Here is a 57,540-nt window from a genome sequence, read left to right as displayed (position 1 = left end):
GATCTTCCCGGCGGCGCTCCCACAAGGCGCGGCCGCGCCCCGGGTCCCGGTGGCGCTCGCGCGCCGTCCTCGGCTGGGTGTACGCCGCGCCGACCGCGCTGATCGTCGGCGTGCTGTTCGTGGTGCCGCTGGTCCTGGTCGGCTGGATGTCGCTGAACCGCTGGCCGCTGCTGGGCCCGGCGGCTCTCAACGCGCCCGCGAACTACGTCAAGATCCCCGACAATCCGCTGTTCTTCGACGCGGTGCTGTTCACGCTCAAGTACACGGCGATCACCACGGTCCTGCTGTCGGCCCTGGCCCTGGGGCTGGCGCTGCTGGTCCAGGACCGGCGTCCCGGGGTGAGCTTCTTCCGCACCGCGTTCTTCCTGCCGGGCGCGGTCGGCTTCGCCGCGGCGGCGCTGCTGTTCTACGGCATGCTCAACAACGACTTCGGCCCGATCGACCCGATGCTTCGGGCGCTGGGCGTCACCGACGAGCCGGTCAAGTGGATCGGCACCCCGAACATGGCGCTGTTCTCCACGATCGCGCTGGTGCTCTGGCGCTTCGCCGGGTTCAACATGCTGATCCTGCTCACCGGCCTGCAGGCCATCCCGGTCGAGGTCTACGAGGCCGCCAGGACCGACGGCGCGACCCGCTGGCAGATCTTCACCAAGATCACGCTGCCGCTGCTGCGGCCCACCGTCGCCCTGATGCTGGTGCTCAGCGTCACCGGTTCGCTGCTCGCCTTCGACCAGTTCTTCGTCTTCACCAACGGCGGACCGGACAACAGCACGGTCTCCATGGTGATGGTGATCTACCGCGACGCGTTCTTCCGCTTCGACCTCGGGGGCGCGGCGGCGTTGTCGGTGGTGCTGCTCGTGGTGCTGGTGAGCGTCAACGCGCTGGCCTTCAGGAGAGTCAGATGAGGTACTACACCACCCTGTCGGCGCTGGCGATCCTCTTCCTGTTCCCGCTGGTCTGGAGCGGCTGGGCGTCGCTGGAGGAGCCCGGCAACTACCTGGAGATGGCGCGGTTCGGCGAGGGCCTCGCCACCTACTCGGGCAACAGCCTGGCCGTCTCGTCGATGACCGTGGCGGGCACGCTCGCCGTCTCCGCGCTGGGCGGCTACGCCTTCGCCCGCTTCCCCTTCCCGGGCAGGAACCTGCTGTTCCTGGTCACGCTGGCGATCCTGATGGTGCCGTACGCCACGATCCTGATCCCGCTCTACGTGCTGCTGGGCTACCTCGGCCTGCAGAACAGCCTGCTGGGTCTGTCGCTGGTGTTCGTCATGTTCCAGCTGCCGTTCGCGCTGTTCATGATGCGCAACGCCTTCGAGGCGGTGCCGCGCGAACTGGAGGAGGCGGCGCTGGTCGACGGCTGCGGCACGCTGCGCGCCTTCACCCGCATCCTGCTGCCCGCCGTACGCCCGGCGCTGGTCACGGTCGGGCTGTTCGCCTTCCTGGCCTCGTGGAACGACTTCTTCGCCCCGCTCATCCTGCTCAACGACGGCGCCTCCTTCACGCTGCCGGTGGCCGTCGTGAGCATGACGCAGCAGACCTTCGGCGCCATCGACTACGGCATGCTCCAGGCCGGGGTCATGACGATGGCACTGCCGTGCCTCATCCTGTTCGTCCTTCTCCAGCGCCATTACGTGCGCGGTTTCATGTCAGGAGCCCTGCGTGGTTGATCCCGTCCTGCCCTCGTCCGGCCTGCTGTCCCCGCTCGGTCTCGAATCCGTACGGCTCGCGCCGGGTTTCTGGGGTGACCGGCTGGCCCTGGACCGGGAGGTGATCATCGACCACTGCCTGGAGTGGATGGAGAAGGAGGGCTGGATCGCCAACTTCACCGGCGAGCAGCCCAGGCGTGGCCGGGAGTTCTCCGACTCCGAGATCTACAAGTTGCTGGAGGGCATGGCCTGGGCGGGGCATCCGGGCTTCGAGGAGCTCGCGGCCGTGGTGGTCCAGGCGCAGGAGGCCGACGGCTACCTCAACACGCGCTGGAGCGGCGACCGCTACCGTGACCTGGAGTGGGGTCACGAGCTCTACTGCTACGGCCACCTGCTCCAGGCGGGCGTGGCCCGGTTGCGCACGCACGGCGAGGACGACTTCACCGCCCTCGTCAGGCGGGCGGCCGACCACGTGTGCGAGGTGTTCGTGGAGGGCACCCGCACCGACGGCCATCCCTGCCTGGAGATGGCGCTGGTCGAGCTGTACCGGAGCACCGGCGCCGAACGTTACCTGGAGCTGGCCAGGCGCCTGGTCGAACGGCGCGGCCTGCCCGCCCTGGGCACGATCCCCTTCGGCCCCGCCTACTTCCAGGACGACATCCCGGTACGGCAGGCGCGGGTGCTGCGCGGTCACGCCGTGCGCGCGCTCTACCTGGCGAGCGGCGCGGTGGACGTGGCGGTCGAGACGGGCGACGCCGAACTGCTGGCGGCGGTCGAGGCCCAGTGGGAGCGCACCGTGGCCCGCCGCACCCACCTGACCGGCGGCATGGGATCGCGCCACGCCGACGAGGCCTTCGGCGACGACTTCGAGCTGCCGCCCGACCGGGCCTACGCCGAGACCTGCGCCGGGATCGCCTCGATCATGCTGAGCCACCGGTTGCTGCTGGCCACCGGCCGGGCGCGTTACGCCGACCTGGCGGAGCGCACCATGTACAACGTGCTGGCCACGGCGGTCGCGCTCGACGGGCACTCGTTCTTCTACAGCAACCCGCTGCAGGTCAGGGTGGCCGCGCCCGCCGCCGACGGGATGGTCAGCCACGCGGCCGCCGCGAGCCTGCGCTCGGCGTGGTTCGACGTGTCGTGCTGCCCGAGCAACATCTCGCGCACGCTCGCGTCGCTGCCCGCCTACGTCGCCACCACCGACGCCGGCGGGGTGCAGGTTCACCATTACACTCCCGCCGAGGTCCGGGGGGCGGGGATGGCTCTGCGGGTGGAGACCGGTTACCCGTGGTCGGGCGGCGTGCGGGTGCGCGTGCTGGAGGGCGGCGAGGGCGCCGTGTCTCTGCGGGTGCCCGCCTGGGCGCGGGACGCGGGCTACAGCGTGCACCGGCCTGACGACGGTTCACCCGGTGCGGCGGGTGCGGCGGGCGGCCAGGCCGGTCCCGGCTACCTCACGCTGCCCGGACCGTGGCGGCCGGGCGACGAGATCCACCTCGACCTGCCGACGACCCCGCGCTGGACCCGCCCCGACCATCGCGCCGACGCCCTGCGCGGCACCGTCGCGGTCGAGCGCGGTCCCCTGGTCTACTGCGCCGAGTCGCCCGGCGACCTGCCTCCCCTGGCCGACATCGCGGTACGGCAGGCGCCCCCGGCCGAGCACGAGGCGGACGGCGTGGTCGAGCTGGAGGTCGAGGCCGGGCTGGTGACGCCGGCGCCCGACGGCTGGCCGTACGACGGCTCGCCCGGCTCTCCCGCCGCGGGCGGCAGCACGACGCTGCGCCTGATCCCCTACCACCGGTGGGGCAACAGGGGCCCGGCCACCATGCGGATCTGGTTGCCCGCCGATTGACAGCGTTCCCAACCAAGCGCATGCTCAAATGCGGCGCCAGGCGCGAGGTGCCTCCCCTGACTCAGCAGTCACCGGAAGGAGCCGTCGTGTCCGTGAAACGCACCCGCCGTGAGGTCCTGCGAGGCGCCGCCGGAGCCACAGCCCTGATCGCCACGGGCGGCCTCAACGCGGGCCGCGCCCACGCGGGCGTCGCCGAGTACGACGTCGTGGTGGTCGGCTCGGGCGCGGCGGGCATGACGGCGGCGCTGCGCGCGGCCAAGCTCGGCCTGTCGGCGGTCGTGGTCGAGAAGGCCGCCACGTTCGGCGGCTCGGCGGCACGCTCGGGAGCGGGCATCTGGATCCCCAACAACCAGGTCATCCTGCGGGCGGGCGTGCCCGACACGCCCGCCAAGGCCGCGCAGTACCTCGCCGCGGTCGTCGGCTCCGAGGTGCCCGCCGCCCGCCAGCAGGCCTTCCTGGCGGCGGGTCCCGCGATGATCAGCTTCGTGATGGCCAGCAGCCCGCTGCGTTTCCGTTGGATGGAGGGGTACTCCGACTACTATCCCGAGCTCCCCGGCGGCCTGCCCGGCGGCCGCTCGATCGAGCCCGACCTGCTCGACGGCAGGGTGCTCGGCGCCGAACTGGCCCGGCTCAACCCCGCCTACATCCCGGTGCCCGAGGGCACGGTGGTCTTCAGCGCCGACTACCGCTGGCTCAACCTGGCGCTGGTCAACGCCAGGGGCACGGCGGTCGCCGCCGAGGTCGTCGCCCGCTGGGTGGCCGCCAAGGCGCGCGGGGAGATCCCGCTGACGATGGGGCAGGCGCTGGCCGGCGGCCTGCGCGCCGGGCTCGCCGCGGCGGGCGTCCCCGTCCTGCTCAACACGCCCCTGGCCGGGCTGCACTTCGAGAACGGCAGGGCGGCAGGGGTCGTGGTCGGCGACGGCACGCTGATGCGGGCCCGCCGCGGCGTGATCGTCGGCTCGGGCGGGTTCGAGCACAACCTGGCGATGCGCACCGAATACCAGCGCCAGCCGATCGGCACCGACTGGACCGTGGGCGCCGACTCCAACACCGGCGACGGCATCAGAGCCGGGCGGACGGCGGGCGCGGCGCTCGACCTCATGGACGACGCCTGGTGGGGCCCGGCCATCCCGCTGCCCGGCGAGCCGTACTTCTGCCTGGCCGAGCGCACCCTGCCCGGCTGCATCCTGGTCAACGGCCAGGGCGTGCGCTACGTCAACGAGGCCGCTCCCTACAGCGACGTCGTGCACGTGATGTACGACCGCAACAGCACGGGCCCGCACATCCCGTCGTGGCTGATCGTCGACCAGAACTACCGCAACCGCTACCTGTTCAAGGACATCGCGCCCACGCTGCCCTTCCCCGACTCCTGGTACGACTCGGGCGCGGTGCACAAGGCCTGGAGCATCGGGGAACTGGCCTCCAGGATCGGCGTGCCGTCGTCGGCGCTGCGCCAGACCGTCACCCGCTTCAACGGCTTCGCGCTGGCGGGCAGGGACGCCGACTTCCACCGCGGCGACAGCGCCTACGACCGCTACTACGCCGACCCGGGGGTCAGGCCCAACCCGTGCCTGGCGCCGCTCTGGCTGCCGCCCTTCTACGCCTTCAAGATCGTGCCCGGTGACCTGGGCACGAAGGGCGGCATGCGGACCGACGCCAGGGCCCGCGTGCTGCGCGCCGACGGCACCGTGATCCCCGGCCTGTACGCGGCGGGCAACGCCAGCGGCGCCGTCATGGGACGCAGCTACGCCGGCGCGGGCTCGACGCTCGGGCCCGCGATGGCGTTCGGCTACATCGCCGCGGGCGACCTGGCCGCGGCGATGTAGGCCCCCGCGCTACGGCTGCAGCGTGATGGAGTTGATCGGCGTCAGGTTCTTGTCGATGTACCAGCCGGGGCCCATGAAGCCCTGGCAGCCGGAGCCGTTGTAGCCGGTGCAGGTGCGCACCGTCGCCCCGTCGGTCTGGTTGTTGAACACGCGGTGCACGCCGTACATGTCCCGCAGGTTGTGCGCCCCGTAGCTGTAGTAGGAATGCGTCGGCCGGTCACCGTTCCAGCCGGCCCCCGGGTAGATGCACACGGCGCCCGACGGGCACCCGTGACTGGCCGCCGCCGCCTGGGCGGCCGGTGCCGCGAACCCGGCGAGTCCCCCGATCGCCAGCGCCGCCACGGCCGCCGTCGCGAGAACCTTGCGCATTGTTGCCCCCTTCGGTGAGGTACTGCCTTGACGTGCTCAAGCTTGCGGCGGCGGACACGGCAGCGGTACCTCGAACGATCCAGGGACACCCGGCGGGGCCCGCGGGGTACCGTGCGGGACATGGGATCCGTGATCGTCCAGGTGGAGGGCACCGACCAGGTCTGGGACCTGGAGGCGGGCCGGCAGGTCGTGTTCGGCAGGGGCGCGGGCGTCGACATCGTGCTGCCGGTGCAGTCGGTCTCCCGCGCGGCCGGCGTGATCAGGGCGGTGCGCGACCACTGGACGTTGTCGAACCTGTCCAGGCGGGCCACCTACGTGGTCGAGAACCCCGAAGGCGGCGGCGAGTTCGTCAAGGTCGCGCCGGGGCGGGCCGAGGCGCCCATCCCGTTCGAGTTCGGCCGCATCTGCCTGCCGGGGGTCAAGGACGGGCCCGTGCTGCTGGTCTTCGCGCCCGAACACAGCTACAGCGAACTGCCCGCCGACGGCGGCGCGGGCTCGACCGTCATCGCCTACTCGCTCGACACCACGGCCAACTACTTCCCCGTGCTGGTCGCGCTCTGCGAGCCCCGGCTGCGCGACCCGGCCTCGGTGCTCATCCCCACCACCGCGCAGATCGCCGACCGGATCGGGCTCACCGCCACCGCGGTCGCCTGGCACATCAACTACCTTTCGACCACGAAGCTGCGCGTCAAGCGGCCGGCCGAGGAGCAGGACGGACGGCAGGGCAAGGCCGACTGGCAGCGGGCCGCGCTCGTCTCGCTGGCGCTCAGGTTCGACCTCGTACGGCTGGAGCACCTCGAGGCGTTGCCGCCCGATCAGGGACGGTAGTCGGCCAGGTAGCGGGCGACCTTCGAGACGTAGCCGGTCAGGCGCTCGGGGATGCCCTTCTCCTCGATGAGGGTGTCGGCGCTGGTGCGATAGACCGCGGCGAGCTTGAGCGACGGGTCGCCTGGGACCTGCTCGACCTTGTCGCCCCAGGCGCACATCAGCGCGCCCATCGCGGTGATCGCCCGGTCGGGGTCGAAGGCGACCTCCTTGGCGGCGGTCTCGTTCTGCTCCTCGGGCGGCAGGTAGGCCATCAGGACGCGCGGGGTCCAGCGGGCGATGCCGTACTCGCTCATGGCGTCGTCGACCAGGGCGGGGTCGAAGCCGCTCTCGGCCTTCAGCATGGCGGCGACGAGCGCGGGCGACAGGCCCTCGACCTGGCACCAGGTGCCGGCGGTGACGATGGCCTGGTGGTACTGGCGGGGGATGTCGGTGCCGGCGCGCAGGTGCGCGGTGGTGGGGTCGGGGGTGGTGGAGCGGGTGACGAGGAAGACGGCGGCGGCGATCACGGCGAGCAGCGACACACCCGCCCCGCCGTACAGCCACACCCGCTTCCGGCCACTGCCGCCCGCTCCGGAACCACCGCCCGCCGCACCGCCGCCTACCGCGGAGAGGGCCGTGCCGTCCGCAGTGCCGCCCGCAGTGCCGCCCGCAGTGCCGCCCGCAGTGCCGTCCGCAGTGCCGTCCGCTCCCGAGGCTCCGTGGATGGCGGCGGTCAGGGCCTCGGAGAAGGCGGGCGCCGTCGGCCAGCGGCGGTCGCGTTCCGGCTCCAGGGCGCGCAGCACCACCTCGTCCGCCGCCTGCGGCAGCTCGGGACGCAGGCGGCTGGGCGCGAGCCGCTCGTACTCGTCGGGCGCCCGCCCCGTCAGCATGTGAAAGGTGATCGCCCCCAGCCCGTAGACGTCGGTGCGCGCGTCGATGTCCTTCGCCTCGTGCCGCCGCTGCTCCGGCGACCGGTAGCCGGGCGTCCCCGCCGACACGGTGAACCCCGAGCTCTCCGCCCACTCCTTGGCCAGCCCCAGGTCCGACACCAGATACCGGTCGCTCCCGTCCCGTTCGTGGTGGACCAGGACGTTGGCGGGCTTGAGGTCGCGGTGCACCGCCATGACGCGGTGCAGCGCCTGCACGCCCTTGGCCACCTGCTCGACCACCTCGACGACCCGCTCGACGGGGAGCGGCGTGCCGTCGGCGAGCAGGTTCTGCAGGGTGCCGCCGTTGGCCAGGGTCATGGCGTAGTACGGCCGGTCGGCGTCGAGGTCGGCGTCGACGACCTTCACCAGGTGGCGGGAGTCGGCCGTGCGCAGGATGCGGACCTCCTCGGCGAAGCGCCTGCGCAGGTCGTGGCGCTCGGCCACGTGCTCGGCCAGGACCTTGACCGCGACCAGGCCGTCGCGCCCGGCGCCGCCCAGGGTGTCGCTCGCCTCGTAGACGGTGGCGAACGCCCCTGCCCCGAGCTTGCGCAACAGGGCGAAGCGGCCCGCTGACTCTCGTTCTTCACGGGAGGTCACGGCCTGGAGTATAGATCGCGCCGGTCGGCCCGGTCAGCGGGTTTCCGCCTCGTCGTACTCCTTCGCGTAGTCCTGCTGGGAACGGTCCTTGAGCATGAGCGCCGCCACGATGCTGATGAGCGAGCAGATCGCCATGTAGACGGCGATCGCCCACGAGCTCTTGAACGTGTCCAGCAACCAGACGGCGATCAGCGGCGCCGGCCCTCCCGCGGTCACGGAGGCCAGCTGGTAGCCGAGCGAGGCGCCGCTGTAGCGCAGGCGGCCGGTGAAGCTCTCGGCGATGAAGGTGGCCTGCGGGCCGTACTGGATGTCGTGGATGGGCCAGGCCAGCACGATCGCGAGGAAGACCAGCGCGGGCACGCGGGTGTCGAGCAGCGGCCAGTAGACGAACGACCACACGAGCATGGCCGCGGCGCCGATCACGTACAGTCTCCTGCGCCCGACGATGTCGGAGACCCACCCCCACAGCAGCACGGTGAACAGCGAGACGATCGCCGCGACGATGACGTAGGTGTAGACCTGGTCGGAGCTGAAGCCGAGGGTGCGGGTGGCGTACGTCAGGATGAAGACGGTGAAGATGTAGAAGGGCGCCTGCTGGCCGGTGCGCAGCAGGGCGCTCCAGATGATCTCCCGCCAGTTGCGCACGATCACCTCGCGCACGGGCACACGTTCGACGAGGTTGCGCTCGACGACGCGGGCGAAGACGGGGGTCTCGAGGATGCCGAGGCGGATGTAGAGGCCGATGGCGGCCATGACGATGCTCAGCAGGAAGGGGATGCGCCAGCCCCAGTAGGGGTCGATCGGCTCGAACACGCGCAGCGCCAGGTAGCCGAGCACGAGGCCGACGGGCACGCCGAACTGCGGCCAGGCGCCCAGGAAGCCGCGGCGTCCGCCCTGCGAACGGCCCCATTCCGTGGCCAGCAGCACCGAGCCGCCCCACTCGCCGCCGACGCTGATGCCCTGCAGCAGCCGCAGGACGGTCAGCAGGATGCCGCCCCAGATGCCGATCTGCTCGTAGGTGGGCACGAGGCCGACCAGCGTGGTCGACAGGCCCATGGTCAGCAGGGTGACGATGAGGGTGGCCTTGCGGCCGATGCGGTCGCCGTAGTGACCAAAGATCGCCGCGCCGATCGGGCGGGCGGCGAATCCGCCGAAGTAGGTCGCCAGCGCGAGCAGCAGTCCCGTCGTGGGTTCTTCCGAGGGGAAGTAGAGCTCGGCGAAGATGGTGCTGGCGGCGAATCCGTAGAGGAAGAAGTCGTACCACTCGATCGAGGTCCCGACCGCCGAAGCGACCACGGCCCGAACGAGCTGACGTCGATCGGGTTCCATGGTCGCGACGGTATACCGTATCCGTTAGGGCGTATAGACCTGCTTGACCTTGACGATCTTGCCCTTGTGGAACCAGACGTGGAAGCCGAGGTCCTTGGTGGAGGCGGGCTTGAGGTGGCCGTTCAGCCAGGAGTAGGAGACCCGCTTGTGGTGCGCCTGACCGGCCAGGATGTTGACGTAGAGCTTGGCGCCGCCTGCCACCGGGTAGCGCTTCCACTTACCGGTGCGCTTCCACTGCCAGGCTTCGTACTCCGGGTGCGGCCAGAGCTTGCCCTTGGCGAACCACAGCCTGCCCTGGCTGGAGGCGTGCAGGAAGCCGAAGACCTTGGTCGTGGCCGCCGCCTGGGCAGGGGCCTGCAGGAGCAGGGCCGAGCCGAGGACGAGCGTCATCAGTAACGCGAAACGAGCCTTCATGCGACCAACCTAATCCCGATTTTTCGCGACTTCCGCCCCATGCGTATCTCCGGTGCTAGGCTCTGGCACCCGATGGCCGCCGATCACCGTGCCCGCGAGGAGTTCCGGCTCTTCTTCGAACGGCACCACCGCGATCTTTCCCGCTTCGCCTACCTGCTGAGCGGGGACCCGGACGTCGCCGACGACCTGGCCGCAGACGCCTTCGCCGCCGCCTGGAGCCAGTGGGACCGGGTGACGGCCACCGCCAGCCCCCTGGCGTACGTGCGCGGGATCGTCACCAACCTCGCCAACAACCGGCTGCGGCGCGTGATCAGGGAACGGGTACGGCTCAGCGGCGTCGGCCTGCTCGACCAGGCCGACGGCCCCGACGTCCCCGCCGTGGTCGACGTGCGCAGCGCCCTGCTGCGCCTGCCCGTGCGCAAGCGGGCGTGCGTGGTGCTGCGGTACGCCTTCGACCTGTCGGAGGAGGACACCGCCCAGGCGCTGGGGATCTCGGTGGGTACCGTCAAGAGCCAGACGTCGAAGGCTTCGGCGGAGCTGGTGGCGATGTTGCGACCAGCGCCGATGGCCGAGGGGAGGCAGCCGTGAACGATGACGATCGCTGGCTGCGCGACGCCCTCCGCGAGGAGGCCGTCCGCCACGAGCCGGGGCGCTCGCGCATGCTGGCCCGCCTGGAGGCGGAGTTCGGCTCCTTCGAGCCGGGCGACGGCGCCCCCGAGGAGCGGGGCGGTGCCGCCCGCGGAAACGGGCACGGCCGTGCGCTGCGAGACGTGCCCGGCCACCGGCTCGACAACGGGCCCGGCCGCGAGCCCAGAAGCGTGCACGGCGACGGGTCCGGGGAGGCGGTGATCGGCGCGCGCGGCGCCGGTCGGCGGCGTGGGGTGCGGCGGTGGCGGGGTGCCGTGGTGCCTGCTGCGGCCGTGGCAGCCGTCGCGGTGGGGGCCTGGTGGTTGACCGGGACGGGGCCCGACGCCGGACCGCCCGCCGTAGCCGTACCCGGGACGAGCGCGAGCATCGCGTCCGCGTCGCCCGCCACCGAGGGGCGGCCCGACCCCCGCAGCACCGCGCGGTCGGCGCAGGAGCAGGCATCCCCCGCGCCCACCGCCAAGCCCACCCCGACAACCCAGCGGCCGGCCGCCCCCGGGGTGCGGGCCCAGGCGCTGGTCGACCCGAACAGCAACCCCTACTGGGCCCAGAACAACCTGGTCCTCACCTTCGACGGGCAGGCCGCCGAGCTCGCCGTGACGATGCGCGTCAAGCGTGCCGCCGGCGTGGCGCCGGCCGGCCTGTGGTCCTCCCTCCCGGGCGACGACTACACCGCGAGCGTGCGCGAGGAGCCGGGCGCCATCGTCTACCGGTGGACGCTGAAGGACGGCCGGATCGTGCGTCCCGGCAGCTACACCTTCGCCGCGCAGTACAACCGCCGCCCGCGGGCCGAGGGCGGCCGGGCGGGCGACAGTTACCTGGTCGTGGTGCCCGGCGGCCGGCTCTCGGGGCATTACTGAAATTTCTGGATTCGGGCGGCAACCTTTCCCCGCCCCCGGACCACACAGGTGCATGAGCTTGACAGCACGCGTCTCCCTGCTGGCGCTGGCGGCCGCCGTGGCCGTACCCCTGGCCACCTCCCAGGCCGCCGCGCACGCAGCCGAGTCGCCCTTCTACGTGGACCCGCAGACGCAGGCGACCAGGTGGGTGGCGGCCAATGCCGGCGACCCGCGCGCGGCCGTGATCAAGAGCCGCATCGCCGCCGTGCCGCAGGCCCGCTGGTTCGCCCAGCACAACCCCGCCGCCGTCCGCTCCCAGGTCGACTCGTTCGCCGGTGACGCCGACGCGGCGGGCAAGATCCCGATCATCGTGCTGTACAACGTGCCGAACCGCGACTGCGGCGGCGCCAGCGGCGGCGGCGCGCCCAGCCACGCCGCCTACCGGCAGTGGATCGACGAGGTGGCCGCCGGTCTGCGGGGACGCCCCGCGACGATCATCCTGGAGCCGGACGTGCTCGCGCTGATGTCGAACTGCCAGAGCGCGGCGCAGCAGGCCGAGACCAAGCAGTCGATGGCCTACGCGGGCAGGAAGCTCAAGGCCGCCTCCGCGCAGGCGAAGGTCTACCTCGACGCCGCCCACTCCAACTGGCACGCGCCCGCCGAGATGGCCGCGCGCCTGAAGGACGCCGGGGTGGCCGACCTCGACGGCATCTCGACGAACGTCTCCAACTACCGCTCAAGCGCCGACGAGATCGCCTACGCCAAGAAGGTCATCGCGGCGACCGGGGTGACGGGGCTGAAGGCGGTCGTCGACACCAGCCGCAACGGCAACGGGCCGCTCGGCAGCGAGTGGTGCGACCCGGCGGGCCGGGCGATCGGCACGCCCAGCACCGACCAGACGGGTGACGCGTCGATCGCGGCGTTCCTATGGGTGAAGCTGCCGGGCGAGGCCGACGGGTGCATCGCGGGGGCCGGGCAGTTCGTGCCGCAGCGGGCCTACGACCTGGCCGTCGCGGCCGGGCCCGTGCCGACCCCGACCGGTACGGCCAAGCCGACGGTGAGCCCGACCGCCACCCCGACCGCCACCCCGACCGCCACCCCGACCGCCACGGCCACGCCCACCTCCACCGCGACTCCCAAGCCCACGGTCACCCCCACGAGCACGCCCAAGCCGACCGCGACCCCCACCGCGACGTCCGGCGGCAAGAGCTGCACCGCCCGCTACCGTGTCATGGACTCCTGGTCCGGCGGTTTCCGCGCCGACGTGACGATCACCAACACCTCCTCCACCGCCCTGTCCGGCTGGGGCGTGAAGTGGGACTTCGCCAAGGGCGAGAAGGTCACCCAGCTGTGGAGCGCGGTCCACGTCATGGACGGCGACACGGTCACGGCCCGCAACGCCGACTGGAACGGCGCCGTCAAGGCGGGTGACACCGTCGCGTTCGGCTTCATCGGCACGGTCTCCGGCACGGCGGGCGTGCCCGACCTGCTCTGCGTGACCCGGTGAGACGCGTGGCCCGGTGAGACGCGTGGCCCGTTGAGCCGCGTGACCCGTTGAGACGAGCTCGCCGGATGCGTACCAGGTGTAGTCGGAGCGCGCTCACCAGAGCCCCTGCGCCCGCACCCGGCGAGCCCGCCGGTCGGCGGTCATCGGTCGGCACGTGGCCCGGTTAACGAGTGGCCGGGTTCACGAACGCACGACACGATTGACCGCCGACCGGTCGCCCGCGGCGGGATCATCCCTGACCGATGATCCCGCCGCAGGCCCAGCCGAAGGGTTACAGCCGCTCGTCCCAGCGCAGCGAGAACGTGGTGTTGCCGGCGCTCACCCTGATCCAGGGCCAGCGAGGGTCCACGTCGGCGGGGGCGAACGGCACCCAGGCCGCGCCAGCGGCCTGGACGGTCGTGAACGGCCCGCCCGCGGCGCGGTAGGAGATCGTCACCGGGGCGCCCTCGATGCGGTGGCCGCTCAGGGCCAGGCCGTCGCCGGAGCGGGCGGCGGAGTAGACGATCGGCTCGTTCCAGCGGGCGGTGATCTCCTCGCCGAGCGGCTTCCTGGAGTCCTCCGCGCAGGTCAGGTAGGGGTCCCACGCGTAGGAGATCACCTTGGCGACCAGCCCGGCGGCGGCCGAGAGCTGGCGGTCGACCCGGTCCTTGACGGTGCGGCCGCGTTGCGGCTGGACCGGCCGCGTGCAGGCGCCCGACTGCGGTGACGGCTCGAAGACCTCCAGGTTCATCCAGAGTTCGACGCCGTCGAGGCGGGTGCGGGAGGCTTCGAGGAAGTAGTCGCGCGTGGAGCCGTGGTAGGCCTGCTCGTTCGTGCCGGGGCCGACGATCGGCTCCAGGTTCGGGTCGAGGGCGGCCGCGGCCTCGTCGGGGGTGAAGACGCCGACCTTGCCGGTGCCGCGGCTGTCCTGCGCGGCGATCACCATCGGCAGGCCGGAGCGGGTGGCGGCCAGGTCGCGCATGCCCTGGGCGACGAGCTTGGGCGCGTATCCGCGTCCGCGCCGGGCGTCGAGGTAGGGGCTGAGCAGCAGCGTGGCGCCGGGCATGGTCTGGGCGACCACGCGGTGCTGGGCCCGGTAGAGGTCGATGATCGGATCGTTGTCGTGGCGCTCGCGCAGGGCCAGCTCGAAGGTCTGGTAGAGGCCGGGCGGCGTGCCGTACTCCGCCTGGTAGTCCTTGAGGATCAGCTCGGTCAGCACGCTCAGCGGCCGCAGCGCCGTCAGGTCGGGCAGCCACGGTTTGGCCGGGTCCTGCGGCGCGGCGGGCAGGCCGGAGTAGAGCTTCATCCCGAACGCGGCGGCCTCGCGTGCGAGGTGGCCGACGCCGTCGCCGAGCGACCGCACGACGATCAGGTCGTACCGGCCCGACTCGCACGTGCCCTCGACCGGGACGAACAGCAGGCGGGCCTCGCCCTCCACCCGGTCGCGTCCGGGGCAGGAGGTCAGCGCGGGGCCGAACTCCTCCTGAGCGTCGTAGGTGAAGACCCGCTCGACCTCGGGTCCTGCCTGCGGGTGGGCGCCGGGCACGAGCCGGGGGCCGGAGACGATGACGGTGTCGGCGCCGAGCCGGTGCATGGCCTCGACGGTCCTTCTCGTACGGCAGGCGTCGGGATCGGGCGTCACCCAGTAGCCGGAGATCGGGTAGGGCGCCACGACGCGCGTGTCACGCGGGGCGCACTCGGCTCGCGGCGGAGGTAACCGCTCGGCCGGAGCCTGCTGGCAGGCGGCGATGACCAGCATCGTGGTGATCACCGTGAGAAGTCGTCGCACACCCACCCCTTCGGGATGGATCCTACCCGGGTCTCGATCGGGTAGGCCGCGCGCCGCTAGGGTGGGCGCTCGTGCGTCCCCCTCGCCCCCTCGTCCTGATCCTGGCGGTCACCGCCCTGGCCCTGGTGTGGCCGGGCGCGGTCGTGACCATGGTGTCCCAGCCGGCGGAGAACCCGCCCTTCGCGATCTTCGTCGCCTGCTTCTGGACTCTGGTCTGGTACTTCTGGTTGTTCCGGATCTGGCGGGGCGGCGTGCTGGCGATCGGGCTGATGGTCAAGGCCGCGATCGCCATCCCGGCGGTCCTGCTGCTCGGCCAGGTCGCGCTGGTGGTCTGGTCGGGGTTCGGGGCCGGGACGGCGCAGTGGGCGGCGACGGGGTGCGCGGTGCTGGCGCTGCTGTCGGGGCTGGCGCTGGCGCGTCGCGAGGTGCGGCGGTACGCCGAGGCGGTGGCGGAGGCTCCCCCGGCTCCGCCCGGCCTGCTGGGCGCCTCCCCTTCGGGCCAGGAGACGTCGTTGTTCGGGTGCGCGATGCTCGTGGTCGCGGTGGTGGCGCTCATCGTGGTCGGGGTGATCAGCAACGTCGCGGCCGCCGAGGCGACCGGGGAGTACGCCCTCATGGTGGCGGTGGGCGTGGTGGTGGTCATCGGGATCGGCGGGTACCTGTGGCTGCGTTTCCGCGCCGCCCGCGCGGCTCACGCGAGGACGGCGGCCATCCGGGCGGCCGCCGCCCGCCCGGTCACCCCCAGGTCGAGCCCGTCAGACGTGGGCCGCGACGACGGCTGACGGGGTTCCTTCGGCGATCAGCCGCCCCTCGGACAGCAGCAGGCAGTGGTCGGCGCGGGAGACCGCGCCGGGGTCGTGCGTGGCGTGCACGACGGTGACCCCCTGGGCGGCGATCTCGGCCATGAGCTCCTCCACCTCCCGCCGTGACGCCTCGTCCAGCCCCGTGACGGGCTCGTCGAGCAGGAGCACGCCGGGCTCCTGAGCGAGCCCCTGGGCGATGAGCGCCCGCTGCCGCTGGCCGCCGGAGAGCGTGGCGAGCGGCAGCCCGGCCAGCGCCGTGAGGCCGAGCCTGGCCAGGCAGTCGTCAACGATCTCGCGGTCGGCGGCGGTCAGCCGCCGCCAGGGCCCGCGCCGCCCCCAGCGCCCCATCGCGACAGTCTCGCGCACGGTGATCGGCAGCGAGTCGGGCACCGCGCTGCGCTGGAGCACCAGTCCCGGACGGTCGCCGCCGGGCAGTTCCACCGCGCCCAGGTCCACCGTGCCCGCCATCGGGGCGATGACCCCGGCGAGCACGCCGAGCAGCGTCGACTTGCCCGACCCGTTGTGTCCCACGACGGCGGTGACGGCGCCGCCCGGCATCCGGGCGCTCACCCCGTGCAGGACGGCGCGTTTCCGGTATCCGGCGGTCAGTTCTCGCACGGTGACGGACATCGCACTCCTTTGAGTTGAAAATGACAATGATTTTCATTGTAGAGTGCTTTGCCATGGAACACGTGCTCGGCCCGTTCGAGGTCTCTTTCGTCCGGCAGGCGTTGTGGGCGGGCATCCTGGTCTCCCTGGTCTGCGCGCTCGCCGGAACCTGGGTGGTGGTGCGCGGCCTGGCCTTCCTGGGCGACGCGATGTCGCACGGCATGCTGCCGGGCGTGGCGCTCGCCTCCCTGATGGGCGGCAACCCGCTCGTCGGCGCGGCGCTCAGCGCGGGCGCGATGGCCCTGGGCGTGACGGCGCTCGGCAGGTCGGCGCGCCTGTCCCAGGACACCGCCATCGGCCTGCTGTTCGCCGGCATGCTCGCGCTCGGCGTGATCATCGTCTCCCGCGCCAGGTCGTTCGCCGTCGACCTCACGGGGTTCCTGTTCGGCGACGTGCTCGCGGTGCGCGGGCAGGACCTGGTCACCCTGGCGGTCGCCGTGGCGATCGCCGCCCTGGTGGCGCTCGTGGGCCACCGGGCGTTCGTGGCGCTGGCCTTCGACCCGCGCAAGGCTCACACCCTGGGGCTGCGTCCCCGGCTGGCGAACGCGGCCATGCTCGGACTGGTGACGCTGGCGATCGTGGCGTCGTTCCACGTGGTCGGCACGCTGCTGGTCTTCGGGCTGCTGGTGGCCCCGCCCGCCGCGATGGTGTTGTGGGCGCGCCGCATCCCGATGATCATGCTGGGGTCCGCGGTGATCGGGAGCGCCTCCACGGCGGCCGGGCTGCTGGTGTCGTGGCATCTCGGCACGGCGGCGGGGGCGACGATCGCCGCCGTGGCGGTGGCGGCCTTCTTCGCCTCGGCGCTGCTGGCCCGCCTGCGGCACGGGAGCGCGGCATGAGGGCACTGGCCTGCCTGCTGCTCGTGCTCGGCCTGGCGGCGTGCGGCGGGCAGGACCCGGCGCCGCGCGCCGTCCCGCACGGGTACGTCGAGGGCGCGCAGGAGACCGCGGAGCCGCAGGCGCGCCTGGTGCTGGCCGACGGCGGCACCGGCGCCGTCCGCCTCCTGGACCTGGCCACCGGGCGGGTCACCTTGCTGGGCACGGTGACCGGTCCCGTCGCGGTGACCGGCGACGGGCGCTTCGCCTTCGTCTCCTCCCCCACCACGACCCACGTGTTCGACAGCGGCGGCTGGACCGTCGACCACGGCGACCACGTGCACTACTACCGGGCCGCGCCCCGCGACCTCGGACCGCTCCCGGGTACGGTCGCCGCGGCGGTGGGAGACGCGGCGCTCACCGCCCTGTCTCAGCCCGGCGGCACCGCCCTCCTGCTCGACCGCTCGCGGCTCGCGCAGGGTTCCGTCGCCGGGCGGCCCTCCGGCGGCATGGCCGTGCCGTACGCGGGACACCTGGTGGTGCCGGTGGCGGGCCGGGTCGAGGTGCACGCCAGGAACGGCGGCGTCGTCACCCGGCTCGACGAGCCCTGTGACAGGCCGGGCGGTCAGGCCGTGACCCGGCGCGGGGCCGTCATCAGCTGCGCGGACGGCGCCCTCCTGGTCACGGCGTCGGGCACCGGCTTCACGGCCGCCAAGATCCGCTATCCCGGCACCGCCGCCCCCCGCGCCACCGCCTTCTCCCACCGTCCCGGCGGCGACACCCTCACCGCCGTCGCGGGCCGCAAGGGCGTGTGGCTCCTGGACACCGGCGCGCGCACGTGGAAGCTGCTGCGCACCCCGCCCCCGATCGCCGTCAACACCGCGGGCGCCGGGTCGCCGGTGCTGGTCCTGGACGCGCGGGGCGTGCTGCACGGCTACGACCCCGGGACCGGCGAGCGCGTGGCCAGGAGAGCCCTGCTCAGCGAGCCCCGACCCGGCGCGACCATCCAGCTCGACGCCGCGCGCGCCTACGTCAACGACCCGGCGGCGCGTGCCGTACACGAGATCGACTACGCCGACCGCCTGCGCACGGCCAGGACCTTCCGGCTCGGCTTCACCCCGACGCACATGGTGGAGACAGGACGATGACGATCAGACTCACCCTGCTGGCCCTCCTGGCCGGGCTCCTGACCGCGTGCGGCGCGGGCCCGCGCGCCGAGATCGTGGTCACCACGAACATCCTCGGCGACCTGACCCGCGCCGTGGTCGGCGACCAGGCCGGGGTCGAGGTCCTCATGGGACGCAACGCCGACCCGCACTCCTTCGGCGTCTCCGCGCAGCAGGCGGCGTCGATGGAGCGTGCGCGGCTCATCGTCTCCAACGGGCTCGGCCTGGAGGAGGGCGTGCTGCGCAACGTCGAGGCCGCGCGGGAGCGTGGCGTCCCCGTGCTGGCCGTCGCCGAGGGCGTCGGCCCGATCCGCTACCGCGACGGCGGGCTCGACCCGCACTTCTGGACCGACCCCGCGCGAGCGCGCAAGGCGGTCGACCTGATCGCCGCCGCCGTCATCGACGAGGTCGACGGTGTCGACCCGGCACGCGTCAGGGCCAACGCCGCCGCCTACCGCGCCCAGCTCGACGAGCTCGACGCGTGGATGACCGGCCAGTTCGCCGCCCTCGAGAGACGCTCGCTGGTCACCGACCACCACGTCTTCGGCTACCTGGCCGAACGCTACGACTTCGAGGTGATCGGCGCGGTGATCCCCAGCGGGACCACCCTCGCGTCGCCGAGCGCCTCGGACCTGAAGGAGCTGGCCGACGCGGTCCGCAGGGCAGGGGTGCCCGCGGTCTTCGCCGACTCCTCGCAACCCGACCGCCTGGCCCGCGTGATGGCCGAGGAGGCGGGACTCGACGTGACGATCGTCAGCCTCGACTCCGAGTCCCTCACCGACCGGGCGCCCACCTACGTGCAGATGATGCGCGCCAACACCACGGCCATCGTCGATGGCCTGTCAGAGAAAGCCTAGAGATGCGAACCAGACTCCCCCTCCTGATCTCCGCCGCCCTCCTGCTGGCCGCGTGCGGCAGCACCCAGCCGCAGGCCGGCGCGGCACCGCCCGCTCCTGTCACCGTCGAGAACCCCATCGTGACCACGTTCGACGGCGGCCTGCACGTCCTCGACGGGACCACGCTCGCGATCGCCCGGACGATCACGCTGCCCGGCTTCAACCGGGTCAACCCGGCCGGCGACGCCAGGCACGTGCTGGTCTCCACGGCGACCGGATTCCGCGTGCTCGACGCCGCCTCCGCGACCTTGAAGGCCGACGAGTTCAAGGGCGCCAAGCCGGGTCACGTCGTACGGCACGCGGGCCGTACCGTGCTCTTCTCGGACGGAACCGGCCAGGTCACCAGCTTCGACCCGGCCGCCCTGTCCGAGGGTCTTCCCCAGGGCGAGACCTACACCGCGGCCGCCCCGCACCACGGCGTGGCCATCGAGCTGGCCAACGGCGAGCTCGTCGTGACGGTCGGCACCGAGGAGTCGCGCTCCGGCGTCCTCGTGCTCGACCAAGCGCGCAAGGAGATCGCGCGCAGCGAGCAGTGCCCCGGTGTGCACGGCGAGGCGACCGCGCGCGGCGAGGCGGTGGTGATCGGCTGCGAGGACGGCGTGCTGCTCTACAAGGGCGGCACGATCACCAAGATCGCCAGCCCCGACGCCTACGGCCGCATCGGCAACCAGGCGGGCTCGGAGGAGTCGCCGATCGTGCTGGGCGACTACAAGAAGGACAAGGACGCCGAGCTGGAGCGGCCCGAGCTGTTCTCGCTGATCAACACCGAGACCGGGAAGCTGACCGTGGTGCCGGTCGGGCACAGCTACACCTTCCGCTCGCTGGGGCGCGGCCCCGGCGGCGAGGCGCTGATCCTGGGCACCGACGGCGCGCTGCACGTCTACGACGAGGAGAGCGGCAAGCAGCTGAGCTCGGTCAAGGTGATGGAGCCGTGGACGGAACCGCTGGAGTGGCAGCAGCCCCGCCCGGCGCTGTTCGTGCGCGGCGGCACGGCCTACGTGTCGGAGCCCGCGGGCAGGAAGCTGCACGCGGTCGACCTGGCCACGGGCAAGGTGACCGCGTCGGTGGCGCTGCCCGAGGCCCCGAACGAGGTCAGCGGCGTGAGCGGCCACTGACCACCGGTCAACGGAAGTGGGCGGCGTGAGCGGCCGCTGACCCCTGGCTCAGCGGAAGTGGTCGGCCAGGAAGGCCGCGCACCCGGCCGTCCAGCCGGCCACGCGCGGCTCTTCCTCCGCCAGGCCAAGTCCGTGCCGTCCGTGCGGGTAGACGTGCAGCTCGACGGGGACGCCGTGCCCGGCCAGGGCGGCGGCCAGGTGCAGCGAGTTCGACACGGGCACGGAGGCGTCGTCGGCGGTGTGCCACAGGAACGTCGGCGGGGTGCGGGCGTTCACCCGCCGGTCCACCGAGAGCTCCCCGGCCGACGCCGCGCCGCCGAGGAGGCTCTGGACCGAGCCCCGATGCGTGTCGGGGGCGTCGTCGAAGCGCACCACCGGGTAGCACAGCACGGCCAGGTCGGGGCGCGCGGCGGCGGCGTCGACCTCGTCGTGCGGCCCTTCGGCGAGCATCGGGCCGCTCTCCGTCGCCAGCAGCCCGGCCAGGTGCCCTCCGGCGGAGAAGCCCAGCACGCCGACCTTCGCCGCGGCCGTGCGGTGCCTGACCCAGCGCACCGCCCTGGCCGCGTCGAGCAGCGGCAGCGGGAAGCGGTGCGGGGCGACGCGGTAGCGGGCCACGTAGGCGGCGACGCCCAGGGAGTTCAGCCAGCGGGCGACCGGTTCGCCCTCGTGGTCGGCCAGGCGCGTGTAGCCGCCGCCGGGCAGCACCACGACGGCGGGGGCCGCCGGGTCGTCGACGGGGTGGGCGGTGATGGTCGCACCGCCGGGCAGGGCCGGCCACAGGGGTTCGCGCGTCATGGGGCGTCACGATACCTCCCTTGACAGGGCCTTGTGTATCGATAAAGTTGCGCTGCTTTATCGATACATAAGGAGGCCTCCCCCATGAGTTCCGTCGCCGCCGTCCTCAACCTCGACATCGAGGGCCCCCGCATCAGCCGCCACCTCTACGGCCACTTCGCCGAGCACCTGGGTCGCTGCATCTACGGCGGCTTCTACGTCGGCGAGGACAGCGACATCCCCAACGCCGGCGGCATCCGGATGGACGTCGTGGAGGCCCTGCGCGCGCTGAACATCCCCAACCTGCGCTGGCCGGGCGGCTGCTTCGCCGACGAATACCACTGGATGGACGGCATCGGCCCCAAGGAGCGGCGGCCGAAGATGGTCAACACCCACTGGGGCAACGTGGAGGAGAACAACCACTTCGGCACCCACGAGTTCATGGCGCTGTGCGAGCTGCTCGGCGCCGAGCCGTACATCAGCGGCAACGTCGGCTCGGGAACGGTCAAGGAGATGAGCGACTGGGTGGAGTACCTGACGCGCGACGGCGACTCGCCGATGGTACGGCTGCGCAAGGCCAACGGGCGCGAGGAGCCGTGGCGGGTCACGTACTGGGGGCTGGGCAACGAGGCCTGGGGCTGCGGCGGGAACATGAACGCCGAGCAGTACACCGCCGAGGCGCGCAAGTACGGCACCTACGCCCGCGACCACGGCGACAACCGGCTCTACCGGGTCGCCGCGGGCGCCAACTCCGACGACTACTCCTGGACCGAGACGCTCATGAAGTCGCTGGGCACGCTCGGGTGCGCCTACCGGCCGCAGCCGTACGTCCAGGCGCTGTCGCTGCACTACTACACGATCGCCGGGACCTGGCAGGACAAGGGCGACGCGACCGTGTTCGACACCGGCGACCACTACGCCACCATGGCCGCGGCGGCGCGCGTCGAGGAGCTGATCGCCCGCCACTCCACCGTCATGGACTGCTACGACCCCGGCAGGACGGTCGGGCTGGTGCTCGACGAGTGGGGCACCTGGTGGAACGTCGAGCCCGGCACCAACCCCGGCTTCCTGTACCAGCAGAACACCCTGCGCGACGCGCTCGTGGCGAGCCTGCACTTCGACGTCTTCCACCGCCACGCCGAGCGCCTGGTCATGGCGAACATCGCCCAGACCGTCAACGTGCTGCAGGCCATGATCCTGACCGACCCCGAGTCGGGCGCGCTCGTGCTCACCCCGACCTACCACGTGTTCGAGATGAACAAGGGGCACCAGGACGCGGCCTCGCTGCGCGTCGACACCCCCGGCGGCCTGCCCGCCCGCGACGGGCTGGCCACCGTGTCGATGTCGGCCAGCCGCAAGGACGGCCGGGTGCTGGTGTCGCTGTCGAACCTGCACGCCGACGAGGACGCCGACGTCGAGCTGGACCTGCGCGGCGGCCGCCTGGACGGCGTGACGTCGCGGATCCTGACCGCCGGCCGGCTCCAGGATCACAACACCCCCCAGGCGCCCGACGCGGTCGCGCCGCGCCCGCACGCGCAGGTCACGCCCACCGCCACCGGCCTGCGGGTGCACCTGCCCGCGCACTCCTTCGTCACCGTCGAAGGCCGCCTGGCCTAGTAGTCTGCTGACGGATCGGAGGGGCGGGGACATGGTGACCATGAGTGACGTCGCCCGGCTGGCCGGGGTCTCCACGATGACGGTCTCCAACGTCGTCAACAACCGCCCCGGCGTCAGCGACCCGGTCAGGGTGCGCGTGCAGGAGGCCATCCGGCAGTCGGGCTACCGCGTCAACACCTCCGCCCGCACCCTGCGCTCCGGGCGGACCGGCGTCATCGGCCTGGCCGTGCCCGAGATCGGCCGCTCCTACTTCGGGCTGCTGGCCGCCCACGTGATCGAGCAGGCCGGACGGCTGGGCTTCCACGTGGCGGTCGAGCAGACCGGGGCGGCGGCCGACGGCGAACTCGACGCGATCGCCCACTCGCACACCCTGCACTTCGACGGCCTCATCCTCAGCGCCGTCGGGATCGACAGCCGCGACCGGCGGCTGGCCGAGGCCGACTACCCCATCGTCATGCTCGGCGAGCAGGATTACGGCGGGCGCCTCGACCACGTCGCCATGCCCAACGAGCAGGGCACGAGGGCCGCGACCGCCCACCTGATCGAGCGCGGCTGCCGCCGGATCGCCGTCGTGACCGGCGGCGCGCTCGAAGGCGTCAACGTGGTGACCCGCCGCTACCAGGGCTACCTGGCCGCCCACGCCGAGCGGGGGCTGACGCCCGACCCCGCGCTGCGCTTCGCGGTGACCACGATGAGCCCGGAGGGAGGCAGGGACGCCGCCCACCGCCTCGCGGGCAGCGGGCTCGCAGTCGACGGCGTCGTGTGCGTGACCGACACGGTCGCGCAGGGGGTGCTGCGCGGGCTGGCCGACCGCGGGCTGCGGGTGCCCGGCGACATCCGGCTCGTCGGGTACGACGACATCCCCGAGGCGGCCATGATGGTGCCGTCGTTGTCGACGGTGGCGCCCGACCACCGGTGGATGGCGGCCAAGGCCGTCGAGCTGGTGGTGGGGCGCATCCACGACGGCGGGCGCCCGGCGAGCGAGCACGTGGCGCCGTTCCAGCTGATGACCAGAGAGTCCACCCGCTGACCCCGGAGCCGGGGCGCCCTCAGGCCAGGGCGGCGTAGACGCCGTCGCGGCTCATGAGCTCCTCGTGCGTGCCGATCTCCTCGATCCGGCCCTCGCGCATGACCACGATGCGGTCGGCGTTGCGGATCGTCGACAGGCGGTGGGCCACGACGAAGACCGTACGGCCCCGCACCAGGCGGGCCAGCGCCTCCTGGATCAACCGCTCCGAGCGGGTGTCCAGCGCGGAGGTGGCCTCGTCGAGGATGAGCACCCGGGGATCGCGGATGAGGGCGCGGGCGATGGCCAGGCGCTGGCGCTGACCGCCCGACAACCTGGCGCCGCGCTCCCCCACCACCGTGTCGAGTCCCTCCGGCAGGCGCTCGATGAACTCCATGGCGTTCGCGTCGCGCAACGCCTGCCGTACGGCCTCCTCTCCCACGCCGGCCAGGCCGTAGGTGACGTTCTCCCGGATGCTGCCCTCGAACAGGATCGACTCCTGCGGCACGACCGAGACGAACCGGCGGTAGGTGCGCAGGTCCAGGGTCTCCATGTCGCGCCCGTCGAGCAGGATGCGGCCCGACGTGGGGCGCAGGAAGCCGATGACCAGGTTGAGGATCGTCGACTTGCCCGCCCCCGACGGGCCGACCAGGGCGATCATCTCGCCCTGGCGCACGCGCAGGGAGAAGTCGCGGGCGCCGTAGGTGTAGCCGACGTCCTGGAACTCCACCTCGCCGCGGACCGCGCTCACCTCGGCCTTGCCGGCGTTGTGCTCCAGGTCGGGCGCCGGGAGCACCTCGCCGATCGAGCGCACCGAGGCCAGGCCCTTGCTGATCACGGGGGTGAGGCTGAGCAGCGACGACAGCGACGAGGTCAGGCCGCCGAAGAAGGTCGTCAGCATCACGACGTCACCGGCGGTGATCGGGATGACCTGGTAGTAGGCGACCAGCGCCGAGCCCGCCAGGAAGGCGACGCCGAGTGCCTGCAGCAGGATCCAGGCCAGCGCTCCGAACCGGCCGTTGGCCAGGTCCAGCTTGAGCCCCTTGCGCAGCACCCGGTCGAGGGTGCCGTCGACGCGGTGCAGGGCGTCGCGCTCCAGGCCGTGGGCGCGGGTGATGGGGATGAGCGTGGTCATCTCGCTGACCTTGCTCGACAGCTGCTCCACCTCGCGGCGGAAGATCTCGTTGTCCTCGCGCAGGCGGTGGCGCAGCCGCATGACCAGCCAGGCCGCGGCGGGCACGGCCACGAGGAAGACCGGCAGCGCCATCGGCACGCGCACGGCGATCACGATGAGCCCGCCCGCGAGCGTGCAGAGCGCCGCCAGGCCGGTGTCGGCGGTCTGCTGGGAGCTCTGCTCGACGTTCTCGACGTCGCGGATGACCTTGGTCTGCAGTACGGCGGCGCTGACCTTGGAGTGGTAGCCGATCGACAACTGCTGCATGCGGCGGCACAGGTCCGAGCGCAGGCCGGTGCCCAGGCGGCGGATGGAGCCGTGGACGGTGCGCACGTAGAGCAGGTGGAAGGGGTAGTTGAGGATCAGGACGGCCAGCAGGGCGTTGACGCCCGACCACAACCAGGCCACGTTCCCGTGGTCGACCACCACGTCGATCACGATGGCGGTGACGAGCGGCAGCAGCCAGGTGGCGCTGTGCTTGACCAGGAAGGCCAGGACGCCGAGGGCGAGCTTGCCGCGATCGCGGGTGAAGAGGTAGGCGAGGGTCCGGACGGGGTGTTCACCGCGATAACGATGATCAAGTGCGCTCATAACGCCTTAGATCATCTCTTATCCCCATTTCATGGGTGTTGCCGAGGGGGGTGCTCCGCCGCCCTCCTGACCAGCATCATGCCCAGCGTCACCAGCCACGCCGTGATCGTCACCCTCGCGGCCACGGTCGCGATCAGGCGCATCAGGCGGAAGCTGTGATCGGCGGCGCCCGGCATCATGTCGATCGCGTGGAAGACGATCTCCAGGGTGAGCAGGACGCCGCCCATGATGCCGAGCACCGAGGCGACCCTGCTCACGCGCAGGGCCATGAAGGCTACCGCGACCAGCACGGGGCCGAGCAGACCCGGCGGGAGCAGGCCGACCACGATGGCGGGGAAGTCGTCCTCGAACTCCAGCACCAGGGCCCAGACCAGGAACAGCACGCCCAGCGGGGGCAGGAGCCAGGTGGCGATGGTGGCGCCCTTGTGGTAGCGCCAGAGGGCGGGGCCGGCGGCGGGGATGAGGAGGATGACGCCGGCCATGCAGGCGACGTTCCACAGCAGCCAGGTGTCGCGGTCGAAGGGGTGCTCGTAGAGGGAGATCCAGCGGAGGGTCTCGATGATGACACCCGCGAGGGGGATCGTCACGAGCAGGAGGCAGATCAGGGCGCCCACCGCGCCCGCCACGCTGGGCGCGGCCTGCCCGGGGAAGGGGGGTCGTGCGTGGTGCTGCGGTCCCCCGTGCTGCGGTCCCCCGTGCTGCGGTCCCCCGTGCTGCGGTCCCCCGTGCTGCGGTCCCCCGTGCTGCGGCCTCCCGTGCTGCGGCGCCCGGTTCTGTGGTCCGCCGTGCTGCGGTCCCGGCCCGCGATGTCCAGGGCTTTCCTGCGCGCCTCGGCCCCAGCCGGCTCCGTCTCCCCCCAGGTCGTCCGTCAGCAGCCGCGTCCCCCGAGGGCCGGACAGGCGCTCGGGCGTCTGGCCGGTCAGCCTGGCCAGCAGCACCTCGGCACGCGGCCGCGCCATCGGATCCTTGGCCAGGCACGCAGCGATCAGCGGCCGCAGCCCCTCGGGCACCCCCGACAGGTCCGGCTCCTGCTGCAGGATCGCCGCCATCATCGCGGGCATCGTCTCGCCCTGGAACGCCAGCTGCCCCGTCGCCGCGTAGATCATCGTGCTGGCCCAGCTGAACATGTCGCACGCCGGGCCGACCACCCCGCCGAACTGCTCGGGCGCCATGAAGGCGGGCGTGCCCATGACGCTGCCCGTGGCGGTCTGCTCCAGCGCCCTGGCGATCCCGAAGTCGATCACCACGGGCCCTTCCGGCCCCATGATCACGTTGCTCGGCTTGAGGTCGCGGTGGATGATCCCCGCACGGTGGATCGCCGCCAGCGCGGTCAGGGTCGCCACCGCCAGCCGTTCCAGGCCGCTGCCCGACCGGGGCCCCTCCGTCTTGATCAGCTCGTCGAGCGAAGGTCCGGGGATGAACTCGCTGACGATGTACGGCCGTCCGTCGGCGATGCCCACGTCCAGGACGCGTGCCGTACTGAAGGGCGCCACCCGGCGTGCCGCCTCGGCCTCCCGCAGGAAGCGCCGGTGGGAGGCCTCGTCCTCGGTGTGCAGCATCTTGATCGCGACCCGGGCCCCGCCGGCGTCCTCGGCCAGGTAGACCGAGCCCTGCCCGCCCCTGCCGAGCACGTTCTTCAGCTCGAAGTCGCCGAGCTGCCGGGGATCTGCCGTCACGAGTGGTTGCACGGCAAACGACCATAAAGGTCATTTAGGGGGTACGGCTACCGCAAACCACACATTGACACCCTCTAAGTTATGGGGCATAACTATGGTTTGCCTAACCTAACTGGAGGACGTGGTGGTGAAGACCGGCGGCAGGACCGCCTCGTTCACGCTTGACGACGTCGTCGCCGCAGGAGTGCGCATCGGCCTGGCCGACCTGTCGCTCCAGCGGGTCGCCGACGCGCTCGGCGTCACCCCCACCGCCGTCTACCGCCACGTGCCCAGCCGCGCCGCGCTGGAAGGCCTGGTGGGCGAGGCGATCCTGGCCGGGCTCACCCTCGTCGACGACCCCGCCGACTCCACCGAGGACCACCTGGTGAGCTTCGCCGCCCAGATGCGCGCCTTCACCCTCGCCCACCCGGGCACCGCCGCCTACCTGCAACGACTGTTCCCGCGCGGGCGCTCCGGCATCCGCCTCCTCGAAGCACAGATCACCACGCTGGGCAGCCGCGGCTACGACCCCGCCGCCGCGACCGCGCTCAGCTCCGCGATCGCCACCGTCACCCTCGGGATCACCGCCGCCGACGAAGCCCGAACGGCACACGCCAGCGTCGACCCGGCCGGCGCCGAGGAGGCCACCCGCGACGCGCTCAGCGCCATGGCGGGCTCGCCCCTCATCCAGGCGGCCACCGCGGGCATCCCCGCGCACACCGCCGACGACTACTTCCTGCTCTTGGTGCGCTCGACCGCGCACGGACTGGTGGCCCAGCTACCGCCAGGACGCCCGGTCGCCGCGCTCATCTCCACGCTCACCGATCGACGAGAGGACCGCTGATGCCCGCCCGCGGATACGCCGGGGCGGTGATGAGGACCCTGGGGGCGCGCGAGCAGACGCTCACCGTCGTCTCCTTCCAGGACATCACTCCCCACTACCGGCGCATCACCTTCCACGCGCCGTCCCTCTTCGACGGCCAGCCCATCCACCCGGCCGCATGGGTGCGGATCTGGGCGCCCGACCCCGACCGTCCCGGGCGCGAGCACCAGCGCGGGTACACGCTCCTGGATCCCGATCCCGTGCTGCAGCAGATCAGCATGGAGTTCGTCATGCACGAGCCGTCCGGTCCCGCCTCCACGTGGGCCGGACGGGTGCAGGTGGGCGACACGCTGCAGATGACGCGGTGGGGGTCCAAGCACTTCGCCGCCCCGGACCCGGCGCCCGACGGATACCTGCTCGTGGGGGACGCGGCCTCGCTGCCGGGGATCAACTCCATCCTGGCTGCCGTACCGCCCACCACACCCGTCGTGGTGCTCCTGGAACGGCATCATCCCGATGATGTCATCATCCCGATGACCTCCCACCCCCTCGCGACCATCACCTGGGTGCCCGAGGGGCCGGGGGCTCTGGCCGAGGCCATCGAGGACCGGGACTGGTCGAACTGGTTCGCCTGGGTGACCCCGGAATCGGGCGCGGGCAAGCGCGTGAGGGCCCGGCTGAAGGAGCTCGGCTTCCCGGCCTCGGAGGTGAAGGCCCAGGCGTACTGGGTCAAGGGCAAGGCCATGGGCGTCGACCGCGACGACCAGCAGGCCGGGGCCGAGGGAGCCACGGGGGCCACGACCGCCGAGGTGGCGACGAGCGGGACGCCGACCGGAGTGCCGGCCGAGACGACGGCTGAGACGACGGCCGGGACGGCAAGCGAGGCGGCGAACGACGCGGCTGGCGCAGCAGTGGGGGCGGCCGCGGCCGTCGGGGCCGGGGCGACCGCAGCCGATGCGACCCGCGAGACGGCGGGGTCCGCCCTGCCGTCGGCGAACGGCTCGACCAAGGGCGCGGCGAACGGCACGGCGAACGCGGATCCGGCGAGCGACGGCACCGAGAACGGGGCCGCCGCCGGCGCGAGGCAACGCCAATGGCGCTCCACCGCCGGTTCTCGCCTCCTCGCCCCCGTGCGCGGCAAGCTGACCCTGGCCGCCGCCTTCCAGGCCGTGGTCTCTCTCCTCCAGCTCGCCCCCTACCTCCTCCTCATCGAGCTCTGCCGCCGCATCCTCGCCGACGGCATGGGCGCCGCTGGCCTGGCCGGGCTGGGGGTGTGGGCGCTGGTCCTGCTGGGCGCGGGTACCACGCTGGCCGGTGCGCTGGTGGCGGTGATGCACGTGGTCGATGCCCGCTTCGGTCACGAGGTGCGGCGCCGGGTGGTCGGGAAGCTGGCCCGCCTCCCGCTGGGCTGGTTCACCGAGCGTTCCTCCGGGCGGGTGAAGCAGGCCGTGCAGGGTGATGCCGCGAGCGTGCACTACCTGGTGACGCATGCAGCGCTCGACGTGGTCGCCGCGCTGGTCACGCCGCTGGCCGTACTGACCTATCTCTTCACCGTCGACGCCGCGATGGCGGCGATCCTGCTGGTCCCGATCCTGGCGTACGTGATCCTGACGGCGCGCATGATGCAGTCGTCCACCTCCCAGATCGCGCAGTTCCCGACGTGGGAGGGGCGGGTCTCGTCGGAGGCGATCGCCTACGTGGACGGGCTCTCCGTGGTCAGGACGTACGACGCGGGCCCGGCGGGCGGGTTCCGTGCCACGCTGGCCGAGCGCGCCCGGTTCCTGGACGACTGGCAGCGGCCGCTGACCAGCAGGAAGGTGCTGATCGACCTGGTGACGCGCCCAATGACGATCCTGCTGCTGATCGTGGTCGTGGGCGGCGCGACCGGGCTGGTGCGGGGTCCGGATCTGCTGCCGTTCCTGGTGCTCGGGGTGACCTTCGGCGGCCAGTTGCTGGCCGTGGCGTACGGCATGGGCTCGGTGCGCGAGTCGATGGACGCCGCCCGCCGCATCGGGCTGCTGCTGGCGGAGCCGGAGCTCACGGCCCCCACGACCGCGCGGTCCGGCGGCCAGGATGCGCACGGCAAGGTCGTGCGCTTCGAGAACGTGTCCTTCGCCTACACCGCCGATCACGACGTGTTGTCCGGCATCGACCTGGAGCTGGCGCCGGGCACGGTCACCGCGCTGGTCGGCCCGAGCGGCGCGGGCAAGTCCACCCTGGCCGCGCTCCTGGCGCGCTTCCACGACGTCACGACGGGCCGGATCACGATCGGCGGCACGGATCTGCGCGATTTGACGCAGGAGGAGCTGTATCGCACGGTCGGCTTCGTCTTCCAGGACGTCTCGCTCATCCGTGCAAGCGTGCACGACAACATCGCCCTGGCGCGGCCCGACGCGACGCGCGAGGAGGTGGTGCGCGCGGCCGAGGCGGCGCAGATCCACGACCGCGTCACCCGGCTGCCCGCCGGTTACGACACCGTGCTGGGCGAGCAGGGGCATCTGTCCGGCGGGGAGGCGCAGCGGCTGACCATCGCCAGGGCGCTGCTGGCCGACCCGTCCGTGCTGGTGCTGGACGAGGCGACCGCGTTCGCCGACCCCGAGTCCGAGCACCGGGTGCAGGAGGCGCTCAGCACGCTGGCCGCCGGCCGTACGGTGCTGGTCATCGCCCACCGCCTGCACACGATCGCGGGCGCGGACTCCATCGTCGTCCTCGACCACGGCCGGATCGCCGAGCGCGGCACGCACGCCGAGCTGCTGGACCGCCCCGGCCTCTACCGCGACCTCTGGCACCCGCAGGAGCTGACCGTATGATCCGCCGTACCCTCCTCCTGGCGGGCGACCGCCGTCTGGCCTTCCGTTATCTCGCGCTGCTGGGCCTGGGCTCGGTGGTGCGCGCCGGCGCGGTGCTGACCCTGGTGCCGCTGCTGTCGGCGCTGCTGTCCGCCGATCCTGGTACGGCCATGCCGTGGGTCGGGGCGCTGGCGGGCCTCGTCGCCTTGGGCTGGCTGGTCGACTACCGGGCCGCGGGCGCCGGGTTCGCGATCGGGTTCGTGCTGCTGTCGAGCGTCGAGTCGAAGATCGTCGACCGCCTCCAGGGTGTGCCGCTCGGCTGGCTCACGGCCGACCGGCGGGCGGCGGCTCACCGGTCTTTGACCTCGACGGGCAGGGAGATGGTGCAGGGCATCGCCTACCTGCTCACGCCGTCGATCAACGCGCTGACCACGCCGGCGTTCATCGGCGTGGGGCTGCTGTTCGTCGCCTGGCCGCTCGGCGTGGTCGCGCTGGCGGCCGTGCCGGTGCTGATGGCGGCGTTGTGGGCGAGCGGGCGGTGCGTGCGCGCGGCGGACGCCGCCTACGACGCGGCGGCCGAGCAGGTCGGCGAGCGCATCGTCGAGCTGGCCAAGGCCCAGCCCGCGCTGCGGGCGGCCGGACGCGCGGGCGCCGACGGCTCGCTGGTGGGCGGCGCGCTGGACCGCCAGCGCAGGGCGGCGATGCGGCTGATCGGCTTCGGCCTGCCAGGGCAGCTGCTGTTCGGTTTCGCCACCCAGGCGGCGCTCATCGGGCTGGTCGCGACCGCGGTCGCGCTCGGGCTCAGCCCGTCCCTGGCCACGGCGGCGGGCCTGGACGGCACGCTCGGCGCCGCCCAGGTGGTCGCCCTGATCATCGTGGCGGTGCGTTTCGTCGAGCCGTTCACGACGCTCGCCGAGATCGCCCCCGCGGTGGAGACGGCGCGCGGCACCCTGGACCGGCTGCACACCCTGCTCCAGGCCCCAGTGCTCGGCCGTCCCGGCGCGGCGGCGGCGCCCGACGAGCACGCCCCCGCCCTGGAGCTGCGCGAAGTGAGCTTCGGCTACGAGCCAGGCCAGGAGGTCCTGTCCGGGGTCAGCCTGACCGTCGCCCGCGGCACCACGACGGCGATCGTCGGCCCGTCCGGCTCGGGCAAGAGCACCCTGCTCTCCCTGGTCGCGCGTTTCCACGAGGTGTCGGGCGGCAGCGTGCTGGTCGCCGGGCACGACGTGCGCGACTACGACCCCGGTGTGCTGATGGCGCGGCTGGGCATCGTCTTCCAGGACGTCTACCTGTTCGACGCGAGCCTGCGGGAGAACGTGCTGCTCGGCGACCCGGGCGCCGGCGACGACCGGCTCGCGGCCGCCGCTGCGGCGGCGCAGCTGGACGAGGTCGTACGGCGGCTGCCGGACGGCTGGGCGACGCGAGTGGGCGAACGTGGCGCCGCGCTGTCGGGCGGGGAGCGTCAGCGGGTCAGCATCGCCAGGGCCCTGCTGAAGGACGCGCCCCTGCTGCTGCTCGACGAGGCGACGGCGGCGCTCGACACCGGCAACGAGCGGGCGATCGTGGCGGCGCTGGAGTCGTCGGGCCGTGAGCGGGCGACGGTGATCGTGGCGCACCGGCTGAGCACCATCGCCAGGGCGGACCGGATCGTGTTCCTGGAGGGCGGCAGGATCGCCGAGGCGGGGACGCTGGAGGAGCTGCTGGCGCTCGACGGCCGGTTCGCGGCCTACTGGCGCCAGCGGGAGCGGGCTGCCGGGTGGACGCTGACGGCATCCGCTTGAGGAGTGGAAGTTAGCTTAGGCTAAGCTAACTTCCACCTTTCATCGAGTGGAGTCACCGTGCGCATTCCCACCCCCGACCTCGAACGTCTCACCGGGGACGAGCTCTTCTGGGCTCGGGTACGGCGCGGCGGCACTCCCCTGGTCGAGGAGCTGGGTGACGGGACCTGCGCGGTCACGTTCCTGTGGCGCGGTGACGAGGCGCCTGCGCTGGCCGTCAACCGGCTGGGCGAGGCGACCATGGAGCGGGTGCCGGGGACGGACGTCTGGCACGCGACCTACCGCCTGGATGCCGACCACCGCGCGTCGTACCGCCTCGGCACGGGCGAGGCAGCTCGTGGTGGCGGGGCTCGTGGTGGGCCGTTCGGCGGGCTGGGGCCCGATCCGCTCAACGCGCGGCGCCTGCCCGGGCGGTGGGGCGGGCCGGAGGCCTCGGTGTTCGCCCTCCCCCTGGCCCCCGCCGAGCGGTGGCCGCGCCGCGAGGGGGTGGCCAGGGGCACCCTCGTCCACCACGACGGGGTCCGCGTCTACCTGCCCGCGACCGACCTCACCGGTCTCCTCCCCGTCCTGGTGCTACTCGACGGCGACATGTGGCTCGGCGGGCTCGGCTTCCACCACACCCTGGACACGATGATCGCCGAAGGGGCGCTGCCCGCGATGGCGGTGCTGGCGCCGGAGGCGGCCGACAACGCGGCGCGATGGCGCGATCTGACCGCCGACGACGCCTACCTCTCCTACCTGGCCGACGATCTGCTCGGCCGGTCCCGGTGGCCGATCACCTCCGACCCGGCGCGCACGGTCGTCGCCGGGCAGAGCCTGGGCGGTCTGACCGCTCTGTACGCGGGGCTGCGGCGGCCCGATCGGTTCGGCAGGGTGGTGGCGCAGTCGCCGTCGTTGTGGTGGCGGCCGGGCATGGCGCACACCGTGCCCAAGGCGCCGGTCGACGGGGTGCCGTGGATGGTGGAGCAGTACGCGGCGGCCAAGCGGGGGCCGGTAGCGGTCCATCTCGACGTGGGCTCGCACGAGGGGCCGATGGTGGGCTACAGCCGGGAGCTCCGTGACGTCCTGCGTGCTCGCGGGAGCACGGTCTCGTTCAACGAGTTCACCGGCGGGCACGACTACGCGTGCTGGCGGGTGGCGCTGGCCGACGCCCTCGCGCCCCTCGCCCTGTGACGCACCTCGCACGCAGCCATGAAACTTTCAGCACCGCCGTACGGGATGACCTGTGAAACGGGACCCGCCACCAAGATCGGCGATTGACACGGCCTCGCGCCCTCCTTGACTGTGGGAGCGCTCCCACCCTGCACCCCCATGGAGTCCACGGAATGCGAAGAGCACTGCTCGCAGCGGTCGCGCTGCTCATGCCGTACCTGGTCCTGGCCTTACCCGCCTCACCCGCGCACGCCGCCACGTTCGCCTACGGCGAGGCGCTGCAGAAGTCGATCTGGTTCTACGAGGCCCAGCAGGCGGGCAAGAAGCCGAGCTGGAGCCGCGTCTCCTGGCGCGGCGACTCCGCCCTCGACGACGGCAAGGACGCCGGGCTCGACCTGACAGGCGGCTGGTTCGACGCCGGCGACCACGTCAAGTTCGGCCTGCCGATGGCCTTCTCCGCGACCATGCTCGCCTGGGGCGCGGTGGAGTACCCGGAGGCGTACGGATCGCAGAAGACGCACCTGCTCAACAACCTGCGCTGGGTCAACGACTACTTCATCAAGGCCCACCCGTCGGCCAACGTGCTCTACGGCCAGATCGGCCACGGCGGCCAGGACCACGCGTGGTGGGGTCCCGCCGAAGTGATGCCGATGGCGCGCCCCGCGTTCAAGATCGACGCGACCTGCGGCGGCTCGGACCTGGCGGCGGAGACGGCCGCGGCCATGGCCGCCTCCTCCATCGTCTTCCGGCCCACCGACGCCGCCTACGCCAACACGCTGGTGACGCACGCCCGGCAGCTGTACACCTTCGCCGACACGGTGCGCAAGAAGTACAGCGAGTGCATCACCGACGCCCAGGGCTACTACAACTCCTGGAGCGGCTTCAACGACGAGCTGGTGTGGGGCGCGATCTGGCTCCACCGCGCGACGGGCGAGGCCGCCTACCTGACCAAGGCCGAGAGCTACTACGCCAACCTGGGCACCGAGCCGCAGTCGACCACCAGGTCGTACAAGTGGACGATCGCCTGGGACGACAAGTCCTACGGCGCCTACGTGCTGCTGCACAAGCTCACCGGCAAGCAGGTCTACCTCGACGACGCCAACCGCTGGCTCGACTACTGGACGGTGGGCGTCAACGGCCAGCGCGTGCCGTACTCCCCCGGCGGCCAGGCCGTGCTGGACCGATGGGGTTCGCTGCGCTACGCGGCCAACACCTCCTTCGCCGCGCTGGTGCACAGCGACGCCATCAGCGACGCCACCCGCAAGGCGCGCTACCACGACTTCGCCAAGCGGCAGATCGACTACGCGCTCGGCGACAACCCGCGCAGCAGCTCGTACGTGATCGGATTCGGCGCCAACCCGCCGAAGAACCCGCACCACCGCACCGCGCACGGCTCGTGGACCGACCAGCTCACCAACCCGGTGGCGACCCGGCACACGCTGTACGGCGCGCTGGTCGGCGGCCCGCCCGCGCCCGACGACGTCTACAGCGACAAGCGCGACGACTACGTCATGAACGAGGTCGCCACCGACTACAACGCGGGCTTCACCAGCGCCGTGGCCAGGCTCTACCAGGAGTACGGCGGAGCGCCCGCGGCGAACTTCCCCACCGCGGAGACGCCCGACGGTCCAGAGATCTTCGTCGAGGCCGGGGTGAACGCCACCGGCCAGAACTTCACCGAGATCAAGGCGATCGTGCGCAACCAGTCGGCCTGGCCGGCCCGCGCGCTGGCCGACGGCTCCTTCCGCTACTACTTCACCCTCGACGGCGACACCACCGCCTCGCAGATCACCGTGTCGTCGGCCTACACGCAGTGCAAGGCGCCGACGGGCCCCGTCCTGCACTCGGGCAAGATCTACTACGTCACGATCGACTGCTCGGGCACGAAGATCTCCCCGGCCGGGCAGTCGGCGCACCGGGCCGAGGTGCAGTTCCGCATCGCCTCGTCGGGCACCTGGGACGCCTCGAACGACTGGTCGTACACCGGGGTGGTCACCACGCCCGGCGCCACGCCGGTGCTGGTGCAGAACATCCCGCTCTACAGCGGCACCAGCAAGATCTGGGGCAACACCCCGGGCGCGGGTGACACCGAGGACCCGACCAAGCCGGGCAAGCCCGCCGTCTCGGCGATCACCGCCACCGGCGCGAGCGTGAGCTGGACCGCCTCGACCGACAACGTCGGCGTCAGCGGCTACGACGTCTTCAACGGCACCACCAAGCTGGCCAGCGTCACCACCAACAGCGCCACCCTCACCGGCCTGACCCCCTCCACCGCCTACACCCTCACCGTCGTCGCCCGCGACGCCGCCGCCAACACCTCCGACCCCTCCGACGCCACCGCGTTCACCACGCTCCAGGCCCCGGTGGACAACGAGGATCCCACCAAGCCGGGCAAGCCCGCCGTCTCGGCGATCACCGCCACCGGCGCGGCCGTGAGCTGGACCGCCTCCACCGACAACATCGGCGTCACCGGCTACGACGTCTTCAACGGCACCACCAAGCTGGCCAGCGTCACCACCAACAGCGCCACCCTCACCGGCCTGACCCCCTCCACCGCCTACACCCTCACCGTCGTCGCCCGCGACGCCGCCGCCAACACCTCCGACCCCTCCGACGCCACCGCGTTCACGACGTCGGCGACCGGTGGCTGCACGGCCGCCTACAAGCTGGTCAACAGCTGGCCGGGCGGCTTCCAGGCCGAGGTCACCGTCTCGGGCGCGAGCTCGGGCTGGACGGTCGCGTGGACCTGGCCGGGCAACCAGGCGATCACGCAGCTCTGGAACGGCACGCTCACCCAGACGGGCGCCGCCGTGTCGGTCAAGAACCTCCCCTACAACGCCTCGGGCGGCACGTTCGGCTTCACCGCCACGGGCGCAGGAGTGACCCCCTCGCCCATCACCTGCTCCACGTCCTGACCCTCTGACTCCGAACGCCCTCGCCGCTCTGGGTGCGACGGGGGCGTTCGGCATTTCCCGAAACTTTTCAGCACCGACGGGACACTTTACTTGCGAGGTGAAGCTATTGACACGGACCTTCACGGGGCTTATGTTTCCGAAAAATTGCCGGTGAGTTTTGAAACTTTAGGCCCATCGAAGGGGCAGCGTGAGCAACGAACGGGTTGAGTCCCTCATCCGCCTGATGACCCTTGAGGAGAAAGTCGCCCAGCTGGTGGGCATCTGGGTGGGCGCTGACGCCTCGGGCGGCGGGGTCGCGCCGCACCAGGCCGACCTCACCCACGAGATCGACTGGCCGTCGGCGATCCAGCACGGCCTGGGCCAGCTGACCCGACCCTACGGCAGCGCCCCGGTGTACCCGGAGGCCGGGGCACGCTCGCTGGCCAGGGCGCAGGAGCAGATCGTCGGCGCCAGCAGGTTCGGCATCGGGGCCCAGGTGCACGAGGAGTGCCTGACCGGCTTCGCCGCCTGGGGCGCCACCGTCTACCCCGCCCCCCTGTGCTGGGGAGCGACCTTCGACCCCGGCCTCGTCGAGGAGATGGCCGCCCTCATCGGCGCGTCGATGCGCGCCGCCGGCGTGCACCAGGGCCTGGCGCCGGTGCTCGACGTCACCCGCGACTACCGGTGGGGCCGCACCGAGGAGACCATCGGCGAGGACCCTTACCTGGTGGGCACGATCGGCACCGCGTACGTGCGCGGACTGGAGGGCGCGGGCGTCGTGGCGACGCTCAAGCACTTCGCGGGATACTCCGCCTCGCGCGGAGGGCGCAACCTCGCCCCTGTCTCCATCGGCCGCCGCGAGGTGGCCGACGTGCTGCTGCCGCCGTTCGAGATGGCCCTGCGCCTGGGCGGGGCACGCTCGGTGATGCACTCCTACACCGAGCTCGACGGCATGCCGGTGGCCGCCGACCAGGAGCTGCTGACGGACCTGCTGCGCGAGGAGTGGGGCTTCGAGGGCACGGTGGTGGCCGACTACTTCGCCATCCGCTTCCTGGAGAAGCTGCACGGCGTGGCCGGCGACGGCGCCGAGGCCGCCGCGCTGGCGCTGCGGGCGGGGATCGACGTGGAGCTGCCGACGGTCGACTGCTACGGCCCGCCGCTGATCGACGCGGTCAAGGCGGGGCTGGTCGACGAGTCGCTGGTGGACCGCGCGCTGGGCCGGGTGCTGCGCCAGAAGGACGAGCTCGGTCTTCTCGACCCCGTTGGGCAAGCGCTTACCAAGCCGGAGGAGCTCTCCTTCGACGACGCCGCCTCGCGCGACGTCGCCCTGCGACTGGCGCGCCAGTCGGTCGTGGTCGCCGCCAACGACGGCGTGCTTCCGCTCTCCGGCGCGCGGGTGGCGCTGGTCGGGCCCGTCTCCGACGACCACCTGGCGCTGATGGGCTGCTACTCCTTCCCCGTGCACGTGGGCGAGCACCGCGGCCGTCGCGAGCTCGGCCTGGGCCTGGAGATCCCCACCCTGCGCGACCTGCTCCCGCACGCGACGCACGTCAAGGGCTGCGAGGTCACCGGCGACGACACCTCCGGCTTCGCCGAGGCCGTCGCGGCCGCCGCCGAGGCCGACGTGTGCGTGCTGGCCGTCGGCGACCGTTCTGGCCTGTTCGGGCGGGGCACCTCGGGCGAGGGCTGCGACGCGGCCGACCTGAAGCTGCCCGGCGTGCAGGCCGAGCTCGTGCGGGCGGTGCTGGCCACGGGCACGCCGGTCGTGCTCGTGGTGATCGCCGGCCGCCCGTACGCCGTGCCGTCCGGCTCCGCAGCCGTCGTCTACGCCTTCCTGCCGGGACAACTCGGCGCCCAGGCTCTCACCGAGGTGCTCACCGGCGCGGCAGAACCGTCCGGGCGCCTGCCCGTCTCGGTCCCGCGCGACTCCGGCGCGCTGCCCTCCACCTACCTCAGCCCCAAGCTCGGCCTGGCCTCCGAGGTCTCGTCGGTCGATCCCACGCCCGCCTATCCCTTCGGCCACGGCCTGTCGTACACCTCGTTCGAGTGGAGCGACGCGCAGGCGCCGGAGGAGTGGGACTCGGGCGGCGAGGCGCACATCGCCGTCACCGTCCGCAACACCGGCGAGCGGCCCGGCACCGAGGTCGTCCAGCTCTACCTGCACGACCCGGTCGCCCAGGTCACGCGGCCCGTCTCCCGGCTGATCGGCTACCGGCGCGTCACCCTCGAGCCAGGCCGCGCCGCCCGCGTGAGCTTCACCCTCCACGCGGACCTGACCTCCTTCACCGGGCGCGACGGCAGGCGGATCGTCGAGCCGGGCGAGCTGGAGCTGCGCCTGGCCCGCTCCAGCTCGGACGTGGCGCATGCCGTACGGCTCAGCCTGACGGGCCGGGGGCGCGAGGTCGGCCACGACCGGCACCTGGTCCCCCAGATCGACCTCGTCTCCCTGGAGGCCTGAGGATGACCCTCTCCACGGCGGCGCCGCCCGCCGGGCCGGCCGAGAAGGCGACGGCCCGCGGGCGTCCCGGGCGGAGGCCGATCAGGCGCGCGTTGCTGCGGGACTGGCAGCTGTACACGCTGGCGATCGTCCCGCTGGCCTTCTTCGTGATCTTCCGTTACGCCCCGATGATCGGCAACATCATCGCCTTCCGCCGGTTCCAGCCGGGCGGGAGCATGTTCGGCGGGACCTGGGTGGGGCTGCGCTACTTCGAGATGTTCCTGGCCGACCCGACGTTCTGGCGGGTCTTCACCAACACGGTGATCATCGGCCTGCTCAGCACGGCCGTCTGCTTCCCGCTGCCGATCGTCCTGGCGCTGATGCTCAACGAGGTGCGCAACCACGCGTTCAAACGCTTCGTGCAGTCGGTCTCCTACCTGCCGCACTTCCTGTCGACCGTGGTGGTGGCGGCCATCGTCATGCAGCTGCTGACCGTCGACGGGCCGATCAACCAGCTGCTGTCGTTCACCGGCGGCCCACCCGTGGCCTTCCTGCAGGAGGCGGAGCTGTTCCGCACGATCTACGTCTCCTCCGAGGTCTGGCAGACGGTCGGCTGGGGCACGATCATCTACCTGGCCGCGCTGACCACGATCGACGAGCAGCTGTACGAGTCGGCCAGGATCGACGGGGCGGGACGCCTCAGGCAGATCTGGCACGTGACGCTGCCCGGCATCCGGCCCACGATCATCACGCTGCTGGTGCTCAACATCGGCACCTTCATGGCGGTGGGCTTCGAGAAGATCCTGCTGCTCTACAACCCGGCGACCTACCCGACCGCCGACGTGATCTCGACCTACCTGTACCGGCTGGGCGTGTTGTCGGGCAACTTCAGCTACGCGACCGCGATCGGCCTGTTCGAGGCCGTGATCGGGCTGGTCATGGTCTTCGGGGCGAACCTGCTGTCCCGGCGCACGGTGGGAGCGAGCCTGTGGTGAGGCGTGTCCGCTGGGTGAACGCCACGCTCCTGATCGGCGTGGTGGTCGTCACCCTCTACCCGTTCTTCAACATCGTCGCCCGCTCCTTCAGCGCCGAGAAGTACATCGTCACCGGCCAGGTCAACCTCTGGCCCAAGGGCTTCAACCTGACGACGTACCAGATCGTCATGTCGGACCCGGTCTTCTGGATCAACTACAGGAACACCGTGGTCTACACCGTCGTCGCCACCGCGATCTCGATGGTGGTGACCACCTGCTACGCCTACGTGCTGTCCAAGCCGCACCTGCGCGGGCGCAAGGTGCTGATCGGCGTCGCGGTGTTCACGATGTTCTTCTCCGGCGGCCTGATCCCGCAGTACGTGCTGGTCAGCAACCTGGGGCTGACCAACACCATCTGGTCGATCGTGCTGCCCAACGCGATCAGCGTCTTCAACCTCCTGGTGATGAAGACCTTCTTCGAGGGCCTGCCGCGGGAGCTGGAGGAGGCCGCGGCGATCGACGGCATGAACACCTACGGCATCCTGCTGAAGATCGTGCTGCCGCTGTCGAAGGCGGTGCTGGCCACGATGGTGCTCTTCTACGCCGTCTCGTTCTGGAACTCGTGGTTCCCGGCGTTCCTCTACCTGGACAAGATCGAGATGTTCCCCGTCACGATCTACCTGCGCAACCTGATCGCCGGCGCCACCGGGGCCGAGAGCGCCGGGGCCAATCCCGACGTGCACTCGGAGATCATGCAGGTCGCCTCCAACATCCAGGCGGTGACGATCATCCTCACGATCCTGCCGATCCTGATGGTCTACCCGTTCGTCCAGCGTTTCTTCGTGTCGGGCGTGATGCTCGGCGCGGTCAAGGGCTAACCCATGAAAGGACACCCCCCATGCGACAGGTCACCCGAAGGCACGCCCTCCTGACCTTCGGCGCGCTCACCCTGGCGGCCGCCTGCTCGACCGCCGAGGAGAAGCCCCCGGCCGCCGCCAAGGGCGCCGCCATGGAAGGGTACGGCGTGGGCAAGACCTTCAAGGCGCCCCAGCAGCTCACCTTCCCGATCCTGCACAACATCCACCCGGCCTACCCGGTCAAGGACGACTGGCTGTTCTGGTCGGAGCTGACCAAGCGCACCAACGTCAAGCTGCAGACCACGCTGATCCCCTTCAGCGACTACGACCAGAAGAAGGGGTTGCTGATCGGCGCGGGCCAGGCGCCGCTGATCGTGCCGAAGATGTACCCGGGCCAGGAGGTGCCCTACATCGCCTCCGGTGTCCTGCTGCCGGTCAGCGACTACGTCGAGCAGATGCCGAACTTCATGGACAAGGTCGCCAAGTGGCAGCTGCAGGCCGACCTCGACTCGCTCAGGCAGAACGACGGCAAGTACTACGTCCTGCCCGGCCTGCACGAGAAGGTGTGGTCCGACTACTCCTTCGCGGTGCGCACCGACATCCTGGAGGAGCTGGGCCTGCAGGTGCCCAAGACCTGGGACGACTTCCACGCCATGCTCAAGGCGATGAAGGAGAAGTACCCGGACGAATACCCCTTCTCCGACCGCTGGGGCATCCCCACGCCTGGCGGCGCGTTCCTGCAGCAGCTGGGCAACGCCTACGGCACCAACGCGGGCTGGAACTTCGCCAACGGCCGCCCGGTCTTCTGGGACGCCGCCGCGGGCACGTTCATCTTCACCGGCACGATGCCGCAGTACAAGCAGACGGTGGAGTACGCCGCGGCCCTGGTGAAGGAAGGGCTGATGGACCCGGAGAGCTTCACCCAGAAGGACGACGCCGCCAACGCCAAGTTCACCTCTGGCAAGTCCTTCGTCATCAGCTCGAACGCCCAGTCGCTGGTCAACGACTATCGCAAGGGCCTGGCCGAGAGCGTTCCGAAGGCCACCGTCGTCAAGATCCCCGTGCCGATCGGCCCCATGGGCGAGACGCGCACGGGCCTGCGCACCGAGAACGGCATCGTCCTGATGGCCAAGGCCAAGGACGACCCCAACTTCTCCGCGCTGCTGCAGTTCGTCGACTGGCTCTTCTACTCCGACGAGGGCCAGCTGTTCGCCAAGTGGGGCGTGGAGGGCGTCACCTACACCAAGGACGCCGCCGGCAAGATCACCCCGGCCAAGGACGTCGACATGGTCGGCCTCAACCCCGGCGCGCCCAAGCACCTGCAGAAGGACTTCGGCTTCGGCAACGGCGTCTTCGCCTACGGCGGCACCACGCAGCTGCTCCAGACGACCTTCTCCGAGGAGGAGCTGGAGTTCCAGAACGTGATGAACGCCCGGCAGAACCGGCCGGTGCCTCCGCCCGCGCCGCTCGACGAGCTGGAGCAGGAGCAGGCCACCCTCTGGGAGACGCCGCTGAAGGACCACGTCCAGCAGAACACCCTCAACTTCATCCTGGGCAAGCGCGACCTGGCCGAGTGGGACGCCTACGCCAAGGAACTGGAGGGCAAGAACCTGGCCGCCTACGTCGACCTCATCAACAAGGCCCACGCCCGCTTCAAGGAAAAGCATGGCTGACCTGCTGTCCGGTGCCTGGCGCGCGTGCGTTGGCACCGGGCGCTTCAACCTGGCCCTGCGCCGCGACTACCAGGAGTCGCTGGCGCTGGTGCAGCGCGAGATCGGCTTCGGCCACATCCGCGGCCACGGCCTGTTCGGCGACGACGTGGGCGTCCACCGGCCCTACACCTACGGCGGCGAGCACCGGGTACGGCACGCCTTCACCTACGTCGACCAGGTGATCGACGCCTATCTGGAGCTGGGGGTGCGCCCCTTCCTGGAGCTCGGCTTCATGCCGGGCGACCTGGCCTCGGGCGACCAGACGGTCTTCTGGTGGAAGGGCAACGTCACCCCGCCGCGCGACCACGCCGAGTGGGCGGCGCTGGTGCGCGCCACGGTGGCGCACCTCGTCGACCGCTACGGCATCGAGGAGGTGCGCACCTGGCCGATCGAGGTGTGGAACGAGCCGAACCTCAAGGACTTCTGGCAGGACGCCGACCAGGCGGCCTACCACCGGCTCTACGAGGTGACAGCGAAGACGATCAAGGAGATCGACGCGTCGCTCCAGGTGGGCGGGCCGGCGATCTCCCCGGGGTCGGACGAGTGGATGACGGACTTCGCCGACTTCGTCGCCGCCCACGACGTGCCCGTCGACTTCGTCAGCCGCCACGCCTACAGCTCGCATCCGGCTCGCCACGTGCCGTTCGCCACCCTCCAGGGCCTGGCCCCGGCCGAGACGCTGCTGGAGCAGTTCGCCACGCCGCGCAGGCAGCTCGCGGGCGGCCCGCTGGAGGGGCTGCCGGTGCACATCACCGAGTTCAACACCTCCTACCGGCCCGACAACGCCGTGCACGACACCGCCCACGACGCCGCCTACCTGGCGCCCGTGCTGGCGGGCGGCGGCGACGTGTGCGACTCGTTCTCCTACTGGACCTTCTGCGACGTCTTCGAGGAGGCCGGCATCCCCACCTCGATCCTGCACGGCGGCTTCGGGCTGCTGACCCACCGGCAGCTCAAGAAGCCGACCTATCACCTGTACGCGTTCATGGCGCGCATGGGCTCCCACATCGTCGGCCGGGGCGAGGACCATCTGGTCACGCGCGACGAGCGGGGCAGGATCACCGTCCTGGCCTGGGCGCTGGAGCCGCGCCGGATCAGGCTGCCGCTGCCGCCGGGCGAGCACTTCGTGGTGCGCTCCACGGTGAACGAGGAGCACGGCAACCTGCGCCGCGCGTGGCTGGAGATGGGTTCGCCGCACTCCCCCACCCCACGTCAGCTCGACACGCTGCGCGAGCTCGCCGAGCCGTACCGGACCCACCGGCGGGCGGACGGCGGGGGGCTGGACCTGAGCCTGGCTCAGAACGAGGTGACCCTCGTCGAGGTCTCGCCCGTGATCGAGGAGGCGCCGCCGTGGCCACTCCTGTGAGCGAACGCGGCACGTTCGGTTCCGGCCCGCTCTCGCGGGCCAGCGCGCTGATCTACTCGCTGATCGTCACCGAGCTGCTGTTCCTGGTGACCGGGACGCCCGGCCTGGTCCTGCTGCTGTTGCTGGAGCGCGACGCGAGCAACGCGCCGCTGGCGGCGCTCTGCGCGGCGCCGCTGGGCCCGGCCGCGTCGGCGACGCTCTACGCCGTACGGCACCGCGGGCGCGACCTGGCCGACCTCCATCCCGCGCGGCTGTTCTGGCACGGCTACCGCGCCAACGCCGCCGGGGCGCTGAAGGTGTGGCTGCCGTGGCTGGCCGGCCTGGCGATCATCGCGGTCAACCTGGCGCACTTCGACGCCGCCGGGGTGCCGGGCTGGTGGGCGGTGCTGATGGTGATCGTCGCGGTGGGCTCGGTGTTGTGGATGAGCGCCGCGCTGGTGGTCACCTCGCTGTTCGCCTTCCGCGCCCGCGACGTGGCGCGCCTGGCGGCCTGGTCGCTGACCCGCTTCCCCGGGCTGACGCTCACCTCGGTCTGCCTGGTGGTCCTGGCGGGGGCGCTCGCGGTGGTCGTGGCCGAGCCGCTGGCGCTGCTGCCCGCCCCGGTGTTCGCCATGGCGCTGCTCTACCACGCCCGGCCGATGATCGCCGAGATCGAGGAGAGATTCACCGCATGAAGCTGCCGTACGGCGGAGACTACAACCCGGAGCAGTGGCCGGAGGCGGTGTGGGACGACGACCACCGCCTGTTCGACGCCGCCCGCATCGACACCCTGACGGTGGGGGTGTTCAGCTGGGCCCTCACGCAGCCGTCGCTGGAGGCCTACGACTTCTCCACGCTCGACCGCATCGTCGGGCGCGCCGCGGCCGAGGGCCGGCGGGTGTGCCTGGCCACCGGCACGGGCGCGATGCCGCCCTGGCTGGTGCGGGAGTTCCCCGAGGTGACGCGGGTCGACTTCGAGGGACGCGAGAAACGGTACGGCGGGCGGCACAACCACTGCCCCAGCTCGCCGGTCTTCCGCCGCCTGTCGGCGCGGCTGGCCGGGCGGATCGCCGAACGCTATGCCGACGATCCCGCGGTGATCGCCTGGCACGTGAACAACGAGTACGGCGGATCCTGCTACTGCGAGCTGTGCGCGGTGGCCTTCCGCGAGTGGCTGCGCAAACGTTACGACGACCTGGAGTCGCTCAACGCCGCGTGGAACACGACGTTCTGGTCGCACACGTTCACCGCCTGGGAGCAGATCGAGCCGCCGTCTGCGCTGACCGAACACTGGAAGGGGCCGGACTTCACCGCCTTCCAGGGCATCACGCTCGACTACCACCGGTTCATGTCCGACGCGCTGCTGTCGGGCTACCTGGCGGAGAAGGAGGCGATCGGCAGATTCTCGGCCAAGCCGGTGACGACGAACTTCATGGGCCTGTTCCGGCCGATCGACTACCACCGCTGGGCCGAGCACCTCGACTTCGTCTCCTGGGACAACTACCCGCCCGGCGACGACCCGGCGACCGCCGCGCGCATGGCGCTGGCCCACGACCTGATGCGCGGGCTGAAGGGCGGCGAGCCGTTCTGGCTGATGGAGCAGACCCCGTCGACGACGGCCTGCCGTGACGTCAACCCGCTCAAGCGGCCCGGCGTGATGCGGCTGTGGAGCTGGCAGGCGGTCGCCCACGGCGCGGACGCGGTGTTGTTCTTCCAGATGCGGGCCTCGCGCGGCGCTTGCGAGAAGTACCACGGCGCGGTCATCGGCCACGCCGGGCGCGACGACACCCGGGTCTTCCGCGAGGTGGCCGCGCTGGGCGCGGAGCTGGAAAGGCTGGGCGACGCCACGCTCGGCGCGCGCACGCCCGCCCGGGTGGCGCTGCTGTTCGACTGGGACACCTGGTGGGCGCTGGAGATCTCCGACGGCCCGTCGCGGCTGGTGAAGTACCTGGACGTGGTGCTGGCCTACTACCGCGCGTTGTGGCGGACGGGCACCGACGTGGACGTGGTCGCGGTCACCGCCGACCTGTCCGGGTACGACGTGGTCGTCGCCCCCGCGCTCCACATGGTCAAGGGCGACCTGGCCGGTCGGCTGGAGCAGGTGGCGGCCCGGGGCGGGACGGTGGTGACGACGTTCCTGTCGGGGCGCGTCGACGTCGACGACAACGCCTTCCTCATGGACGTGCCCGGCCCGCTCGGGCCGCTCATGGGCGTGCGGGTGGACGAGTGGGACTCACGCGAGCGCGAGGTGGTCAATCCGGTACGGCTCGCCGACGGCACACTGGTGGACTCCAGCCTGCTGTTCGAGCTGGTCATCCCCACGACCGCCGAGCCGGTGGGCCGCTACGAGAACGACTTCTACGCGGGCACCCCCGCCGTGACCAGGAACGCCTTCGGCGAGGGCTACGGCTGGTACGTGGGCGCCGGGCTGGAGCAGGCGGGCGTCGACTGGGTGATGCGCCAGGTGCTCGACCGCCACGGGCCCGCGCTGCCGTACCCGGAGCACGTGGAGGCCACGCTCAGGGTCGCGCCCGACGGCTCGCGGCTGCGGTTCCTGCTCAACCACAACCCCGAGCCGGTCGAGGTCGCCGTGCAGGCGGGCCTCGACCTGCTCGGCGGGCAGGAGCTGCGGCAGGGTCACGTGCTGCTGGAGCCGTACGGCGTGAGGGTCATCCGGCTCCGAGGGTAGCCAGGCCCGGCAGGGCCCGGTCGGCGAAGTCGAACAGCGCCTGGTTCTCCCAGGCGTTGCCCGAGCTCGGGTCCTCGGGGTCCCAGCCGTTGCCCGGCACTCCGGTCCAGGTGGCCTCCCAGTAGACCAGGCCCAGCGCGCCGGGCACCTCGCGCAGCACGTCGTACAGCTTGGCGATCATCGCCTGCTGGCCCTGCGGGGTCGCCTGGTAGCCGGGGTAGGGCTCGGGCGACAGGATGATGTTCTCCCAGCCGTCCTTGTCGGCGGTGGTGAACGGGTAGGCCGTCTCGGCCAGCAGCACGGGCTTGCCGTACCTGGTGGCGACGTCGGTGAGGTTGGCCTGGAAGGCCTCGATCGTGCCGTGCCAGTACGGGTAGTACGACAGGCCGATCACGTCGTAGCGGATGCCGTGGGTGGCGGCGTTGTCGAACCACCAGCGGTACAGGCCGTTGTCGGCGCCGTTGGCCAGGTGGATGACGACCTTGGTGCGCCGCGAGACCTGCTTGACGGCGTCGTGGCCGGCGTTGAGCAGCGCCGCGATGCCGGGCCAGTTGTCCCACCGGCCCTCCGGCCACAGCAGGCCGCCGTTGAGCTCGTTGCCGATCTGGACCATGTCGGCCGGGGTGCCCTGGCGCCTGAGCGCGGAGAGCACGTCGTAGGTGTGGTCGTGCACGACCTGGACGAGCCGGTCGAACGGCAGGTCCGCCCAGGCTGCGGGCTTGGTCTGGTGAGCGGGGTCGGCCCAGCGGTCGGAGTAGTGGAAGTCGATCAGCGTCTTCAGGCCCAGCTTGTGGGCGCGCCTGGCGATCTCCAGGACGTGGGCCTTGTCGTTGTAGCCGTCGGCGGGGTCGACCCAGACCTTGAGCCTGACGTGGGTGAGCCCGGCCTGCTTGAGGATGCGCAGCGCGTCGCCCCGGCGGCCGTCGGCATGGCGGTAGACGCCGCCGAGGTCCTCGGATTTCGCCAGGCTGGAGATGTCGGCCCCGCGCACGGGCAGCCTGTCTCCGGCCTGGGCGGGCGCCCCGAGGAGCGCCAGGAGTAATAAGGCGGCGCAGATCGCTCTGAACATCAGTCCTCCAGGAGGATTTCCACACCGCCCGCGGGGACGGTGGTGCTCGCCACGGTGACGGGGCCGTCGCCGTGGTTGATCAGGAAGGTGTGCCGACCGCGCCGCACGACCTCGAGGTCGTCGGGCAGGCCGCGCGGGCGCTCGACGCCCGCGTGGTCGAGCAGGTCGCGCAGCAGCGGGCGCACGTCGGCGGGGGCGGTCGCGACGTACCAGGCGCTGCCCCGGCCCAGGTCGTGGCGGGTGAGCGCGGGATGGCCCGCGTCGGGCCCGCTCGCGAAGTTCCGTACGGCCAGCGCGCCCGCGGGCCTGACCCGCTCGGACCACGTCGTGGCCGGCTGCCCGCCCTCCAGGGAGATCTCGGCCCGCGCCCCCAGTGGGTGGAACTCCTCCACGCTCAGCCCGAGCACCTCGCGCAGCGCGCCGGGATGGCTGCCCGGGTGCACGGTGTCGTTGCCGTCGACGATGCCGGAGAAGAACGAGACGAGCAGGTGGCCGCCGGACTCCACGTAACGCTGGAGGTTCTTGCCCGCCTCCTGGCTCAGCACGTAGGAGCTGGGCGCCACGACGAGCTTGTAGCGCGACAGGTCGTGGCTCGGGTGCACGAAGTCGACCGTGACGTGCTCGCGCCACAACGCCGCGTAGTAGGTCTCGATCCGCTCGCGGAACTCCAGGTCGGAGGAGGGCCGCCACGGCAGCTCCAGCGCCCACCACGACTCCCAGTCCCACACGACGGCCACCTCGGCCTCGACCCGGCCCTCGACGGCCAGCGGCGCGACCTCCTGTCCGAGGGCGACGACCTCGCGCCACAGGTCGGAGTCGGTGCCCGCGTGCGGCACCATCGCCGAGTGGAACTTCTCCGCGCCGAAGCGGGAGGCCCGCCACTGGAAGAACAGCACCGAGTCCGAACCGCGCGCGACGTGGGCGAGGCTGTTGCGGCGCATCTCGCCGGGACGTTTGGCCAGGTTGCGCGGCTGCCAGTTGACCGCGCCCGTGGAGTGCTCCATGAGCAGCCACGGCCTGCCCCCGGCGAGGCTGCGCGTCAGGTCGGCGCACATGGCCAGCTCGATGTGGTTGCCGGGGTTCTCCGCCTGCAGGTAGTGGTCGTTGGAGACCACGTCGACCTCGGCCGCCCACTTCCAGTAGTCCATCGGCTTGCAGTTGGCGATCATGAAGTTGGTGGTCACGGGCTTGGCCGAGTGGCGCTTGATGATGTCGCGCTCGGCCCTGAACAGCGCGATGTGGGCGTCGACGCCGAAGCGCTGGAAGTCGAGCGCCAGGGCGGGGATCAGGCCGGGCGGGGGGTTGCGCGGCACCTCGATCTCGTCCCACGCGCGGTAGGTCAGTCCCCAGAACAGCGTGCCCCAGGCGGCGTTGAGCGCCTCCAGCGTGCCGTACCTGTCGCGCAGCCAGCGGCGGAAGTGCTCCTGGGAGGCGTCGCAGTAGCAGGAGGCGTTGGCCCAGCCGTACTCGTTGTGCACGTGCCACATCACGACGGCGGGATGGCCGGCGTAGCGCTGGGCGAGCTGCTCGGTGATGCGCGCGGCGGCCATGGCGTACTCCGGCGAGCTCGGGCAGAAGCCGTGACGCGAGCCGCCGGAGACCACCTGGCCGTCCTGGCTGACCAGGCGCGAGGCGGGGTGGCTGCGGCGGAACCACGAGGGCGGGGAGCTGGTGGGGGTGGCCAGGTCGACCTGGATCCCGTTGTCGTGCAGCAGGTCCATGACGCGGTCGAGCCAGCCGAAGTCGTAGCGGCCCTCGGCGGGCTCCAGCAGACCCCAGGCGAAGATGCCGAGGCTGACCAGGTTGACGCCCGACTCGCGCATGAGGCGCACGTCCTCCAGCCAGACCTCTTCCGGCCACTGCTCAGGGTTGTAGTCGCCGCCGAAGTACACCGGACCCCCATCGAGAACTCATTCTGTGAACGTGCACGGTAGCACGGATGAAATTAACGACCACGTAACGCCTTCTTGACAAGGACTTGGGGGTGCAATTCACTCTGTGCACGTTCACAGAACGAACTGCCTTGGAACCGACTACTCTCAGGCAATCCCGACGCGGAGGCATTAATGCGTACAAACCGACTCGCAGCGGCTGCGGTGCTGGCCACTGCCCTGGCAGCTGCGGGGTGCGGCGCATCCGAGCCCACCCAGCCGGCACCTGCCGCCCAGCCGCAGTCCAGCGCACCCGCCGCCCCCGCCGCGCCGGTGAAGCTGACCTACTGGACCTGGGCCCCCAACATGGACAAGATCGTCAAGGTCTGGAACGACAAGAACCCGGACATCCAGGTGACGGTCAGCAAGCAGGCCGGCGGCGACGACGCGGCCGCCAAGTTCCTCACCGCGGCCAAGGCCGGCAACCCTCCGCAGCTCGTGCAGGCTGAGTACCAGCACCTGCCGTCGTTCGTCGCCGCCGACGCCGTGGCCGACCTGTCCGCGGAGGCCGCCCCGGTCAAGGGCGAGTTCAGCGAGGGCCTGTGGAGCCTGGTCACCCTCGGCACCGAGGGCGTCTACGGCGTGCCGCAGGACTCCGGGCCCATGATGCTCTACTACCGCAAGGACCTGTTCGAGAAGTACGGCATCGAGGTGCCCAAGACCTGGGACGACTACGCCGCCGCCGCCCGCAAGGTGCGCGAACAGGACAAGAACGTCTTCCTCGGCACCTTCTCCAGCAAGGACCCCGGCTCCTTCGCCGGCCTGTCCCAGCAGGCGGGCGGCCAGTGGTGGTCCATCGCCGGCGAGGCGTGGAAGGTCGCCATCAACGACCAGGCCACCACGAAGGTCGCCGACTACTGGGGCAAGCTCGTCGAGGAGGGCGCCATCGACGACATGCCCTACTTCACCCCCGAGTGGAACAAGGCACTCAACGACGGCAAGCTCCTGACCTGGCCGTCGGCCGTGTGGGCACCCGGCGTGCTGGAGGCCAACGCGCCCAAGGCCAAGGGCAAGTGGGCCGCCGCGCCGCTCCCGCAGTGGAGCGCCGGCGAGAACGCCAGCGGCTTCTGGGGCGGCTCGGCCGTCGCCGTCTCCGCCAAGGCCACCCCCGACGAGAAGGCCGGGGCCGCCAAGTTCGTCAGCTGGCTCAACACGGACCCCGAAGCCGTGGAGCTGCTGGTCAAGGAGGCCTTCATCTACCCGGCGAGCACCAAGGGCACCCAGTCGCTGACCACCCCGCCCGCCTACTTCGACACCCAGGCCGACTTCTGGCAGCAGGCCGCGCAGGCCGCCGCCACCGCCCGCGGCTTCACCTTCGGCCCGAACGTCAACGCCGCCTACACCGCCTACAAGGACGCCTTCGACAAGGCGCTGGCGAACAAGTCGTCCTTCACCGACGCGCTGAAGACCATGCAGGACGCCACCGTCGCCGACATGCAGAAGTCCGGATTCACCGTTGCCCAGTAAGCACGCGCGGAGGACGGGCGGCGGCATCGCCGCCCCGTACCTCTTCCTCGCTCCCGCGCTGGTGCTCTTCGTGGTCTTCCTGGCCCTGCCGATCGCCTACACGATCTACCTGAGCACCCGCCGGGTCCAGCGCTCCGGCCTCGGCCTGGGCAAGGGCTCGGTCCGCGAGGTCAACGCCGGGCTCGGCAACTACGCCGCGGCCCTGTCCGACGCCTCCCTCTGGACGAGCTGGCTGCGGGTGCTGCTCTACGGCCTGATCGTGCTGGTGCTCATGCTGGGCCTGGCGCTGCTGTTCGCGCTCATGCTGGACACCGCGCGGGTGCGCCTGGCGCGCTTCTCCCGCATCTCGATCTTCCTGCCGTTCGCGGTGCCCGGCGTGGCGGCCGGCCTCATGTGGGGCTTCCTCTACCTGCCCGGCACCACCCCGCTCAAGGGCGTCGACTTCCTGTCGGCCGGCACGGTCCTGTACTCCATGGCCAACGTGGCGATCTGGGGCGGCACCGGCTTCAACATGCTCGTCCTCTACACCGCGCTGCGGGCTATCCCGCAGGAGCTGTACGAGGCCGCGCGCATGGACGGAGCCTCCGAGGTCAGGATCGCGCTCCGGGTCAAGATCCCGATCCTGATGCCGGCGATCATCCTGACGACGGTCTTCTCCATCATCGCCACCGTCCAGGTCTTCACCGAGCCGACCGTGCTGCGACCGCTGACCAACACCATCCCCTCCGACTTCAGCCCCCTGACGAAGATCTACACCGACGCGTTCGTCCGCGGCGACCTGTACTCCGCCGCCGCCACCGCGATCGTCGTGGCCGGGATCTCCCTCGTCCTGTCGTTCGGTTTCCTGCGCGTCGTCAAGCGGCAGGCCTTCGGAGAGAGCTCATGAAGCGCATCGGCCTGGTGCCCACCACGATCCTGGTGCTGGGCGCGCTCTACTGCCTGTTCCCCGTCAGCTGGGTCGTCGTCGCCGCCACCAAGACCCCCGGCGAGCTGTTCTCCACCGCGACCTTCTCCTTCGGCAGCGGCCTGTTCTCCAACCTCGCCGACCTGTTCGCCTACCGCGACGGCGTCTTCTGGTTGTGGATGGTCAACACCATCCTGTACGCCGGAGGCGGCGCGCTCCTGTCCACCCTCGTCTCCGCCGCCGCCGGCTTCGCCCTGGCCAAGTACCGCTTCCCCGGGCGCAACGCCGTCTTCAACGTGCTCATCGGCGGCATCCTGGTGCCCGGCGTGGTGCTCGCCATGCCGCAGTACCTGCTGTTCTCCAAGATCGGGCTGGCCGACACCTACTGGTCGGTCCTGCTGCCGCAGATCCTGCACCCGTACTCCATCTACCTGGCACGGGTCTACTCCCAGGCCGCCATCCCCGACTCCCTCCTGGAGGCCGGACGGCTCGACGGCGCCTCCGAATGGCTGCTGCTGCGCCGGGTCGCGCTGCCGATGATGGTGCCGGGACTGGTGACCATCTTCCTGTTCCAGTTCGTGGCCATCTGGAACAACTTCCTGCTGCCCTTCATCATGCTCGGCGACGACGGCAAGTTCCCGCTCACCGTCGGCCTCTACACGATGCTGGCCGCCGGAGCCAACCAGCCCTCCCTCTACAACCTGATCATCACGGGCACGCTCGTGGCGCTGGTCCCCCTCATCGCGCTGTTCCTCACAATGCAGCGGTACTGGCGCACCGATCTGTCGTCCGGAGCTGTGAAATCGTAGTGCGTGTGAAGAGACCGACCATCCACGACGTCGCGGCCAGGGCAGGCGTCTCCCGCGGCACCGTCTCCCGGGTACTGAACGGCGACCGCTACGTCTCCACGGCCTCCCAGTTGGCCGTGGAACGGGCCATCGCCGAGACCGGGTACGTGGTCAACCGCAACGCCCGGAGCCTGGTCACCCAGCGCTCCGGGTCGGTCCTGCTGGTGCTGTCCGACCCGCACGAGAGGCTGTTCGAGGACCCGAACTACTCCGTGCTGTTCCGTACGGCGGCGCAGCGCCTGGGCGAGCGCGACATCTCCCTCGTGCTCATGATGGTCGCCGACGACGCGGAACGGCAGCGCGTCATGCGCTACGTGCAGGGCGGCCACGCCGACGGCGTCTTCCTGGTCTCCACCCACGCCGGCGACCCGCTGGCCAGCGCCCTCGGCGACCGGGTGCCCGTCGTCGCCCAGGGCGAGGTGCTCGGGCTCAAGATCCCCTACGCCGCCACCGACGAGCGCATGGGAGGGCGGCAGATGACCGAGTACCTCGTCTCCCAGGGGCGCAAGAAGATCGCCACCATCACCGGCCCCATGGACACCGCCGCCGGCAACCAGCGCCTGGAGGGCTACACCGACGTGCTCGGGCGGCGGGCGTCCAAGAAGCTCATCGCCCACGGCGACTGGTCGCGCTCCAGCGGGCACCGGGCGATGACGGAGCTGCTGTCGCGCGCGCCCGACCTCGACGCGGTCTTCGTCGCCTCCGACCTCATGGCCGCGGGCGCCCTGGCGGCGCTGCGCGAGGCGGGGCGGCGGGTGCCGGAGGACGTGGCGGTGGGCGGGTTCGACGACTCGTCGGTGGCGCTGTCGACGCACCCGCCGCTGACGACCATCCGGCAGCCGCTGGCGGACATCGCACAGGAGACGGTCCGGCTGCTGCTGGCGCTGATCGACGGGGCGGCTTCGGTGGATCCGGTGATACTGCCGACGGAACTGGTCGTGCGCGACTCCACGTGACGGTCAGGTGGTCACTCCGCCGGTGCCGGAAGGTCGGTCCGCGCTCCCGCGAGGTTCCGGGCTGACTCACTCCCGGCCCGGGACCTCCGCTCTCCCGGCCGCGCCGAGAAACCGCCTCCCCCAATCCCTGAGATGGTCGACGAACTCCGGTGGTTCGATCACCTCGAACTCCGCCCCCACGTTCCCCACCGCCTGCGCAGGCCAGTCGAAGCTGTTCGAGACCATCGTGAGCCGGCACCGGTGCTCATCGACGGGTTCGACCTCCCCCCACTGCCCGACCATCCGCCGAACCCGGTCAGCCGGGGCGTGCACCACCACCACGACCCTGTGCGCGGCCGGAACCCGGGCCACGGCGCGCACGAACGCGACCGCGTCCCCGCCCGGGAGAGTCCGGGGCCGGAAGGCGGCGCCGGAGGTGCGCGGCGCGGTCAGCCGGTCGAGGCGGAAGCTACGCCAGTCGTACCTGGTCAGGTCATAGGCCACCAGATACCACCGTCCTCCGAGCGCGACGAGGCGATGGGGCTCCACCTCGCGGTCGGTCCGCGCCCCGCCGCGCGTGGTGTAGAGGAAGCACAGCCTCTCCCGATCCCGGCAGGCCTGGGCGATCGTGGTCAGCGCCTCCGCCGGGACGACCGGACCGGCCCGCGCCGCAGAGACGGTCATCGCGCGCAACGCGTTCACCCTGGCCCGCAGGCGGGGCGGCAGCACCTGGACCACTTTGGTCAGGGCTCGCAGGGCCGCCTCGTCCAGACCGGCGATCCCGGTCTGCGCCGCGTCACCCATGCCGACCGCCAGCGCCACCCCCTCTTCGTCGTCGAGCAGCAGGGGTGGCAGGACCGCGCCGGGGACCATCCGGTAGCCGCCCTCGGTGCCCCGGGAGGCGCGGACCGGGTAACCCAGCTCGCGCAACCGGTCGACGTCCCGCCGCAGGGTGCGTTCCGAGACCCCGAGGCGGGCCGCCAGATCGGCGCCGGACCAGTGGCGTCGCGCCTGCAGCAACGACAGCAGTTCGAGGGTGCGGGCAGCGGTACCGGCCATCGTTCCATCATCTCCCCCTTCCGGACAGAAACTGACCGGAAGGCTCCTTACGGTGAAGGTATGAGAACGCGCGAGATCCAGCTGACCGCCCAGATCCCGGCGGCACCCGCTCCCGAGCACTTCACCGTCGCGCAGACCGACGTCGACGGCGAGGTCGTGGTCCGCACCGACTACGTAGGCCTGGCCGCCACCTACCTGGAACTCATGCGCCCCGACTGTCACCTGCCGGTCCCGGCCTGGCAGCCGGGGCAGCGGGTGGGCGTCACGGCGATCGGCACCGTCCTGAGCTCGGCCGACCCGGAGCTGAAGGCAGGCGATCTGGTGCAGTCGATGAGCGGCTGGAGCACGCACTCGGCCGGCCCCGCGGCCGCCTACACCAGGCTGGATCAGCACGCCTACCCGGACCCGAGCTACTTCCTGGGCCAGGGGCCGACCGCCTACTACGGCATCGCGGACGTGGCCGAGGTCGGCGAAGGGGACGTGGTGTTCGTGACGGGCGCCGCGGGCGGCGTGGGTTCCCTGGCCGGCCAGATCGCCCGCAACCTGGGGGCGAAAAAGGTCATCGGCAGCGCGGGCAGCCAGGCCAAGGCGGACTACCTCGTCGACGAGCTCGGTTTCGACGCCGCCTTCGACTACCACCAGGACCCGGTGACCGCCCTCCGGACGCTGGCTCCCGAGGGCATCACCGTCCTGTTCGACACGGTCGGCGGTGCGCTGTACGACGCGGCGCTCCAGGTCGCCTCGCCCGGCGCGCGGTTCGCCCTGTGCGGGTCGTTGTCGACCCAGCTCGGCGCCGCGGCCGACCGCTTCCCCGAGCCCGACCAGGCCGCGGCGGAGGCCAGGCAGGTCAGACTGCTGCCGTTCTCCTGTCATCACACGCCCGACCAGATCGCCGCCTGGCACCGTCACTTCCACACCGCACTCGGCCAGGGCCGGTTCGTGTACCCGCGGACCGTGGTCGAGACCGGCATCGAGGGGGTGCCGGACACGTTCCTGGCGATGCTGCGGGGCGAGTTCCGCGGCAACGTCTCGGTACGCCTGACCTCCTGAGCGCGGATTCGCCGGATGCGTTCCCCGGCCCGCTCTCAAGGGCGAGCGGGCCGGGGCGGTCAGGCGCGAACGGCGAGCGCCCCCTCCCTCATGGCCGCAAGGCGCCGACAGCCGTGGAGATCTCCTTCCCCAGATACCCCCCGGTGGGCAGCGTCGCCCCATGGGCGTGCCGCACCACCCCCTCCGCGTCGATGAGCACGCTCCCCGACTGCTGCATCGACCCGAACACCTTGCGGTCCAGCCCGAACAGCTCGTGCGGCGTCCCGCCCCGCCCGACCACCACCGTGAACGGCACCTGCCTCCTGGCCTTCCATCCGGCGGCGGTGCGCCGGTCCTCCGGGACCGCGACGATCACCTTCACCCCGCCCGCGGCGAATTCGGCACGCCGCCGGACGAGATCCTGGACGTGCCGGTTGCAGATCGGGCATGACGTCGATCTCATGAAGTACACCAGCACGGCCTCACGACCCCGATGATCGGACAGCCGGACGGTCTGCCCGTCCGTGTCCTCCAACACGACGTCGGGCGCGAGTGACCCGTTTGTGAGCATGGCGAAGCTTCCCTTCGAATCGGGTGGGTGAAAAGCGGTCAGCCCTCGGTGAGGCTGCGACGGACCGTGTGGCGCGCGCGGTGGAGGTGGGACTTCATCGCGGCGGTGCTCAGCCCGAGCCGGTCGGCGACCACGCGACCGGGATAGCCCAGGACGTCCCGCATGATCAACACCCGGCGCTGGACGTCGGGCAGCTCTCCGATCGCGCGCGTGACGAGTTCGGCCTCCAGCCGCTGGAGGACCTCCTCCTCGGCCGACGTCACCGCGCCGGGGGCGGGCTCGTCGTGGCGGTCGAGCAGCAGCCGGGCCCGGCGCAGGCACTCGTTGCGGACGATCCTGAACATCCACGACGCCAGCGCCCCGGTGGCGCGCAGGGTGCCGATCTTCCGGTAGAGGATGATCAGCGCTTCCTGCGCGGCGTCCTCGGCGTCCTGCGGGGACGAGCACAGGTGATGGGCGAAGCGCCGTACATGGGTGTGGGCACCGTGGACGACCGCGGCGATCGACTCCTGGTCACCGGCCTGCGCGGCCTCGATGAGGCGCGTGCTCGCCCAGCCGCCGTCAGCCACGTCAGTCATCCCTCAAGTCTCCTCTTCACGGGTCCGTCACCCATAAGAGGGCGGCACCCGGCAAAAGGATTCACCCTTTCCGAACCCGCTTGGCGGACACCCTCCGAACGACCGACACCGGCGAACCGACCGGCTGCCCGGTCCGCCGCCCCCGCCGCGGACCGGGCGGTCTCGTCAGCGGCCGATCGACTCCTGCGGCCCGGCCGAGGTGGCCAGCAGCCCGGGCAGGGCCGTGGCCGGGTCGGGCGCGTAGGCGTAGAAGTCGGTCGGCTCGAACGCCGCGCCCTGCTCCTTGATCAGCCCCTCGTGCCAGAAGCTGCTCCCGCTGACGATGTTGTCGCGCTGCACCAGCTCCCCGATCGGCGACACGTAGTACGGGTCGGGCACGTTGTGGAAGAGGCTGTGCTCGATGACGCCCTTCGTCCCGCCCCGCACGTAGTTGCCGTAGGCCCCGACATCCTGCAGATAGTTGCTGTACATGTGCAGGTTGGCGAGGTTGTCCGCGCTGGGGTTGCGCTGGCCGGTGCGGGCGAACCAGTTGTGGTGGATCGTCATCCGCGCGGTGACGTTCGGCGTCCACCCGATCCCGAACGTCTTGTTGTTGTCGAGGAACTGGTTCCACGACACGGTGATCGCGGTGGCGTCCTTGCGGCTGTCGAGCAGCCCGTCGTTCATGCGGGTGAGCCGGTTGTGGTCGATCCAGACGTGGTGGGCCGAGTCGATCTGGATGGCGTCGTAGTCGAACGACTTGTCGTCGGGGTCGTCCTCGGGCATGAGGGTGTCGCGGATGGTGAGGTTGCGGATGATCACGTTGCTGGTGTCCGGGCCTAGGAAGAAGCCGCCGCCGACGATCTCGCCCGCGGTGCCGGCGCCGATGATCGTCTTGTCGGAGGCCACCTTGAG

General features: G+C 71.5%; 47 protein-coding genes (2 of these 47 running past the window's edge). 32 read left to right on the top strand and 15 right to left on the bottom strand.

The features are described 5' to 3' along the window. The 4 genes from ACIBH1_RS24695 to kstD form a co-directional block, all read left to right on the top strand. Positions 1-905 carry the 3' portion of a carbohydrate ABC transporter permease gene (locus tag ACIBH1_RS24695; protein WP_397316256.1) on the top strand. It extends 34 nt beyond the left edge of the window, so only the last 905 of its 939 coding nucleotides appear in the window; its start codon lies beyond the left edge, outside the window; it ends in the stop codon at positions 903-905. Beyond that, positions 902-1,666, top strand: a complete 765-nt coding sequence (locus ACIBH1_RS24690) for a carbohydrate ABC transporter permease (RefSeq protein ID WP_397316255.1) — start codon at positions 902-904, stop codon at positions 1,664-1,666. The genes ACIBH1_RS24695 and ACIBH1_RS24690 overlap by 4 nt, the downstream gene beginning before the upstream one ends. Continuing rightward, positions 1,659-3,494 (top strand): glycoside hydrolase family 127 protein, encoded by a 1,836-nt coding sequence (locus ACIBH1_RS24685; RefSeq protein WP_397316254.1) that lies wholly within the window; start codon positions 1,659-1,661, stop codon positions 3,492-3,494. The genes ACIBH1_RS24690 and ACIBH1_RS24685 overlap by 8 nt, the downstream gene beginning before the upstream one ends. An 86-nt stretch (positions 3,495-3,580) precedes the next feature. Further along, positions 3,581-5,320 (top strand): 3-oxosteroid 1-dehydrogenase, encoded by a 1,740-nt coding sequence (gene kstD, locus ACIBH1_RS24680; RefSeq protein WP_397316253.1) that lies wholly within the window; start codon positions 3,581-3,583, stop codon positions 5,318-5,320. A 9-nt stretch (positions 5,321-5,329) separates the two neighbouring features. Here kstD and ACIBH1_RS24675 read toward each other — a convergent pair whose 3' ends face one another. Continuing rightward, positions 5,330-5,689, bottom strand: coding sequence for a hypothetical protein (locus ACIBH1_RS24675; RefSeq protein ID WP_397316252.1), 360 nt, complete (start codon positions 5,687-5,689; stop codon positions 5,330-5,332). Positions 5,690-5,809: 120 nt separating this feature from the next. Between ACIBH1_RS24675 and ACIBH1_RS24670 the strand changes: the two genes are divergently transcribed. Further along, entirely contained in the window at positions 5,810-6,517 is a 708-nt protein-coding gene (locus tag ACIBH1_RS24670) for a hypothetical protein (protein ID WP_397316251.1), read from the top strand. Here ACIBH1_RS24670 and ACIBH1_RS24665 read toward each other — a convergent pair. The 3 genes from ACIBH1_RS24665 to ACIBH1_RS24655 are packed head-to-tail and all read right to left on the bottom strand — an operon-like array spanning position 6,505 to position 9,765. After that, positions 6,505-8,022 carry a serine/threonine-protein kinase gene (locus ACIBH1_RS24665; protein WP_397316250.1) on the bottom strand — a complete coding sequence of 506 codons (1,518 nt, stop codon included), beginning with the start codon at positions 8,020-8,022 and terminating at the stop codon, positions 6,505-6,507. The genes ACIBH1_RS24670 and ACIBH1_RS24665 overlap by 13 nt on opposite strands. A 33-nt stretch (positions 8,023-8,055) precedes the next feature. Beyond that, the gene (locus tag ACIBH1_RS24660) at positions 8,056-9,351 is read right to left on the bottom strand and encodes an MFS transporter (protein ID WP_397316249.1); all 1,296 of its coding nucleotides are present in this window, start codon (positions 9,349-9,351) and stop codon (positions 8,056-8,058) included. Between the two features lie 24 nt (positions 9,352-9,375). Further along, the gene (locus tag ACIBH1_RS24655) at positions 9,376-9,765 is read right to left on the bottom strand and encodes a hypothetical protein (protein WP_397316248.1); all 390 of its coding nucleotides are present in this window, start codon (positions 9,763-9,765) and stop codon (positions 9,376-9,378) included. Positions 9,766-9,837: 72 nt separating this feature from the next. Here ACIBH1_RS24655 and ACIBH1_RS24650 point away from each other — a divergent pair, with 72 nt between their 5' ends. The 3 genes from ACIBH1_RS24650 to ACIBH1_RS24640 are packed head-to-tail and all read left to right on the top strand — an operon-like array spanning position 9,838 to position 12,756. Beyond that, positions 9,838-10,353 carry a SigE family RNA polymerase sigma factor gene (locus tag ACIBH1_RS24650; protein ID WP_397316247.1) on the top strand — a complete coding sequence of 172 codons (516 nt, stop codon included), beginning with the start codon at positions 9,838-9,840 and terminating at the stop codon, positions 10,351-10,353. After that, positions 10,350-11,270, top strand: a complete 921-nt coding sequence (locus ACIBH1_RS24645; RefSeq protein WP_397316246.1) for a hypothetical protein — start codon at positions 10,350-10,352, stop codon at positions 11,268-11,270. The genes ACIBH1_RS24650 and ACIBH1_RS24645 overlap by 4 nt, the downstream gene beginning before the upstream one ends. Positions 11,271-11,322: 52 nt before the next feature. Beyond that, positions 11,323-12,756, top strand: coding sequence for a glycoside hydrolase family 6 protein (locus ACIBH1_RS24640; protein ID WP_397316245.1), 1,434 nt, complete (start codon positions 11,323-11,325; stop codon positions 12,754-12,756). Positions 12,757-13,027: 271 nt separating this feature from the next. Here the strand turns inward: ACIBH1_RS24640 and ACIBH1_RS24635 are convergent, their stop codons facing one another. Beyond that, positions 13,028-14,524, bottom strand: a complete 1,497-nt coding sequence (locus ACIBH1_RS24635) for a DUF4434 domain-containing protein (protein ID WP_397316244.1) — start codon at positions 14,522-14,524, stop codon at positions 13,028-13,030. Positions 14,525-14,595: 71 nt separating this feature from the next. On the opposite strand from ACIBH1_RS24635, the gene ACIBH1_RS24630 reads away from it, so the two are divergent. Continuing rightward, on the top strand, positions 14,596-15,306 hold the full coding sequence (locus tag ACIBH1_RS24630) for a hypothetical protein (RefSeq protein WP_397316243.1): 711 nt from the start codon (positions 14,596-14,598) through the stop codon (positions 15,304-15,306). Here the strand turns inward: ACIBH1_RS24630 and aztA are convergent. Further along, positions 15,280-15,957, bottom strand: a complete 678-nt coding sequence (gene aztA, locus ACIBH1_RS24625) for a zinc ABC transporter ATP-binding protein AztA (RefSeq protein ID WP_397316242.1) — start codon at positions 15,955-15,957, stop codon at positions 15,280-15,282. The two genes, ACIBH1_RS24630 and aztA, sit on opposite strands and share 27 nt — an antisense overlap. A gap of 53 nt (positions 15,958-16,010) precedes the next feature. On the opposite strand from aztA, the gene aztB reads away from it, so the two are divergent. Genes aztB through aztD form a run of 4 tightly spaced genes read left to right on the top strand, consistent with a single transcriptional unit; the run spans position 16,011 to position 19,988 of the window. Further along, the gene (gene aztB, locus ACIBH1_RS24620; protein WP_397316241.1) at positions 16,011-16,835 is read left to right on the top strand and encodes a zinc ABC transporter permease AztB; all 825 of its coding nucleotides are present in this window, start codon (positions 16,011-16,013) and stop codon (positions 16,833-16,835) included. Next, positions 16,832-17,959, top strand: coding sequence for a hypothetical protein (locus ACIBH1_RS24615; protein WP_397316240.1), 1,128 nt, complete (start codon positions 16,832-16,834; stop codon positions 17,957-17,959). Before aztB ends, ACIBH1_RS24615 begins: the two co-directional genes overlap by 4 nt. Beyond that, positions 17,956-18,834, top strand: coding sequence for a zinc ABC transporter substrate-binding protein AztC (gene aztC / locus ACIBH1_RS24610; protein WP_397316239.1), 879 nt, complete (start codon positions 17,956-17,958; stop codon positions 18,832-18,834). Before ACIBH1_RS24615 ends, aztC begins: the two co-directional genes overlap by 4 nt. 2 nt (positions 18,835-18,836) lie before the next feature. After that, positions 18,837-19,988 carry a zinc metallochaperone AztD gene (aztD, locus tag ACIBH1_RS24605; RefSeq protein WP_397316238.1) on the top strand — a complete coding sequence of 384 codons (1,152 nt, stop codon included), beginning with the start codon at positions 18,837-18,839 and terminating at the stop codon, positions 19,986-19,988. A 48-nt stretch (positions 19,989-20,036) separates the two neighbouring features. Here the strand turns inward: aztD and ACIBH1_RS24600 are convergent, their stop codons facing one another. Then, positions 20,037-20,783, bottom strand: coding sequence for an alpha/beta hydrolase (locus tag ACIBH1_RS24600; RefSeq protein ID WP_397316237.1), 747 nt, complete (start codon positions 20,781-20,783; stop codon positions 20,037-20,039). Between the two features lie 84 nt (positions 20,784-20,867). Here ACIBH1_RS24600 and ACIBH1_RS24595 point away from each other — a divergent pair, with 84 nt between their 5' ends. Together ACIBH1_RS24595 and ACIBH1_RS24590 are read left to right on the top strand one after the other, a co-directional pair. Continuing rightward, on the top strand, positions 20,868-22,379 hold the full coding sequence (locus ACIBH1_RS24595; protein WP_397316236.1) for an alpha-N-arabinofuranosidase: 1,512 nt from the start codon (positions 20,868-20,870) through the stop codon (positions 22,377-22,379). Positions 22,380-22,419: 40 nt separating this feature from the next. After that, the gene (locus tag ACIBH1_RS24590; protein ID WP_397316235.1) at positions 22,420-23,409 is read left to right on the top strand and encodes a LacI family DNA-binding transcriptional regulator; all 990 of its coding nucleotides are present in this window, start codon (positions 22,420-22,422) and stop codon (positions 23,407-23,409) included. 19 nt (positions 23,410-23,428) lie between these two features. On the opposite strand, the gene ACIBH1_RS24585 is transcribed toward ACIBH1_RS24590, so the two are convergent. Together ACIBH1_RS24585 and ACIBH1_RS24580 are read right to left on the bottom strand one after the other, a co-directional pair. Next, on the bottom strand, positions 23,429-25,150 hold the full coding sequence (locus tag ACIBH1_RS24585; protein ID WP_397316234.1) for an ABC transporter ATP-binding protein: 1,722 nt from the start codon (positions 25,148-25,150) through the stop codon (positions 23,429-23,431). 29 nt (positions 25,151-25,179) lie between these two features. Beyond that, entirely contained in the window at positions 25,180-26,838 is a 1,659-nt protein-coding gene (locus ACIBH1_RS24580; protein WP_397316233.1) for a protein kinase, read from the bottom strand. A gap of 112 nt (positions 26,839-26,950) precedes the next feature. On the opposite strand from ACIBH1_RS24580, the gene ACIBH1_RS24575 reads away from it, so the two are divergent. The 12 genes from ACIBH1_RS24575 to ACIBH1_RS24520 all read left to right on the top strand — a co-directional run bounded on the left by ACIBH1_RS24575 (position 26,951) and on the right by ACIBH1_RS24520 (position 46,255). Further along, the gene (locus ACIBH1_RS24575; protein ID WP_397316232.1) at positions 26,951-27,649 is read left to right on the top strand and encodes a TetR/AcrR family transcriptional regulator; all 699 of its coding nucleotides are present in this window, start codon (positions 26,951-26,953) and stop codon (positions 27,647-27,649) included. Then, entirely contained in the window at positions 27,649-30,438 is a 2,790-nt protein-coding gene (locus tag ACIBH1_RS24570) for an ABC transporter ATP-binding protein/permease (RefSeq protein ID WP_397316231.1), read from the top strand. Before ACIBH1_RS24575 ends, ACIBH1_RS24570 begins: the two co-directional genes overlap by 1 nt. Then, positions 30,435-32,198, top strand: a complete 1,764-nt coding sequence (locus tag ACIBH1_RS24565) for an ABC transporter ATP-binding protein (protein ID WP_397316230.1) — start codon at positions 30,435-30,437, stop codon at positions 32,196-32,198. The genes ACIBH1_RS24570 and ACIBH1_RS24565 overlap by 4 nt, the downstream gene beginning before the upstream one ends. Before the next feature lie 57 nt (positions 32,199-32,255). Further along, positions 32,256-33,368, top strand: a complete 1,113-nt coding sequence (locus ACIBH1_RS24560; RefSeq protein ID WP_397316229.1) for an alpha/beta hydrolase-fold protein — start codon at positions 32,256-32,258, stop codon at positions 33,366-33,368. Positions 33,369-33,520: 152 nt separating this feature from the next. Then, complete coding sequence (locus ACIBH1_RS24555) at positions 33,521-36,262, top strand: glycoside hydrolase family 9 protein (protein WP_397316228.1); 2,742 nt, start codon at positions 33,521-33,523, stop codon at positions 36,260-36,262. A gap of 223 nt (positions 36,263-36,485) precedes the next feature. Continuing rightward, positions 36,486-38,699: a glycoside hydrolase family 3 N-terminal domain-containing protein gene (locus ACIBH1_RS24550; protein WP_397316227.1), complete on the top strand. Its 2,214-nt coding sequence runs from the start codon at positions 36,486-36,488 to the stop codon at positions 38,697-38,699. Between the two features lie 2 nt (positions 38,700-38,701). Further along, positions 38,702-39,673 (top strand): ABC transporter permease, encoded by a 972-nt coding sequence (locus ACIBH1_RS24545; protein WP_397316226.1) that lies wholly within the window; start codon positions 38,702-38,704, stop codon positions 39,671-39,673. Next, positions 39,667-40,530, top strand: coding sequence for a carbohydrate ABC transporter permease (locus ACIBH1_RS24540; RefSeq protein WP_397316225.1), 864 nt, complete (start codon positions 39,667-39,669; stop codon positions 40,528-40,530). Before ACIBH1_RS24545 ends, ACIBH1_RS24540 begins: the two co-directional genes overlap by 7 nt. Before the next feature lie 20 nt (positions 40,531-40,550). After that, positions 40,551-42,182 (top strand): extracellular solute-binding protein, encoded by a 1,632-nt coding sequence (locus ACIBH1_RS24535; RefSeq protein WP_397316224.1) that lies wholly within the window; start codon positions 40,551-40,553, stop codon positions 42,180-42,182. Further along, positions 42,175-43,587 (top strand): hypothetical protein, encoded by a 1,413-nt coding sequence (locus ACIBH1_RS24530; RefSeq protein ID WP_397316223.1) that lies wholly within the window; start codon positions 42,175-42,177, stop codon positions 43,585-43,587. Before ACIBH1_RS24535 ends, ACIBH1_RS24530 begins: the two co-directional genes overlap by 8 nt. Next, complete coding sequence (locus ACIBH1_RS24525) at positions 43,572-44,261, top strand: DUF624 domain-containing protein (RefSeq protein WP_397316222.1); 690 nt, start codon at positions 43,572-43,574, stop codon at positions 44,259-44,261. The genes ACIBH1_RS24530 and ACIBH1_RS24525 overlap by 16 nt, the downstream gene beginning before the upstream one ends. Then, positions 44,258-46,255, top strand: coding sequence for a beta-galactosidase (locus tag ACIBH1_RS24520; RefSeq protein WP_397316221.1), 1,998 nt, complete (start codon positions 44,258-44,260; stop codon positions 46,253-46,255). The genes ACIBH1_RS24525 and ACIBH1_RS24520 overlap by 4 nt, the downstream gene beginning before the upstream one ends. Here the strand turns inward: ACIBH1_RS24520 and ACIBH1_RS24515 are convergent. After that, complete coding sequence (locus tag ACIBH1_RS24515; protein ID WP_397316220.1) at positions 46,236-47,324, bottom strand: arabinogalactan endo-beta-1,4-galactanase; 1,089 nt, start codon at positions 47,322-47,324, stop codon at positions 46,236-46,238. The two genes, ACIBH1_RS24520 and ACIBH1_RS24515, sit on opposite strands and share 20 nt — an antisense overlap. Continuing rightward, positions 47,324-49,216, bottom strand: coding sequence for a beta-galactosidase (locus ACIBH1_RS24510; RefSeq protein WP_397316218.1), 1,893 nt, complete (start codon positions 49,214-49,216; stop codon positions 47,324-47,326). The genes ACIBH1_RS24515 and ACIBH1_RS24510 overlap by 1 nt, the downstream gene beginning before the upstream one ends. 174 nt (positions 49,217-49,390) lie before the next feature. On the opposite strand from ACIBH1_RS24510, the gene ACIBH1_RS24505 reads away from it, so the two are divergent. From ACIBH1_RS24505 to ACIBH1_RS24490, 4 genes are read left to right on the top strand one after another with little or no spacing between them, the layout of a single operon-like run. Beyond that, positions 49,391-50,722, top strand: a complete 1,332-nt coding sequence (locus tag ACIBH1_RS24505; protein WP_397316217.1) for an ABC transporter substrate-binding protein — start codon at positions 49,391-49,393, stop codon at positions 50,720-50,722. Continuing rightward, entirely contained in the window at positions 50,712-51,608 is an 897-nt protein-coding gene (locus ACIBH1_RS24500; RefSeq protein ID WP_397316215.1) for a carbohydrate ABC transporter permease, read from the top strand. The genes ACIBH1_RS24505 and ACIBH1_RS24500 overlap by 11 nt, the downstream gene beginning before the upstream one ends. After that, positions 51,605-52,435, top strand: coding sequence for a carbohydrate ABC transporter permease (locus ACIBH1_RS24495; protein ID WP_397316214.1), 831 nt, complete (start codon positions 51,605-51,607; stop codon positions 52,433-52,435). The genes ACIBH1_RS24500 and ACIBH1_RS24495 overlap by 4 nt, the downstream gene beginning before the upstream one ends. A gap of 5 nt (positions 52,436-52,440) precedes the next feature. Next, complete coding sequence (locus tag ACIBH1_RS24490) at positions 52,441-53,430, top strand: LacI family DNA-binding transcriptional regulator (protein ID WP_397316213.1); 990 nt, start codon at positions 52,441-52,443, stop codon at positions 53,428-53,430. A gap of 66 nt (positions 53,431-53,496) precedes the next feature. Here ACIBH1_RS24490 and ACIBH1_RS24485 read toward each other — a convergent pair whose 3' ends face one another. Then, positions 53,497-54,468, bottom strand: coding sequence for a helix-turn-helix transcriptional regulator (locus ACIBH1_RS24485; protein WP_397316212.1), 972 nt, complete (start codon positions 54,466-54,468; stop codon positions 53,497-53,499). A 60-nt stretch (positions 54,469-54,528) separates the two neighbouring features. On the opposite strand from ACIBH1_RS24485, the gene ACIBH1_RS24480 reads away from it, so the two are divergent. Beyond that, positions 54,529-55,518, top strand: a complete 990-nt coding sequence (locus tag ACIBH1_RS24480) for an MDR family NADP-dependent oxidoreductase (protein WP_397316211.1) — start codon at positions 54,529-54,531, stop codon at positions 55,516-55,518. Positions 55,519-55,606: 88 nt separating this feature from the next. Here ACIBH1_RS24480 and ACIBH1_RS24475 read toward each other — a convergent pair whose 3' ends face one another. The 3 genes from ACIBH1_RS24475 to ACIBH1_RS24465 all read right to left on the bottom strand — a co-directional run. Beyond that, positions 55,607-56,068: a peroxiredoxin family protein gene (locus ACIBH1_RS24475; RefSeq protein ID WP_397316210.1), complete on the bottom strand. Its 462-nt coding sequence runs from the start codon at positions 56,066-56,068 to the stop codon at positions 55,607-55,609. Positions 56,069-56,106: 38 nt separating this feature from the next. Beyond that, the gene (locus ACIBH1_RS24470; RefSeq protein ID WP_397316209.1) at positions 56,107-56,646 is read right to left on the bottom strand and encodes an RNA polymerase sigma factor; all 540 of its coding nucleotides are present in this window, start codon (positions 56,644-56,646) and stop codon (positions 56,107-56,109) included. A gap of 165 nt (positions 56,647-56,811) precedes the next feature. Further along, positions 56,812-57,540 carry the 3' portion of a polysaccharide lyase family 1 protein gene (locus ACIBH1_RS24465; protein WP_397316208.1) on the bottom strand. The gene runs 513 nt beyond the window's last position, so only the last 729 of its 1,242 coding nucleotides appear in the window; its start codon lies beyond the right edge, outside the window; its stop codon occupies positions 56,812-56,814.

Origin of the sequence: Nonomuraea sp. NPDC050663, from assembly GCF_044456985.1 — a bacterium.
GTDB lineage: Bacteria > Actinomycetota > Actinomycetes > Streptosporangiales > Streptosporangiaceae > Nonomuraea.
Note: the sequence above shows the minus strand (reverse complement) of the source record. Positions and strands in the feature narration are given on the sequence as shown.

Bases quoted from the DNA above. Each gene is read 5' to 3' on its own strand.
- ACIBH1_RS24690 (WP_397316255.1), top strand. From the start codon at position 902: ATGAGGTACTACACCACCCTGTCGGCGCTGGCGATCCTCTTCCTGTTC.
- ACIBH1_RS24675 (WP_397316252.1), bottom strand. From the start codon at position 5,689: ATGCGCAAGGTTCTCGCGACGGCGGCCGTGGCGGCGCTGGCGATCGGG.
- ACIBH1_RS24670 (WP_397316251.1), top strand. From the start codon at position 5,810: ATGGGATCCGTGATCGTCCAGGTGGAGGGCACCGACCAGGTCTGGGAC.
- ACIBH1_RS24660 (WP_397316249.1), bottom strand. From the start codon at position 9,351: ATGGAACCCGATCGACGTCAGCTCGTTCGGGCCGTGGTCGCTTCGGCG.
- ACIBH1_RS24655 (WP_397316248.1), bottom strand. From the start codon at position 9,765: ATGAAGGCTCGTTTCGCGTTACTGATGACGCTCGTCCTCGGCTCGGCC.
- ACIBH1_RS24650 (WP_397316247.1), top strand. From the start codon at position 9,838: ATGGCCGCCGATCACCGTGCCCGCGAGGAGTTCCGGCTCTTCTTCGAA.
- ACIBH1_RS24640 (WP_397316245.1), top strand. From the start codon at position 11,323: ATGAGCTTGACAGCACGCGTCTCCCTGCTGGCGCTGGCGGCCGCCGTG.
- aztA (WP_397316242.1), bottom strand. From the start codon at position 15,957: ATGTCCGTCACCGTGCGAGAACTGACCGCCGGATACCGGAAACGCGCC.
- aztB (WP_397316241.1), top strand. From the start codon at position 16,011: ATGGAACACGTGCTCGGCCCGTTCGAGGTCTCTTTCGTCCGGCAGGCG.
- ACIBH1_RS24615 (WP_397316240.1), top strand. From the start codon at position 16,832: ATGAGGGCACTGGCCTGCCTGCTGCTCGTGCTCGGCCTGGCGGCGTGC.
- aztC (WP_397316239.1), top strand. From the start codon at position 17,956: ATGACGATCAGACTCACCCTGCTGGCCCTCCTGGCCGGGCTCCTGACC.
- aztD (WP_397316238.1), top strand. From the start codon at position 18,837: ATGCGAACCAGACTCCCCCTCCTGATCTCCGCCGCCCTCCTGCTGGCC.
- ACIBH1_RS24600 (WP_397316237.1), bottom strand. From the start codon at position 20,783: ATGACGCGCGAACCCCTGTGGCCGGCCCTGCCCGGCGGTGCGACCATC.
- ACIBH1_RS24595 (WP_397316236.1), top strand. From the start codon at position 20,868: ATGAGTTCCGTCGCCGCCGTCCTCAACCTCGACATCGAGGGCCCCCGC.
- ACIBH1_RS24590 (WP_397316235.1), top strand. From the start codon at position 22,420: ATGAGTGACGTCGCCCGGCTGGCCGGGGTCTCCACGATGACGGTCTCC.
- ACIBH1_RS24585 (WP_397316234.1), bottom strand. From the start codon at position 25,150: ATGAGCGCACTTGATCATCGTTATCGCGGTGAACACCCCGTCCGGACC.
- ACIBH1_RS24570 (WP_397316231.1), top strand. From the start codon at position 27,649: ATGCCCGCCCGCGGATACGCCGGGGCGGTGATGAGGACCCTGGGGGCG.
- ACIBH1_RS24565 (WP_397316230.1), top strand. From the start codon at position 30,435: ATGATCCGCCGTACCCTCCTCCTGGCGGGCGACCGCCGTCTGGCCTTC.
- ACIBH1_RS24555 (WP_397316228.1), top strand. From the start codon at position 33,521: ATGCGAAGAGCACTGCTCGCAGCGGTCGCGCTGCTCATGCCGTACCTG.
- ACIBH1_RS24550 (WP_397316227.1), top strand. From the start codon at position 36,486: ATGACCCTTGAGGAGAAAGTCGCCCAGCTGGTGGGCATCTGGGTGGGC.
- ACIBH1_RS24545 (WP_397316226.1), top strand. From the start codon at position 38,702: ATGACCCTCTCCACGGCGGCGCCGCCCGCCGGGCCGGCCGAGAAGGCG.
- ACIBH1_RS24535 (WP_397316224.1), top strand. From the start codon at position 40,551: ATGCGACAGGTCACCCGAAGGCACGCCCTCCTGACCTTCGGCGCGCTC.
- ACIBH1_RS24530 (WP_397316223.1), top strand. From the start codon at position 42,175: ATGGCTGACCTGCTGTCCGGTGCCTGGCGCGCGTGCGTTGGCACCGGG.
- ACIBH1_RS24520 (WP_397316221.1), top strand. From the start codon at position 44,258: ATGAAGCTGCCGTACGGCGGAGACTACAACCCGGAGCAGTGGCCGGAG.
- ACIBH1_RS24515 (WP_397316220.1), bottom strand. From the start codon at position 47,324: ATGTTCAGAGCGATCTGCGCCGCCTTATTACTCCTGGCGCTCCTCGGG.
- ACIBH1_RS24505 (WP_397316217.1), top strand. From the start codon at position 49,391: ATGCGTACAAACCGACTCGCAGCGGCTGCGGTGCTGGCCACTGCCCTG.
- ACIBH1_RS24495 (WP_397316214.1), top strand. From the start codon at position 51,605: ATGAAGCGCATCGGCCTGGTGCCCACCACGATCCTGGTGCTGGGCGCG.
- ACIBH1_RS24485 (WP_397316212.1), bottom strand. From the start codon at position 54,468: ATGGCCGGTACCGCTGCCCGCACCCTCGAACTGCTGTCGTTGCTGCAG.
- ACIBH1_RS24480 (WP_397316211.1), top strand. From the start codon at position 54,529: ATGAGAACGCGCGAGATCCAGCTGACCGCCCAGATCCCGGCGGCACCC.
- ACIBH1_RS24475 (WP_397316210.1), bottom strand. From the start codon at position 56,068: ATGCTCACAAACGGGTCACTCGCGCCCGACGTCGTGTTGGAGGACACG.
- ACIBH1_RS24470 (WP_397316209.1), bottom strand. From the start codon at position 56,646: ATGACTGACGTGGCTGACGGCGGCTGGGCGAGCACGCGCCTCATCGAG.